Source organism: Rhodopseudomonas sp. P1 (assembly GCF_039642825.1).
Lineage (GTDB): Bacteria > Pseudomonadota > Alphaproteobacteria > Rhizobiales > Xanthobacteraceae > Rhodopseudomonas > Rhodopseudomonas palustris_H.
The window spans coordinates 3,859,230-3,916,900 of record NZ_CP088006.1 but is presented as its reverse complement, the minus strand read 5'-3'; the positions used below and the strand labels follow the sequence as shown (position 1 = coordinate 3,916,900).

The window sequence follows — 57,671 nt, the reverse complement described above, 5'->3', positions numbered from 1 at the left end:
CTCGACCTTCAAGGTCGCGTTCCGCGATCGCAAGGCCGGCACCGCGCACGAGATCGCCGATCTCAAGCTGCCGATGCCGGGTCGTCATAACGCGCTCAACGCCACCGCGGCGATCGCCGTCGCGCACGAGCTCGGCCTGTCCGACGACACCATCCGCAAGGCGCTCGCGGCGTTCGGCGGCGTGCGCCGTCGTTTCACCAAGACCGGCGAGTGGAACGGCGTCACCATCATCGACGATTACGGTCATCATCCGGTCGAGATCGCCGCGGTGCTGAAGGCGGCGCGGCAGTCGACCTCGGGCAAGGTCATTGCCGTGGTGCAGCCGCATCGGTTCAGCCGGCTGCAGTCGCTGTTCGAAGAGTTCTGCACCTGCTTCAACGATGCCGATGCGGTGATTGTCGCTGACGTCTATCCGGCCGGCGAGGCGCCGATCGAAGGTGTTGACCGCGATCACTTCGTGCTCGGCCTGCGCGCCCATGGCCACCGCGACGTCGTCGCGCTGCAGGATTCCGCGTCGCTCGCCGGCGTCGTCGCCGGCCTCGCCCACAGCGGCGACTACGTCGTCTGCTTAGGGGCCGGCAACATCACCCAATGGGCCTACGCACTGCCCGGCGAATTGAAGGCGCTGGGCTGATGGAGCAGCGGACCGCTGCCGCAAGGGTTCTCGTCCCGTCATGGCCGGGCGCTTCTCGGCCATCCACGTGTTTGGCCGTAAACGTATGAGTTTTCCCGATCTCACGCCCGAGCTGAAAGCCGCGATGCCGGAGCTGCGCGGGCGGTTGCTCGGCAACGAGCCGCTGGCGCCGCTCACCTGGTTTCGTGTCGGCGGGCCGGCGCAGGTGCTGTTCACGCCGGCCGACGAGGATGATCTCGGCTACTTCCTGTCGCAGCTGCCGGCCGAGATTCCGGTGATGTGCCTCGGGCTCGGCTCCAACCTGATCGTGCGCGACGGCGGGCTGCCGGGCGTCGCGATCCGGCTGTCACCGCGCGGCTTCGGCGAGCATCGCGTCGAGGGCGAGGTGGTTCATGCCGGTGCCGCCGCGCTCGACAAGCGCGTGGCCGAAACCGCTGCTGCGGCGCAGCTCGGCGGGCTGGAATTCTACTACGGCATTCCCGGCTCGATCGGCGGGGCGCTGCGGATGAACGCAGGCGCCAACGGCCGCGAGACCAAGGACGTGCTGATCGACGCCACCGCGTATGATCGCAGCGGCACGCGCAAACTGTTCGACAACGCCGCGATGCAGTTCTCGTATCGCCACAGCGGTGCTGATCCTGCGCTGATCTTCACCTCGGCGCGGCTGCGCGGCACGCCGGCGACGCCGGATCACATCCGAGCCAAGATGAACGAGGTGCAGGCGCATCGCGAGCTGGCGCAGCCGATCCGCGAGAAGACCGGCGGCTCGACCTTCAAGAATCCGCCCGGCCAGAGCGCGTGGCGCCTGATCGATGCCGCGGGCTGCCGCGGCCTCAGAATCGGCGGCGCGCAGGTGTCGGAGATGCACTGCAATTTCCTGATCAACACCGGCGAGGCCACCGCAGCCGATATCGAGACGCTGGGCGAGACCGTGCGCTCTCGCGTCAAGGCGCAGTCCGGCGTCGAGCTGCAGTGGGAAATCAAGCGGATCGGCGTCGCGCCCGAGCAGAGCTGAGCCGCCAACCGCACGCAATCAACTCAGCAAGCCCGCAAGGCGATACGCGCGCCATGCCTCATGGCTTTTGAGGGTGTGGAATCGGCACCGCGTTGGGAGGTAGTTGGGGCGTATCCGGCAGCGACAGCACGTGCTCGAGCGGAATCGAGGACACCTGGAACACGCCGCTGAACGGATCCTCCTGCAGCGCGATCAGCCCGAGTGCGACGATCGCGCCGGTGGCGAACACCGACAGGGCCGCCGACATGGGCCGCGGCTTGTCGAGATGCACCAGCGCGATTGCCGCCTGAGTGATGACGCCGAGGAGCAGAACTGAAATCCATTTGAGGTCACTGGTCCGGTCGATCGACAGGCTGATCCGGGTATTGCGTGCGGTGCCGGCGCGCACGGCGGAGCTGAGCAACGCCACGTGCACCGCCGCGCCGGAGTCCCGGGTGATCGCCGGCGAACTGATTTCAGTCAGCATCTGATCATAGGCGAGGTTGGTCCGCGGCGAGGCGAGGCCGTTTACGGTCGGCCATTCGTCCTTGAGTACCGTCGCCACATAGTTCTTCAGCGCGACGCGGATGGCTTGCATGTCCGACACCGAGGCGACGCTGAGTGTATAGACATTCTGCAGTTCGCCGGCCTCGGTCTGCACCGCGCGCGACGCCTGGCGATTGCGTTCGGCGACATCGTAGCCGAGGAAGCCGGTCAGCAATCCGAACAGCACCGCCACCGATGAGAAGAACGGCGCTACCACGCCCTGCAATCGCGCGATCGGCCCGCGCAGCGGCGAGACGAACACCACCACGATCAGTATGGCGGCCACGCCATAGTACAGCAGCGCCAGCGTCGCGAAGGTTCCAAACGGCGGAAGGTCGAGCCAATCTCGGATCATCTGTGTCTCTTTGTTTCTCCGCAACGGCGCGAAACGGCACCGACGCAGGACCGCCGGAATCACGCTGCAACACCCTGCAAACGCGTCCGACTTTGGCGGTTTTCGCCGCCATCGTCCACGGCCGGCGCGCGAGGGGTTTGGCTGCCCTGCACGTATGCTGGTCTAGTGCCACGGTTCCGCCAGACCGCTGCGGCCATGTGCTCAGCGACGGCTGAGGAGACATCCTGCCTTGTATTCGCAATTTGCGCCGCGCCTGCGACAGCTTCGCTGGTACGAGATCGTGCTGATCGCTACGGTCGCGGCGGCGCTGTGCATCTATCTGCCGATCGTGGTGAAGCGCTCGGCGGTGCAGGGCTTCGGCGACGTGCAGGTGTTCTTCCGCGCCGCCTGGGCGGTGTGGACCGGCTATCCGCTGTATGAAGTCGCCGATCATCACGGTTGGACCTATCACTACCCACCGACCTTCGCGCTGTTGATGGGACCGTTCGCCCATCCGCTCGACGGCTTCCCCAAACCGGAGTGGGCGTTGCCGCTGCCGCTGTCGGTCGCGACCTGGTACGTCTTCAGTGCCCTTGCGATGCTGGCCGCCGTCGATCTGTGGGCGCGGGGGCTCGAACGTGCGCTGCCGCCGTCACTCGATCAGGCCGATTGGAGCGCGTGGTGGCTGCTGCGGCTCGGGCCGGTGGCGGCGCTGCTGCCGTTCTTCGGCGACGGGCTCGGCCGCGGCCAGCCGAGCGCCGTGGTGCTGCTGACCATGGTGGCATTCCTGGTGCTGTACTTGCGGGGCCGCATTTACCTTGCGGCCTCTGCGCTGGCGCTCGGCTTCACCATCAAGCTGTTTCCGCTGGCGCTGCTGATCTTTCCGGTGTTGCGCCGCGATTTCCGCACCGTGCTCGCCACCCTGGGCTTCAGCGCGGTGTTTCTGTTCGTGGTGCCGACGCTGTGTCTCGGCCCGTCCGAAGTGGTGAAGCTGTATGGCGCGATGTGGACCGAGCATCTCAGCGGCATCTTCACCGGCGTGCCCAATCCGAAGATCGCCGACGAGATCACCTTCACGTCCTACGATATGCTCAGCATCGGCGCGATGCTGGCGCGGATCGCCGCCGGCGGTCTGCCCGAGACCGACACCCTGCCGCGCTTCGCCACCATCGGCCAGCTCGTGTTCGATGCGGTGGTGATCGGCGCGCTGCTGTGGCTCGGCCATGACCGGTTCTGGCGCCTGAAAGGCCCGCAGCCGCCGCTCGGTCCGTCGCTGCTGATCGGCGGCGCGCTGCTCAGTGCGGCGCTGCCGGTGATGCTGTCGGTGTCGCAGCCCAACTACGTGGCGTTCGCGGCGCCGCTGGTCGCGCTGGTGCAGTTCGAAGTCTGGCGGCGGCGAGGGCGGGTGTGTGTGGTGCCGGCGTTGATCGCCTGGTCGGGCGTGATGTGGCTCGGCATGATCGCGACCGAAGGCGGGGTGTGGCAGCCGCTGCGGGTGGTCGGTTTGACCACGCCGGCGTTGGTCGTGCTGTTGCTGTGGGGCTTCGCCTCCCTGCGGCGCGCAGCCGCGCCGCCGTAACGCCGCTTCTCCGAATCGGCCAAATCGGCAAAATGACGCCGCGCGCCGGGTCCGCGGGACGCAGCAGCTTTTCTTCGACTTAAACAGGGACCGCGCGGCGGATCGACCGATGCGACACACCATTCTGTTCGGCGGCACCAGCAAAGAGCGCTTGGTGTCGGTCGCCTCGGCGCAGGCGCTGCACAGCGCGCAGCCGGACGCCGATCTGTGGTTCTGGAACGACGACGACCGCGTCCATGCCGTTTCGGCACAAGCGTTGCTGGCGCACGCCCGGCCGTTCGAAGAGGCTTTCGTGCCGGACGGCGAGAACGTCGGCCCGCTCGAAACCGCGCTCGATCGCGCCGCGGCCGAGCAGCGGCTGCTGGTGCTGGGCCTGCACGGCGGCGCCGCCGAGAACGGCGAGTTGCAGGCGATGTGCGAACTGCGGCGGGTGCCGTTCACCGGCTCGGGCTCGGCAGCTTCGCACCTGGCTTTCGACAAGGTCGCCGCCAAGCATTTCGCGGCGATCGCCGGTGTCCGTACCGTGAGCGGGATCGCGCTCGCCGATGCCGAGGCAGCGCTCGAAACCTACGGCCGGCTGATCGCCAAGCCGGCCTGCGACGGCTCGAGCTATGGACTGTTCTTCGTCAACGCCAAGCAGGACCTGGTCGCGGTGCGCCATGCCGCCAAGACCGAGGATTATCTGATCGAGCCGTTCGTCGCCGGCGTCGAGGCGACCTGCGGCGTGCTCGAAGCCGAAGACGGCTCGCTGCGCGCGCTGCCGCCGATCGAGATCGTGCCGGCCGACGGCGGCTTCGACTACACCGCGAAGTATCTCGCCAAATCGACCCAGGAGATCTGCCCCGGCCGGTTCGCCCCCGAGATCGCAGCCGCCATCATGGACTACGCCGTGCGGGCGCACCGGGTGATGTCGTGCCGCGGCTACTCGCGCTCCGACTTCATCGTCGGCAAGGATGGCCCCATTTTCCTGGAGACCAACACGCTGCCCGGCCTCACCAAAGCCTCGCTCTATCCCAAGGCGTTGAACGCGCTGGGAATCCCCTTCGTCGACTTCCTTAACGGGCAGATCGCGCTGGCCGAGCGCGCCGTGCGGAGCTGACCGGACGCCCTCCGGGTTCCATCTGGAGGCCTTGGCGGAAAGTCGCGTTTTCGCCGCAAATCCTTCTCCGGACGCAACAAATTCGGGTCTGCGCAGGCCTGCTTTACGATTTGTTTACCAGGAGGGCCGAAGGTTAACGCTGGCGGCGCATCCTGGCGCTCGGCTGTCGTGGCGTAAGCCGGGCGGAGCTCTTTATCCGTTTCGGTTTGCATTTCTGGCAGACGGTCCGGCCCGCAGGGCGGGTCCGGAACCACCGAGACGTCACCTGCGCCATTGCCCGGAGTAGGCGCGGGCGCAACGTGTAACGAGCTTTTGCAATGGACGGTGGAGGGCGCCTCGCCCGGTCGTCAAGACTGTCGAGGCTTCAGTCTGACCTGAAGGCGGTCGCCCACGCGGTGGCTGCGCTGCTGCGCGAACGCCGTTCGCGCAAGAAGCAGGCGCGGCCGCAGCGTTTGGTGCGTCCCGAGCCGTCGCGCGGTGTGATCGCCGTGCTGGAGCGCTGGCTGCCGCGCCGCGTCGGCGTCGCCTTCACCGCGCTAATCCTGCTCAGCAGCGCCGGCATGGGCATCGTCAAGGGCGGTCATGTCGACGAGTTCGTTCAGGCGCTGGACGACACCCGCAACGGCGCCGCCAATCTCGCCGGCTTCCGCATCAAGCAAGTCGCGATCGCCGGCCGCAAGCAGCTCACTCAGGACGAGGTCCTGGCGATCGGCGGCATCACCGGGCGGTCGTCGCTGTTGTTTCTTGATGCCGCCGCGGTGCGCGACAAGCTGAAGGCGAATCCGTGGATCGCCGACGCCACCGTGCTGAAGTTTTATCCGGGCGAATTGCAGATCGACATCGTCGAGCGCACCGCTTTCGCGCGCTGGCAGCTCGACGGCCATATGTCGGTGATTGCCGATGATGGCGCTGTGCTCGAGCCATATGTGGCGCGCCGCTTCCTGTCGCTGCCGCTGGTGGTCGGGAAGGGCGCCGGCGAACGAGCCAAGGATTTCATCGCGCTGTTGCAGCGCTATCCGCAGGTGTGGTCGCAGACCCGCGCCGTCGCCCTGGTCGGCGAACGGCGCTGGAACGTCTGGCTCACCAGCGGTCTCGTCATTCGCATGCCCGAGCACGATGTCGGCAACGCGCTGACGATGCTCAGCCAGCTCGATCAGGACGACAAGCTGTTCTCGCGCGACATCACCGCCATCGATATGCGGCTGCCGGACCGGCTGACGGTGCGGCTGTCGGACGCCGCCTTCAAGGCCCGGGAAGAGTTGTTGAGCAGCAAGGACAAGAAGTCCAAAAAGAAGGCTGGTGACGCGTGACCGTCTTCGATCGTACCCAGACGCCGAAGACCCGGCCGATTGCGCCGCATCGCACCGTGATGGTGGCGTCGCTCGATATCGGCACCAGCAAGATCGCCTGCATGATCGCGCGGCTGAAGCCGTGCCCGCCGCAAGAGGCGCTGCGCGGCCGCACCCATTCGATCGAACTCGTCGGCTACAGCCAGATCCAGTCGCGCGGCGTCAAGGCGGGCGCGGTGGTCGATATGGCGGAATGCGAGAAGGCGATCCGCCACGCCGTGGCGCTCGCCGAACGCATGGCCAAGGTGCGGGTGGAATCGGTGCTGCTGTCGGTCTCCGCCGGCCGGCTGCAGGGCCAATTGATCGAAGCGACCTCCGACATCAAGGGCGGTGCCGTCACCGCCGAGGACATCAGCCGCGTCACCTCGACCGGCATGCATCACGCCACCGGCATCGGCCGCGCTGTGCTGCACGCGCTGCCGGTCGGCTACACGCTCGACGGCGTCAAGGGCATCCGCGATCCGCGCGGCATGGTGGCGCGCCAGTTCGGCGTCGACATGAACGTCGTCACCACCGACGCCACCGTCGCCAAGAACCTGATGCTCGCGGTCGAGCGCTGCCACCTCAACGTCGAAGCAATGGCGGCGAGCCCGTATGTCGCCGGGCTGTCGATGCTGACCGACGACGAGGTCGATCTCGGCGCCGCGCTGATCGAAATGGGGGCTGGTACCACGACGCTCGCGATCTATTCCGGCGGCCGCTTCGTCCACGCATCCGGATTTGCGGTCGGCGGGCATCACATCACGATGGATCTCGCCCGTGGACTCGGCGCGTGCATTGCGGATGCCGAGCGAATCAAGACGTTATATGGCACGGTGCTAACTGGCGGTTCCGATGCGCGCGAGTTGATGTCGATCCCGGCCGCCGGGGACGAGCGGGATAGCCCGCAAGTGATCTCCCGCGCCACGATCGCGAACATCATCCGGCATCGGGCCGAGGAGATTTTTGAGATGGTCAGGGACCGGCTGGCGGAGTCGCCATTTGCGGCAGAGCCCCGGGCGCGTGTGGTGCTGAGCGGCGGTGCGTCGCAGCTCACCGGCGTGCCCGAGCTCGCCACGCGGATTCTCGGCCGCTCGGTTCGGGTCGGCCGTCCGCTCGGCGTCGGCCGTCTGCCGAACGAAGCCAAGAGCGGCTCGTTCGCGGTGCCGACCGGCCTTCTGGTCTATCCGCAGTTCGCTCATCTCGAGCACATCGAACCTCGCCACACCCGCCACATCCGGGCCGACGCCCATGCCGGTTACTTCGGCAAAGTCGGCCGCTGGCTGCGCGAGGGCTTCTGATGACTCTTTTCCGCCCCCTTCCGCTTTCACAGATTGCCCAGGCCATTTGCCGGGGACTTCACGAACCAACGCGCGCGTAATCGAGAGGCAACCATGACCATCAATCTCAATGTCCCGGATATTCGCGAGCTGCGGCCCCGGATCACCGTGTTCGGCGTCGGTGGCGCCGGCGGCAACGCGGTCAACAACATGATCACGGCCGGACTGGATGGCGTGGACTTTGTGGTCGCCAACACCGACGCGCAGGCGTTGACGATGTCGAAGGCCCAGCGGCTGATCCAGATGGGCACCCAGGTCACCCAGGGTCTCGGCGCCGGCTCGCAGCCGGACGTCGGCTCGGCCGCCGCGCAGGAAGTCATCGACGAAATCCGCGACCACCTCTCGGGCGCGAACATGGTTTTCGTCACCGCCGGCATGGGCGGCGGCACCGGCACCGGCGCCGCGCCGGTGATCGCCAAGGCCGCGCGCGAGATGGGTATACTGACCGTCGGTGTGGTGACCAAGCCGTTCCACTTCGAAGGCGCGCGCCGGATGCGCACCGCCGAGACCGGCATCACCGAGCTGCATAAAGTCGTCGACACCCTGCTGATCATCCCGAACCAGAACCTGTTCCGGGTGGCCAACGAGAAGACCACCTTCGCCGACGCGTTCGCGATGGCCGACCAGGTGCTGTATTCGGGCGTCGCCTGCATCACCGACCTGATGGTCAAGGAAGGCCTGATCAACCTCGACTTCGCCGACGTCCGCGCCGTGATGCGCGAGATGGGCAAGGCGATGATGGGCACCGGCGAGGCCACCGGCGAGAAGCGCGCGCTGACCGCCGCCGAAGCGGCGATCGCCAATCCGCTGATCGACGATTCCTCGATGAAGGGCGCCCGCGGCCTCCTGATCTCGATCACCGGCGGCAAGGACCTGACGCTGTTCGAAGTCGACGAAGCCGCCACCCGCATCCGCGAGGAAGTCGATCAGGACGCCAACATCATCGTCGGCGCCACCTTCGACGAGAGCCTCGACGGCATCATCCGCGTGTCGGTGGTCGCCACCGGCATCGAGCAGGCGCAGCTGTCGCGCAATGCCGGCACCCCGGCCGCGGCCGCCGCCGTGAGTGCGGTGGGAAACGATAGCCGCTTGGCTGAGCTGACAGCCAAGCTGCGGGCCGACAATCAGCGGATTGCCGAAGCTGCTGCGATGCGCGCCGCCCAGGCCGCCGCTGCTCCGGCCGCCGCTGTCGTCGACTCGTCTCCGCGCCAGGCCGCCAATGTCGAGCGCGCCGCGCTCGCCGCGATCGCGGCCGCCGTCGGCAACGAGCCGATGCCGCAGGAAGCCCCGGTGCAGCCGGCGTCCTATGGCGACGTCACCGTCCGCCCGATCCCGCAGAAGCCGTCGCTGTTCCCGGATCCGGAACAGTCGCGCGCCGTGTCCGAAGAGCCGCTTGCGCCGGAAGCCTTCGTGCCGCCGGCCGCCGACCGCGCCGCGATGCGCCCGCCGCGGATGCCGCGCTTCGACGAACTGCCGGTGCCGGCCCAGAACGAAATCCGCCAGGCCCGCGGCGACGGCGAAGAGGATCATCCGCAGAAGAATCGGCTGTCGCTGCTGCAGCGCCTCGCCAACGGCCTCGGCCGCCGCGATGACGAGCCGGCCGAAGCGCCGCAGGTCGCCCGCAACGGCGGTCCGCAGATGCCGCCGCTGCCGGAGCGCCGGCCGCAGCGCAGCGTCGCCGATCAGATGGGGAAGGAGCCGGTGTCCGAGTACGCCAAGCGTCCGGCGCCGCAGGGGCTCGACATGCACGGCCGCCCGGCGCCTGTGGCCCCCGCGCCACAGGGCGACGACCATCTGGATATCCCCGCCTTTCTCCGGCGGCAGGCGACCTGAAACAATGTCTGAAATCTGACCAAGTTCAGGGCCTCGGCGATCCGCCGGGGCCCTTTTTTGTGGCAAGCCGGTATTCTGGCCTTCAGAATCTAAGTCACTGAAAAATCGTGAGTTTACGACTTTAGGCGGAACTGAAACAAAATCGCGCCGATCACGATTGATGTCGAATTCGATCGGCAGGCGGCGGTAATGCGGCGGGTTTGGGGTAACAATCCGTAAAAAAGCGTGAGTTGGCGCGATTTGGGGCAGTGCTATGGTCAATACGGACTTGGGGACGCCTAGAGCGAGTCGCCCGGCCGACAGGACCGGAACGATCTCCGCACTGCGTCAGTGGGACACTTTACTTATGAAGTTCAGCCGGCAAACCACGCTGCGTTCGCAAGCCACGGTGACGGGCGTAGGTGTTCATTCGGGCCGTCCTGTGACTCTGACGTTGGGACCCGCAGATATCGATGCGGGTTTTCTTTTTGTCCGGACCGGACTTGATGGCGCCGATCGCGAGATCAAGGCGACGTCCAAGTCGGTGGTCGCCACCGAGCTGGCCACCGTTCTCGGCGACAGCGACGGTCCGCTGGTCTCCACCGCCGAACACATTCTCTCCGCGCTGCGCGGCATGGGCATCGACAACGCCACGATCGAAGTCGACGGTCCCGAAGTTCCGATCATGGACGGCAGCGCCGCCCCGTTCGTCGCTGCCATCGACCAGGCCGGCCTCCGCGAGCAGGCCGCTCCCCGCAAATACCTTCAGATCCTGAAGCCTGTCTCCGCCGCGATCGGCGAATCCTTCGGCGAATTCCGGCCCTACGCCGCCGGCTTCCGCGTCGAAGTCGAAATCGACTTTTCCAATCCGCAGATCGGCAAGCAGAAATATGCGCTCGCGGTCGAGCCGGAGATCTTCCGCCGCGAAGTCGCGCGCGCCCGCACCTTCGGCCGCATGAACGACGTCGCCCGGCTGTGGAAGATGGGTTACGCGCTCGGCGCCTCGTTCGAAAACTCGGTGGTGTTCGACGACGACCGTCTGCTCAATCCGGAAGGCCTGCGCTACTCCGACGAATGCGCGCGCCACAAGGCGCTGGATGCGATCGGCGACCTCGCGCTCGCCGGCCTGCCGATCCTCGGCGCCTATCGCTCGGTGCGCGGCGGCCACAAGCTCAACCACACCGTGCTGACCACTCTGTTGGCCGATCGCAGCGCCTGGCGCGTGATCGAAGCCGAGCCGGCGCGTCGTGCCGTGCGCGGCCACGCCGAAGCCGTCACCGGCCTGGTCGGCGGCATGGTGGCTCCGGCCTACGGTCCGGACGTGTCCTGACCGCAACAGCGAGTCAGGCGATTTTCCACATCTTGCGGCCTGTTAACCGATTGGGCCGGCCGCCTTATTCCCGGCGAATTAGCTGCGTACCCGGTTGGTGAAGTCACCTTTTTCGGCTAAACAGCCGGCGGTTGACTCCACGCTTTCCGGCGCAGGTCGATGGCTCAGGCCACAGCGGTCTGGTCGATTGCCGGGGCACCGTTCTCCATTTGTCGGGTTGGAATTGATGTCGGCACAGCGGATCGCGCTCGGACTGCGGAACGGAGAGACTTCTCGCAGGGGCGATCGCCTGCGGCGCGGGCTGCCGATGATCTTCAGCCTGCTGGCGCTGTCGCTTCCGCTCGGTGGCTGCGGCACCGGCGCGTTGTGGGACAAGTTCCTGGCCAAAGACGACAAGATGGTCGATGAGCCGGCGGACAAGCTCTACAACGAAGGCTTGTACCTGATGAATCAGGACAAGGACACCAAGGGCGCCGCCAAGAAGTTCGAAGAAGTCGACCGCCAGCACCCGTATTCGGATTGGGCGCGTAAGTCGCTGCTGATGTCCGCCTACGCTTACTATCAGGCCGGCGACTACGACAGCTGCATCGGCGCCGCCACCCGCTACGTCACGCTGCACCCCGGCAGCTCGGACGCTGCCTATGCGCAGTACCTGATCGCGGCGTCGAATTACGATCAAATCCCGGACATCTCGCGCGACCAGGGCCGCACCGAAAAGGCGATCGCCGCGCTCGAAGAGGTGATCCGCAAATATCCGACCTCCGAATATGCCAACAGCGCCAAGCAGAAGCTGGAAGGCGCCCGCGACCAGCTCGCCGGCAAGGAGATGGATATCGGCCGCTATTACATGAGCAAGCGCGACTACGCCGCGGCGATCAACCGGTTCAAGACCGTGGTGACGCGCTATCAGACTACCCGCCACGTCGAAGAGGCGCTGGCGCGTTTGACCGAGGCCTATATGGCGATCGGCATCGTCGGCGAAGCGCAGACCGCCGCCGCCGTGCTTGGCCACAACTTTCCTGACAGCCGCTGGTACAAAGACGCCTACAATCTTGTAAAGTCGGGGGGACTCGAACCCACCGAGAACAAGGGCTCCTGGATCAGCAAGTCCTTCAAAAAGCTCGGTCTCGGATAGGACCGTCTCCCATGCTTTCGCGCCTTTCGATCCGCGATATCGTGTTGATCGAGCGGCTCGACATCGAATTTTCCCGTGGCCTCGCGGTGCTCACCGGCGAGACCGGCGCCGGCAAGTCGATTCTGCTCGACGCCTTTGCGCTGGCGCTTGGCGGCCGCGGCGATGCCGCGCTGGTCCGCCACGGCGCCGAGCACGGCCAGGTCACCGCCAGCTTCGATGTCGCCAGGACCCATCCGGCGTTCGCGATCCTCAAGGCCAACGGCCTCGACGATCGTGAGGTCGACGAATCCGGCGAACTGATCCTGCGCCGGGTCCAGCTTGCCGACGGCCGCACCCGCGCCTTCATCAACGACCAGTCCGTCAGCGTGCAGACCCTGAAAGCCGTCGGCGCCACGCTGGTCGAAATCCACGGCCAGCATGACGAGCGGGCGCTGGTCGACGCCGCCACCCATCGCCGGCTGCTCGATGCCTTCGCCGGGCTCGAGAAGGACGTTGCCGCGCTGGAGACGCTGTGGGAGGGCCGGCGCACCGCGCGGGCCGCGCTCGACGCCCACCGCGCCGGCATGGCGCGTGCCGCCCGCGAGGCCGACTATCTGCGCCATGCCGCCGATGAGCTGAAGCAGCTCGCGCCGCAGGATGGCGAGGAGACCACGCTGGCCGAGCGCCGCGCCACCATGATGCAGGGCGAGAAGATCGCCGCCGACCTGCGCGAGGCGCAGGAGGCAGTCGGCGGGCCGCATTCGCCGGTCGCCTCGCTGGCTGCTGCGGTACGCCGGCTGGAGCGCCGCGCCGGTTCTGCGCCTCAACTGGTCGAGCCGGCCGTGAAAGCGATCGACGCCGCCATCAACGCGCTGGAAGAGGCCGATCAGCACCTCAACGCCGCGCTGGCGGCGGCCGATTTCGATCCGTTGGAACTGGAGCGGATCGAGGAGCGGCTGTTCGCGCTGCGCGCCGCCGCCCGTAAGTATTCGACCCCGGTGGATTCGCTCGCCGCGCTCGCCGCTCAATACGTCGCCGACGTCGCGCTGATCGATGCCGGCGCCGATCGGCTGGTGGTCCTGGAGAAGGACGCCGCCGAAGCCGACGCCCGCTACAGCGCTGCAGCCGCAAAGCTCTCGGCGGCCCGGACCAAAGCGGCGGAGAAGCTCAACAAGGCGGTGGGTGCCGAGCTGGCGCCGCTCAAGCTCGAACGCGCCAAGTTCATGACCCAGGTCGAGGCCGATGACGCCGCTCCGGGGCCGCAGGGCATCGACCGCGTCGAGTTCTGGGTGCAGACCAATCCGGGCACGCGGCCGGGCCCCCTGATGAAGGTGGCGTCGGGCGGCGAGCTGTCGCGCTTCCTGCTGGCGCTGAAGGTGGTGCTGTCCGACAAGGGCTCGGCGCCGACCCTGGTGTTCGACGAGATCGACACCGGCGTCGGCGGCGCGGTCGCCGATGCGATCGGTGCGCGGCTGGGGCGGCTCGCCTCCAAGGTCCAGGTGATGGCCGTCACCCACGCCCCACAGGTCGCCGCCCGTGCCGACCAGCATTTGCTGATCTCCAAGGCCGCCCTCGACAAGGGCAAACGCGTTGCCACCCGCGTCGCCGCGCTGGCCGAAGAGCACCGCCGCGAAGAAATCGCCCGCATGCTGGCAGGGGCCGAGATCACCGCGGAGGCAAGGGCCGCGGCGGATCGGCTGATCAAGGCGGCGGGGTAGGGCGCACGCTGCTGGGCTCCGAGAGCTGCGGCGGACATCGAGATTCCTGTATCTGCGAGGTGCTGGTGCATAGTCAGCACGACGGAGGCCGCTCGGTAGATTCCCGGCCGATCATCTCGCCGTAACCCGGTGCGGGCGCCTCTGTCGGTGTTGCTTGATCGAACAGTCGCCCGGGCATTGCCGTTGCGGTGATCGCCCGCATACAGGACCGATGCCCATGACGATTGCAGTGCCGCTTGCGGTTGCGGCCGGCGTCGATGCCGGCCAACGTTTCCTCGATGTCGCGCTGGCTCCGTCGGGCCAGACCTTCCGGATGCCTAATCTGGCCGATGGCATCGCCGAGATCATCGCCCGCCTCGAACGCTCCGGCGTCAGGCGGGTGGTTCTGGAGGCGATCGGTCCCTATGCCGAACCGCTGGTCAAAGCGCTTTCGGTCGCCGGCTTCGAAGTCGGCATCGTCAATCCGCGCCGGATCAAGGCGTTCCGCGAGGCCGAAGGCGGTCGCGCCAAGACCGACAGGCTGGACGCGCGACTGATTGCGCGCTTCGCTCTCACTATGCCCGAGACCCTGCGCCCCCTGCCGACCGACACCCAACTCGAGCTGAAGGCGTTGTCGCTCCGACGCCGCCAGCTCACCGAGATGATCGCGATGGAGAAGACCCGGATGAAGCAGGTCCGCGGCACGCTCCTGCTCGATAGTCATCGGGCCGCGATCGCCGCGTTGTCGGCGCAGTGCCAAGCCATCGAGGCCGAACTCGCCAGGCGCATCGGCGACGACGCCGAACTCCGCCGCGTCCTTCACATCCTCAAATCGATCCCCGGCATCGGCGAACGGGTGGCTACGCTCCTCATCACCGACCTACCCGAACTCGGCCAGCGCGATCGCAAGGCCATCGCCAGCCTCGCAGGGCTCGCGCCCCACGTCAGCCAATCCGGCGCAGCGCCGCCTCGCGCCGCCATCGCCGGCGGACGTCCTTGCGTTCGCGCCGCCCTCTACATGGCCGCCCTAGTCGCCGCCCGCCACCACCCCAAGCTCCGCGACGACTACAACGCCCTTCGCCTGCAAGGAAAACCCGGAAAGGTCGCGCTCATCGCAATCGCCCGAAAACTGCTCGTCACAGCCAACGCACTCGTCAAAGCCGACACGCCATATCAAGGTAAGACCCTTGACACATGAGACAGTCGCCGGGTTCGCGAGCTGTGCTCGCGCCCCGGAATGACTCGGGGAGACGTTTTCGCCGTCATTCCGGGGCGCGCGCAGCGCGAACCCGGAATCCTGAGATTCAGGGCACCCGGCCCCAGCCTAGCGTGCGATCGTCTCGAACAGATCGTCCCAGCCCGGATTGTCGCGCTCGATCAGCGCCACTTTCCACGCCCGTCGCCACTTCTTGATCTCCTTCTCCCTTGTGATGGCGGAGATCGGGTCGTCGTGGATTTCGAACCACACCAGCTTGGCGATGTTGTATTTCGACGTGAAACCCGGCACGGCTTTGGTGCGATGCTCATAAGCCCGGCGGACGAGGTCGTTGGTGACGCCGACATACAGCGCACCGTCTTTGCGGCTGGCGAGCAGATAGACATAATAGGCCACCGGCGCCTCGCGCGCGGCGAGATTCCGGGTTCGCTTGCTGTCGCAAGCGCCCGGAATGACTCGCGGTAAAGTTTCTAACCTCATCACCTCGGTCATTCCGGGGCGCGAGCGTGAGCTCGCGAACCCGGAATCTCAAGTGCGAAAAATGGCTGCGAAGACCAAACCCGCCCCCGACATCGCCACCCTCACCAAAGCCAAGGCCAAGGTGGAGCTGATGCGATTGCGCCTCGAGATCGAGGGGCATGACAAGGCATACTATCAGGACGACGCGCCGAAGATTTCGGACGCTGACTACGACGCGTTGCGGCGGCGGCTGGAGGCAATCGAGCAGAAGTTTCCCGAGCTGGTCAGCGCCTCGTCACCGACCCAGACCGTCGGCGCGGCGCCGGCCCGCGGCTTCGCCAAGGTGCAGCATGCGGTGCCGATGCTGTCGCTCGGCAACGCGTTTGCCGATGACGAAGTCGCCGAGTTCGCCCTGCGGGTGCAGCGCTTTCTCAAGCTCGACGACGTGCCGGCGATCGTTGCCGAGCCGAAGATCGACGGCCTGTCGCTGTCGCTGCGCTACGAGAACGGCGAGCTGGTACGCGCGGCGACGCGCGGCGATGGCTTCACCGGCGAGGACGTCACCGCCAACGTCCGCACCATCAAGGACGTGCCGAACACGCTGAAGGGCAAGCACATCCCCGCCGCCTGCGAGCTGCGCGGCGAAGTCTATATGCTGAAGCAAGATTTCCTTGCGCTGAACAAGCGTCAGGAGGAGATGGGCGAAACCGTATTCGCCAATCCGCGCAACTCCGCCGCTGGCTCGTTGCGGCAGAAGGACGTGGCGGTCACCGCGTCGCGGCCGCTGAAGTTCTTCGCCTATGCGTGGGGCGAGATGAGCGACTATCCGATGGAGGAGCCGACCCAGCACAAGATGCTGCAGTGGCTCGATCACGCCGGCTTTGTCGTCAATCCCGAGATCACGCTGTGTCACAGCGTCGAGGACGCGCTCGCGTTCTATCGCCGGATCGGCGAGAAACGCGCGTCGCTGCCGTATGACATCGACGGCGTGGTCTATAAAGTCGACCGTCTCGACTATCAGGAACGTCTCGGCTTCGTGTCGCGCAGCCCGCGCTGGGCGATCGCGCATAAGTTTGCCGCCGAGCAGGCGACGACTGTGCTGGAGAAGATCGACATCCAGGTCGGCCGCACCGGCGCGATGACGCCGGTGGCGCGGCTGCAGCCGGTGACGGTGGGCGGCGTGGTGGTACAGAACGCGACGCTGCACAATGAGGACTACATCAAGGGCATCGGCAATGATGGCGAGCCGATCCGCGATGGCGTCGACATCCGCGAAGGCGACACCGTGGTGGTGCAGCGCGCCGGCGATGTGATCCCGCAGATCGTCAGCGTGGTGATGGAGAAGCGGCCGGATACGACGAAGCCGTATCACTTCCCGCACAAATGCCCGGTGTGCGGCAGCCACGCGGTGCGCGAGGAGGGCGAGGCGGTATGGCGCTGCACCGGGGCGCTGATCTGCCCGGCGCAGGCAGTCGAGCGTCTGAAGCATTTCGTGTCGCGGCTGGCGTTCGACATCGACGGTCTTGGCGAGAAGCAGATCGAGCTGTTCCACGAGCGTGGCTGGGTCACGGAGCCCGCCGACATCTTCACGCTGAAAGCCCGCAACGCCGAGCTGAAGATCGAGGAGCTGGAAGGCTATGGCGAAACCTCGGTGCGCAATCTGTTCGCCGCGATCGATGCGCGGCGGACGATCGAACTGCACCGCCTGATCTTCGCGCTCGGCATCCGCCATGTCGGCGAGGGCAACGCCAAGCTGCTGGCGCGGCACTACGGCACGCTGGAAGCGTTTCTGACTGCCATGCGCGCAGCCGCCGACGCGCAGACCGAGGAGGGCAACACCTCGGAGGCGTATCAGGATCTCGACAACATTGCCGGGATCGGCGACGTCGTTGCCGAAGCGGTGGTCGAGTTCTTCGCCGAAGAGCGCAACATCAAGGCGCTCGATGCGCTGCTGGTCGAACTCACCGAAGTGCTGCCGGCCGAGCAGGCACGGCGCGACACTGCGGTCGCCGGCAAGACCGTGGTGTTCACCGGCTCGCTGTCGAAATTCACCCGCGACGAAGCCAAGGCCGCGGCGGAGCGGCTCGGCGCCAAGGTTGCCGGCTCGGTGTCGAAGAAGACCGACTACGTGGTCGCCGGCGAAGACGCCGGATCGAAACTGACCAAGGCGAAAGACCTCGGCGTCACGGTGCTGACCGAAGACGAGTGGCTGGCGCTGATCGGCGGGTAGTTCACGGCGTTGCTGCATCAACAGACGTCATCGCCCGCGCAGGCGGGCGACACAGTATCCCAGAGCGTTAAGGCGATCCGCCATAGCATCCGCGAGTCATTCCGGGGCGCGCGTAGCGCGAACCCGGAATCTCGCTGAAGCTCACCCGCGTGTTGAATTCCGGGTTCGCTCACTTGCGTGGGCGACCCGGAATGACTTGTTGGGGCGCTTCGATGTGAACGCGTAAGGCTCTGGGATACTGGATCCCCCGCTTTAGCGGAGGATGACGGTGGAGGATCGCCGATCTACACCAGCGTCTCTTCTTCGGCTTTCTCGATCATTTCCTCGGTCGCGATCAGGTTGCGGCGCGGCACCAGGAAGATCATCGCCGAGGCGCAGGCGAGTGCCGTTCCGAAGATCGCGATGTTGAGCGGCAACGGTGTCGCGAAATGGCCGCCGAGCCAGGCGCCGGCCTGCGAGCACAGCGAGCCGAACCCGAATTGGGTGAAGCCCATCAGTCCGGATGCGGTCCCGGCGGCCTGCGGGCGGATGCTGATCGCGCCGGCGGCGGCGTTGGCCATCACCGCGGCGTTGCCGAACATGATGATCATGTGGGTGCCGAACAACCAGCTCGGCACCTGATTCCAGCCGAGGATACCCCACGCCAGATTGAGCAGCGCGCCGGCGATCTGCAGCGCCAGTCCGAACCAGATCAGCCGGTCGAGCGAATGCCGCGGCGAGAACTTCACGCAGAACACGTTGCCCATCAGATAGGCGAAGCCGGAGCTGGCGAACCATGCGCCGTACTCGGCGCTGCTGCGGCCCATCTGCGTCACCACGACGTAGGGGCCGCCACCGGCGAAGATGAAGATGATCGCCGACGCCAGTACCTGGCACAGCACGTAGCCAATGAAGGCGCGGCTGCCGAACAGGCTGCGGAGGTCGGTCCGGAAGCCGCCGCGCTGCGCGGCGGGCATGCTGCGGCGGCTGGTTTCCGGCAGCGCCAGCGTAATCGCGGCGGCGACGACGATCGCCCCGGCAGTGACGGCGTAGAAGATCGCGCGCCAGCCGAGCGCGGTTTCGATCACGCCGCCGGCGAGCGGGCTCAGCATCTGCGCGATCATCATCACGGCGATCACGAGGCTGAGCATGCCGCCGACGCGGTCACGGCTGTAGAGATCGCGGATGATGGCGCGGCTAATCACCATGCCCGAGGCGCCGCCGAGCGCCTGCAGAAAGCGCAAGCCGATCAGTTGCGGCAGCGTCTGCGCGAAGATGCAGCCGATGCTGGCCGCGACCATCAGCGCCAGCCCGCCGAGCAGCACCGGGCGGCGGCCGAAGCGGTCGGACAATGGCCCCATGATCAACTGCGAGCAGGCCAGCCCGACCATGTAGAGCGACACGGTCATCTGCGCGACCGAGATGTCGCTGGAAAAATCGCTCGCCAGCACTGGGAGCGCCGGCACGAAGATGTACAGCGCGATCGGCGCCGCACCGTTCATCAGCACCAGCAGCAGGAGCAGCAGCTTCGACGGCGGCAGGTCGCGCCGGCTGGCGTCGATCGTTGCGTATCTGCCGACGATTCCGTGCATGCGAGATCGGTTCCCGACGGGCCTGCCAGGGCGAAGGATGTGAGCTGGTGGTTCGACTGTAGCCTGCCAGGGCAATGCTAACAGGCGGTTTTTCGGCATAAGGCTATGCGGAAGGCGGGCGAGGGCGGGGCGGCGGTGGCCGAACCTCAGCCACGCGTCGTTCCGGGACGCCGCGCAGAGACTCTCGATTGTCATTCCGGGGCGCGCGGAGCGCGAGCCCGGAATCCATACTCCCTGGCGTTTGTGATGGAGGAGGGCGGTGCCGCTGTGCTTCACCGCGAGTCCAGGGAGTATGGATTCCGGGCTCACGCGCTACGCGCGTGCCCCGGAATGACTAGTGGTGAGGGCTGTGCTGGGGCGCTCAGACCCCCAGCGGCGCCGTCGCGGCGTCGAGCCAGAGTTGGGTCGGGCCGTCGAGGTGGGGGCGGACGGTTTCGCGGACGCGGGCGTGGTAGGCATCGAGCCAGGATCGTTCCTCGGCGCTGAGCATCGCCACGTCGATCAGGCGGCGGTCGATCGGCGCCAGCGTCAGGGCTTCGAAACCGTTCATCGGTTTCTCGGCGCCGCCGATGTGTTTCTCGACCACCAGCTCAAGGTTTTCGATCCGGATGCCGAAGCCGTCGGTCTTGTAGTAGCCGGGCTCGTTGGACAGGATCATGCCGCGCTTCAGAGGCGTGGTGCCGAGCTTGGAGATCCGCGCCGGGCCCTCGTGCACCGACAAATAGCTGCCGACGCCGTGGCCGGTGCCGTGCTCGAAATCGATCCCGGCCTGCCACAGGAACTGCCGCGCCAGCGTGTCGAGCTGCGCGCCGGTGGTGCCGTCGGGAAACACCGCGCGGGCGATCGCCAGATGGCCGCGCAGCACGCGGGTGAAGCGGTCGCGCATCTCCGCCGTCGGTCCGCCGACCGCGATGGTGCGGGTGACGTCGGTGGTGCCGTCCTGATACTGCGCGCCGCTATCGATCAGCAGCAGGTCGCCGGGTTGGATGCGGCGGTTGCTCTTGCGGGTGACGCGATAATGCACGATCGCGCCGTTCGGTCCGGTGCCGGAGATGGTCGGGAACGACACGTCCTTGAGCGCGCCGGTGTCGCGGCGGAACGTCTCCAGCGCTTCGACCGCATCGATCTCGGTCAGCGCACCCTTCGGCGCTTCCGCATCGATGAACGCCAGGAACCGCGCAAGCGCCACCGCGTCGCGGCGATGCGCGGCGCGGGTGCCGTCGATCTCGGCCTGGTTCTTCACCGCCTTGAGCAGCGCGACCGGATCGGCGCCGCGCAGCGGCTTGCCGCCGGCCTCCTGGATCAGCCGGGTCAGCGCATCGGCCGCGGTGGCGCTGTCGAGCGCGATCGTCGCGCCGGTCTTGGCCAGTTCGCGCAGCATCGGCGCCAGCTCGGCCGGCTCGGCGACCTCGGCGGTCTGTTCGAGATGGTCGCGCACGCTGTTCGACAGCTTGCGGCCATCGATGAAGATGGTGGGGCGGCCGTCCTTCGGCAGCAGCGCGTAGGACAGCGGCAGCGGCGTGTGCGAGACGTCGGCGCCGCGGATGTTGAAGGTCCAGGCGACCGCGTGGGAATCCGACAGCACCAGCGCATCGGCCTTTAGCCGAACCAGCTCCTCGTTGATGCGGCCGAGCTTGCTGGCCTCGCTCTCGCCGGCGAATTCCACGCCGTGGACGGTGACCGGTCCGAGCGGCGGCGCGGGGCGTTCGCTCCACACCGCGTCGATCGGATTGCCGTCGACCGCGACCAGCTCGGCGCCGGCCTTGGCGCAGGCGGCCTGCATCCGTTCGACTGCCGAAGAAGTGTGCAGCCACGGATCAAATCCGAGGCGATCACCGGCTTTCAGATGCGTCTCCAGCCAGCGCTCCGGCGGCGGTTCGACCAGCGACTCGATGCACCACGCATTGCCGTCGACCTGTTTGGCGGCCTGCAAGGTGTAGCGGCCGTCGACGAACAATGCGGCCTGATCGATCAGCACATACGCCAGACCCGCCGATCCGGTGAAGCCGGTGAGCCACGCCAGCCGCTCGTCGGACGGAGGCACATATTCGTTTTGTTGCTGATCGGCGCGGGGAATCGCAAATCCGGTGAGCTTGCGCCGCAGCAGCTCTTCGCGAAACGCCGACAGCCGCGCGGTGAGTGCGACGCCGCTCTCGGGCTCCTCGAAGCTCTGGAAATGCGACTCGAACATAGCGGTCTGCTCCCTCGACACGTTGCGCACGGCTCACGCGATATGCATAAAGTCCAGCTTATGGCACGAGTTATGCTTGATTTATCGAGCCCGCAAGAGACGGGCGAGAGCTCCGCAGTGCCAGCTGCACCACGCTCTGACAACGCGTCCGGGACAATCCCGGGAGTGTCTCAACTCAACGACGAGGTGATACACCATGCCTGCTTTTACGTTTGAGAAGATTTCCCCGCCGGTCCGCCCGGGTGGTACGCCTCCGAACGTCGAGCCCGAGCAGCCGCAGCCGCGTGGTGTGATCGTGCGCATCCTGGACCGTTTCGTCCAGTCGGCGGTCAGGCGCACCGACCCGAACGCCGACGCTCACAGCCGCTTTCCCGACAAGCCCGCGCACTGAGCACCCGCTCAGCAGCGCTCCCCGTTAGAACGTCTTCACCAGCAGCAGGCTGCTCCAGCCTTCGATCACCAGCTGCCTCAGCAGCACGCAGCCGCGCGCCCGATACGCCGCGATCACGCTCTGCGCCTGCGGCTGCAGCAGCCCCGACAGGATCACCAGGGCGCCGGGCGCGAGGTGCTCGCTCATCGGCTGGGCCAGCGCCCGCAGCGGGTTGGCGAGGATGTTCGCCAGCACCAGATCGAACGGGGCGTGGGCCGCGAACACCGGCGAGGCGAAGCCGGTCGCCCATTCGGCCTGAACCAGATTGCCGACGCCATTGAGCCGCGCATTCTCGCGCGCGACAGCGACCGACTGCTTGTCGATGTCGGTGGCGAGCACGGTATGGCGCAGTGCCTTGGCGGCGGCGATCGCCAGCACGCCGGTGCCGGTGCCGAGGTCGAGCACGCGCTGCGGCGGGCCGGCGCGCAACACCAGATCGAGCAGCGTCAGGCAGCCGCGGGTGGTGCCATGATGGCCGGTGCCGAACGCCAGCGCCGCTTCGATCTCGATGCCGAGCTTGTTGGCCGGGACACGGTCGCGGTCGTGGCTGCCATGGACGACGAAGCGGCCGGCCGGGACCGGCACCAGCCCTTCCAGGCTCGCTGCGACCCAATCCTTGGCGGCGACGGTTTCAAGGCTGATCGCCTGCGCGGCCTCGGGGCCGGCGGCCTGTGCCACCAGCTCGCGGATATGGTCGAGGTTCGGCTGCTCGCCGAAATGCAGCGCCACCTCCCAGCTGCGGTCCGGCCGCTCGAACGCCGCGATCGCCATCTCGGCCTCGTCGAAGCACTCGCCGAGCAGGTCGGTGACGCGGCGGGCGGTGGCCTCGTCGCCAAGCACGAAGCTGGCGCGGACAGTGGGGGCGGGATCAGTCATGGCAGGTCCGAAGGTTGGCAGCGAAAGGGCGCGGCTGAAGTGATCTCTCAACAGATCGTCCACCGCTTCTGCGCCGGAAACGCACAGCTTGTCCATGACTTATGCACAGGGTTGAATCCGCAAGATTCACAGTTCTCCACAGCCTTCGCGCAATTTGTCGACAGATTCGTGCACAGCGTGACGAACGGCTGCGAAGCCTATGTGCGTGGGACAGAAAACGACTCGGAAGTTCTGTTACGCACACGCTTTCCGGGGAGTGGTCCGCGCCCACGGATAGCGGTTGCGAATAGATGCGCGGAACCAGTTCCGTGTCGGCTGCGTTTCAAGTTTTGGTTGTGAGAGTCCTATTGTCGCCTTGTTCTTTGGCCAATGGGTTCGCGCGCTTGGCCGCAGCTCCAATGACGGCGCCGCCAGCGACGATCCCCGACAACGACATGAGGTTTGATGAGCAAGGCCAACGAAGTTCCGTGCGCGGCCGCCACCCGGCGCCGAAAACTGTCTACCATTGTGATCGTTTCAGCCTTGCTCGCAACCGTCGGCACGCCCGCGGCTTTCGCCGAGGGGCAGGGCGGCGTGACGCCGGTCGCTTTCCCAGCCGGGCAGACCGCCATTCCGGCAGGCGTCGATTGCGTCACGGTGCGCTACTACGTCAGCGAGCACGGCCGGGCCAAGTCGATCGCCTGGGCGCTCAAGAACGGCTACAGCTGGGCGCAGATCGCCGAAGCCAAGCGCTGCCTGCGCGGCTGAAAAACGCCCGTAGCCGCACTGTTCATCTACAAGTTTTCCACAGTTTATCCACAGGCTTATCCCCAACCTTACCCACGGCTTGCGAACAGGCTGCGGTGGTCGTTGAGGATCGCGGCGGCCGCATTATGGCCGGGGGCGCCGGTGACGCCGCCGCCGGGGTGGGCGCCGCTGCCGCAGTGGTAGAGACCTTTCAGCGGGCCGCGATAGTCGGCGTGGCCCAGCAGCGGGCGCGCCGAGAACAACTGGTTCAGGCTGAGCGCGCCATGGAAGATGTCGCCGCCGAGCAGGCCGAACTCGCGTTCGAGGTCGAGCGGCGACAGGATCTGGCGGCCGAGCACGCTAGCGGCAAAGCCCGGCGCGTAGCGGTCGACGGTGGCGATCATCAGGTCGGCGACCTCGTCGCGATGGTCGTCCCAGGAGGCGCCGTCCGGCAGCTCCGGGGCGACGTGCTGGCAGAACAGGCTGGCGACCTGTTGCCCCTTCGGCGCCAGGCTGTCGTCGAGCGTCGACGGGATCAGCATCTCGACCACTGGCTCGCGGCTCCAGCCATGGGCGCGGGCGTCCTGATAGGCGCGGTCCATATAGCCGAGGCTCGGCGCGATGATGATGCCGGCAGTGAGGTGGTCGCCGTCGCCGGGCAGTGCGGTGAACGACGGCAGCCGCGACAGCGCGACATTCATCCGGAACGTGCCTGAACCGGTCTTCCAGTGTTGCATCCGGCGCCGGACGTCGTCGGGCAGCGCATCCTGCGGCAGCAGGCGGGTGTACAGCAGCTTCGGATTGACGTTGGACGCCACAAACCGCGCCCGCATGCTGCGGCCGTCGTCGAGGGTGACGCCGACCACGCGATCCTTCTCGACCAGCACCTCGCGCACGCCAGCGGAGGTCTCGATCTCCGCGCCGGCCGCGCGGGCCGCCGCGGCCATCGCCTGGCTGATCGCGCCCATGCCGCCGATCGCGTGACCCCAGACGCTCTTCTTGCCGTTCACCTCGCCGAAGGCGTGATGCAGCATCACATAGGCCGAGCCGGCGGCGTAGGGGCTGGCGTAGTTGCCGACGATGGCGTCGAAGCCGAACAGCGCCTTGACCAGATCGTGCTCGAACCGGGCGTCGAGCATCTCGCCGGCCGAGCAGGTGAACAGATCGAGCAGCAACCGCTGCTGCTCCATGGTGAGAGCCCGCAGCCGGTTGGCGGTTCCGAGCGCGTTCAGGCTCTCGCGGATCGCCGGCAAGCCGAACTGCGCCACCAGATTGGGCGGGGCGCGCAGCACGAAGTGCCGCAGCACATCGGCGATGATTTCGAGCTCGGCCGCGAACCCGCCGAACGCTGCGGCATCATGCGGGCTGAGCCGCGCCAGCGAGGCGGCGGTGAAGTTGTTGCCAGTGAGCAGATATTGGCCGTCCGGCGCGGGCAGGAAGTTCTGCGCCTTGCGCTCGACGATTCTGAGCTCGTGTTCGTGCAGCTTCAGGTCCGCGATCACTTTCGGATTGAGCAGGCTGACCGTGTAGGCCGCGACCGAGTTGCGAAAGCCGGGGTGAAACTCCTGCGTCACCGCGGCGCCGCCGACCACGCTGCGGCGCTCCACCACCTTCACCTTCAATCCCGCGCGCGCCAGATACGCCGCGCAAGTGAGGCCGTTGTGACCGGCACCGATGATCAGGACGTCGGGATCGGACATCGGAAGGTTCCCGGACCGGATGTGACAGACACGTTCGCGGCTGGTTTTGCCATTGTTCACAGAGCGACGCTAGGATGCGGCGCGTCACGGGCCTGCCGGAATCCATCGCCATGGCCGACGATGTCCAGCGTCCGCCGCGGCGGACCGCAGCAGGAGACGCCATGACCGAACCGACCCTCGCCGCGAGCCCGGCCAGCCCGGCGCGCAACCGGCAGATCCTGATCGTTTATACCACCGCGATCTTCGTCAGCGCGCTGCTGCTGTTTTCCGTGCAGCCGCTGTTCACCAAGATGGTCCTGCCTCGGCTGGGCGGCTCGCCGGCGGTGTGGTCGGTGGCGATGGTGTTCTTCCAGTCGCTGCTGCTCGCCGGCTACGCCTATGCGCACGGGCTGAGCCGGTTTGCCGATCGCCGAGTGCCGGTCGTGGTGCACCTGCTCGTGCTGGTCGTCGCGCTGCTGACGCTGCCGCTGGCGATCGCCGGCGGATGGGGCACGCCGCCCGCGAGCGGCTATGAGCTGTGGCTGCTCGGCCTGTTCGCGGTGTCGATCGGTCTGCCGTTCTTCGCGCTCGCCGCCAACAATCCGCTGCTGCAGGCGTGGTTCGTCCGCACCGGCCATCCCGACGGCCGCGATCCGTACTTCCTCTATGCGGCGTCCAATATCGGCAGCTTCCTGGCGCTATTGTCCTATCCGGTGTTGCTCGAGCCGCTGCTGACGCTGCGGCTGCAGAACCTGATGTGGACCGCCGGCTACGGCGTGCTGATCCTGCTGATCGCCGCCTGCGGCGTGCTTCTGCTGCGCGCGCCGGTCACCGCTGCGGCCGACGTGATTGCCGCCGATCAGGACGTCCCGGCGCCATCATGGCTGACGGTGGGGCGCTGGGTATTTCTCGCCGCGGTGCCGTCCGGGCTGCTGATCGCCGTCACCGCGCACATCTCGACCGACGTCGCCGCCGCGCCGCTGCTGTGGGTGCTGCCGCTGTCGCTGTACCTGCTCACCTGGGTGTTGGTGTTCCAGTCGCGGCCGCTGCTTCCGCACAAATGGATGCTGGCGCTGCAGCCGATCGCGATCGCGGTGATCGTGGTGTTGCTGGCTTATTCGGCCTCCGAGCACAATCTGCTGCTGACGCTTGGCGGACACCTGGTGTGCTTCTTCATCATCGCGATGGCCTGCCATGGCGAGCTGGCGCGGACCCGGCCGCCGGCGCGGTATCTCACCGGCTTCTACGTGGCGCTGTCGTTCGGCGGCATGGTCGGCGGCCTGTTCGCCGGTCTGCTGGCGCCGTACACGTTCTCCTGGATCGCCGAATATCCGATCCTGCTGGCGCTGGCGGTGCTGTGCCGGCCGCAGACGCCGGAATGGCGGCCGCAATGGTCGGTGGCGATCTGGCTGCTGATCGCCGCGCTGGCGGTGGTGCTGATCACCTCGGCGTTCACCACGGGAAAGCTGCACGAATGGTTCGCCACCAACCGCGTGCTGGTGATCGGCGATGTCGTCGGGCTCGGCGTGGTCCTCGCGGTGGTGCTGCGCGCAGCCCCGGCCAAGCTGCTCGCCACCGTCGTGCTCGCCTTGGTGTTGATCCGGCTGTATCCGGCTGACGAGGGGCGGATCGAGACGGTGCGCAGCTTCTTCGGCGTGCACAAGATCCAGGTGACGGCGGATGGACGCTTCCATGTGCTGCTGCACGGCACCACGATCCACGGCGCCGAGCGCGTACTGAACGACGATGGCTCGCCGGTCACCGGGCGGCCCGAGCCGATCTCGTACTACCACAAGGATGGCGGCATAGGGCAGGCGATCACCGCGCTCCGCGAGCGCAAGGGCGGCCCGATCCGCGTTGCGGTGATCGGGCTCGGCTCCGGCACGCTGACCTGCGCGGCGGCACCGGACGAGCATTGGCGGTTCTTCGAGATCGACCAGTCGATGATCGATACCGCGCGCGATCCGAAGTATTTTAGCTTCGTCAGCAAATGCGCGCCGGATTTGCAGCCGGTGGTCGGCGACGCGCGGCTGACCTTCGCGCACGAGCCGGACGGCGCCTACGACCTGATCATCGTCGATGCCTATTCGTCGGACGCGATCCCGATCCATCTCGCCACTCGCGAGGCGATGGCGATCTACAAGGCCAAGCTGGCGCCGCAGGGCGCGGTGCTGATGCATGTCTCCAACCGTCATCTCGAACTGGCGAGCGTGGCGGTCGGCATCGCCGACGCCAACGGGCTGAAGAGCTGGGTCGCGTCGCAGGATGCCGGGCGCGATGCCGAATACATCTTCGCCACCTCGGTGGTGATCTCGGCCCGCGAGGCTGCGGACATCGGCCGGCTCGCCGCCAACGAAGACTGGACACTGACCGCGCCGCGCGACGGCGATCGGGTGTGGACCGACGACTACTCCAACGTGCTCGGCGCGGTGTGGCGCCGGCTGCGCGACGGCGAGGATTAGGCAAAGCAAAACGGACGGCCGGAGGAGGCCGCGCGTTTCAATCGGATCAGTCGTGGCTCGGCTCAGTACGCCGAGTAGCCGCCATAGCCGCCGTCATAATAGCCGCGCGGCTGATAATAGCGTCGCGGCGCGTAATCCTGGGCGTAGGAATCGTTTTCGACGTAGCCGTATTGCGGCGGCGCGACGCGGCGATAGCCGGGAGGGGCCGGGTAGCGGCGGTCGGCGTAGCTGCCGTCGGCCGGATAGATGTAGCCGTCATCGGTGACCTGCGGGCGCACCGCGCGCGGCCGGCTCGGCACCAGGTCGATCGGCTGGCCGTTGGCATCATAGGTCGGAGATGGCAGCGGTTCGGCGCGGGCGATGGCATTGCCGCCCTTGCTCTTCAGCCGCGCCAGCGCGACCTGCGACGAGCCGGTCAGCGTCACGGTGGTGTTGAGCACGCCTTCCTTCTCGACCAGCGCGTACAGCGTCGCGGCGTTGTCGCGGGACAGCCGCACGCAGCCGTGCGACACCGGCACGCCGAGCTTGCCTGCCGCGTCGGTGCCGTGGATGGCGTGACCCTGCTTGGTGAAGAAGATCGAATGCGGCATCGGCGCATCGTCGAACTCCTTCGAGTAATGGTCGGCTTCCATCCGGAAGGTCTGGAATTTGCCGTTCGGCGTTTCGTGCGACGGATTGCCGGTCGACACCGGCCAGCGGTACCGCTCGACGCCGTCGACCGCGACGGTGAGCTGCTGATTGTCCTTGTCGACGGTGATGGCGACTTTCGCCTGAGCGGTGCTTGAGACCGCCAGCAGGATCAGGCCGGTAAGAGATACGAGATACGAACGCATTGTGCGGCCTCCTGGCCCGATCCTTTCACTTCCTTGCCCGCCCGATGGTAATATGCATAGCGGCTGCGACAGTTTCCAGTCGCCGCTGTGCCGCAGCGGCAAAACCTTCGGCATCGTTAAGATGGCTTCGGCGACTCCAGCGGCAGCATCAAGACACCACCACGGCGGAATCTCGGCGAAACGGGAACCCGAGGCGCGCGGGCGTGTTAATGTGCTGCAGAGTCCGCGCCCGGCGTTCTGTCGGGCGTTTCAATCCGGAGGGACATCGATGAAGACCACCGCCAAGGCGTTTGCCGTTCGCGCCGAGCACACCCCGTTCAAAGCACTGTTCGCAGCAGCCGCCCTGGCGCTCGCGGTGCTGGCGATTCCGACCGCCGGTCATTCGCAGGGCATCGTGCGCGGCGCGGAGCAGGGCGCCCGTGAAGGCAATCGCGCGGCCGGACCGATCGGCGGCGCTGTGGGCGGCGCGATTGGTGCTGGCGTCGGCGGCGCGGTGGGTGCGGTGAACGGTGTGCTCGGCCTGCCGAACCACGGCCCGCGCTATCGCTATCACCGCGGCCATCGCTGCAAGGGCTATTACACCCGGAGCGGCAACTTCCGCTGCTATCGCCGCTAAGACGAGCGGCTCATAAACAACGAAGGCGCGGCCATCGGATCGCGCCTTTTTGTTTGCGGCGTGTCTGGTGACGAAGCTGCTGCGCTCAGGCCTTCAGGCGATAGCCGGTCTTGAAGATCCACCACACCACCGCGAGGCAGGCGAGCAGGAAGCCGAAGGTCGCGGCGAGGCTGACTGCGACATTGACGTCGGCGATCTCGTAGAAGCTCCAGCGGAAGCCGGAGACCAGATAAACCACCGGGTTGAACAGCGCGATGGTCTGCCAGACCGGCGGTAGCATCGAGATCGAATAGAAGCTGCCGCCCAGGAAGGTGAGCGGCGTGATGATCAAGAGCGGCACCACTTGCAGCTTCTCGAAACCGTCGGCCCAGATGCCGATGATGAAGCCGAGCAGGCTGAACGCCACCGAGGTCAGCACCAGAAACGCGAACATCCAGACGGGATGAGCGATGTGCAGCGGCACGAACAGGCCGGCGGTGGCCAGGATGATCAGGCCGAGGATGATCGATTTGCTGGCCGCGGCGCCGACATAGCCGACTGCGATTTCCAGAAACGACACCGGCGCCGACAGGATCTCGTAAATGGTGCCGGTGAATTTCGGGAAATAGATGCCGAACGAGGCGTTGGCGACGCTCTGCGTCAGCACGCTGAGCATGATCAGGCCGGGCACGATGAAGCTGCCGTAATTGACGCCTTCGACCTGGTCGATCCGCGAGCCGATCGCGGCGCCGAACACGATGAAATACAGCGAAGTCGACAGCACCGGCGATACGATGCTCTGCATCAGCGTCCGCCAGGTCCGCGCCATTTCGAACAGATAGATCGCGCGGATCGCCCGCAGGTTCATGCTCACGTCCTCACCAGGCTGACGAAGATCTCCTCCAGCGAGCTCTGGCTGGTGTCGAGATCGTGGAAGCGGATGCCGGCGGCGCGGACGTCGCCGAGCAGCGCGGTGATGCCGGTGTGTTCGGCGCGGGTGTCGTAGGTGTAGATCAGCTTGTTGCGATCGTCCGACAGCGTCAGGCCATAGGCGGCGAGCTGCGGCGGCACCGTGTCGATCGGGGCGTCGAGATGCAGCTTGAGCTGCTTCTTGCCGAGCTTCTGCATCAGCGCCGATTTCTCGTCGACCAGGATCAGCTCGCCATGGTTGATGACGCCGACGCGGTCGGCCATCTCCTCGGCTTCCTCGATGTAGTGCGTGGTCAGGATGATGGTGACGCCGGTCGCCTTCAGGGCGCGCACCACCTCCCACATTCCCTTGCGCAGTTCGACGTCGACGCCTGCGGTCGGCTCGTCGAGAAACAGGATCTGCGGCTCGTGGCTGAGCGCTTTCGCGATCATCACCCGGCGCTTCATGCCGCCCGACAGCGTGATGATCTTAGAGTCCTTGCGGTCCCACAGCGACAGGTCGCGCAGCACTTTCTCGATATGCGCCGGGTTCTTCGGCTTGCCGAACAGGCCGCGGGAGAAGCTGACCGTGTCCCACACCGACTCGAATGCATCGGTGTGCAGCTCCTGCGGCACCAACCCGATCAGCTCGCGTGCCGCCCGATAGTCGGTGATGATGTCGTGGCCGTCGACCGTCACCGTGCCGCCGGTCGGATTGACCAGCCCGCAGATCGTGCCGATCAGCGTGGTCTTGCCGGCGCCGTTCGGCCCGAGCAGCGCGAAAATCTCGCCGCCCATGATGTCGAGGCTGACGCCGTTCAGCGCCTTGCGCCCGGTGCCGTAGGTCTTGCTCAGATTCTTGACGGAAATGATCGGGGCCATGCGGGCTCGCGAAACGTGGGGCGCGGGAAAGGCGGACCGCAGCCGGGACGTGCGGGCGGCTTACATAAGGACGGCCAAGGGGCGGCGCAACCGACAGGATGAACAGGCCGGGGAGAGGAAAATTTCGCGTCGCGGCTTTGTGGCACCGACCCTCACCGCGCGAGGAGGCGAAGCCGACGAAGCTCCATAACCCCGTGCACCGCGCCCTGGATTGCTTCGCGGCGCCTGTCATCGGGCAGGGCTCCGCGCCGACCCGTTGGCTCGCAATGAAGGGGAAAGGCTGGGGATGTCACTCCGCCGCGTGGGCGCGGGTCGGCGTTTCGATCAGCGCGACGATGTAATCCCGAATGTCGTCCGCGACTTCGGGGTCGGCCTTCAGCTCAGTTAGTGTGCGAGGCTTCGGCAGCGGCCTGCCGTCCTGCTCGACCTGCTCGAGGTACAGCTCCAGCGCCTCTGGCGCATTGCGCAGCGCCTCGTCGATGTCGTCGCCAGCGGAGACGCAACCGGGCAGGTCCGGAAACCATACCCCGACCGCCACGTCCGGACCGGCGTCTTCGATGATGGCAATGTAGTGGGTCATGGCCGACCTCAATCCGGCTACCAGCCTGCGCCCTTATAGATGGCATGCTCAAACATGTCTTCCGCCCGACCCCTATTCGGCCGCGTCGGCTTCGGCATCAAATTCGATCAGCGCCACGATCGCGTCTTTGCTCGCTGCGACGAAGGCCGGATTTTTGTTCAGTTCGTCGAGCGTGCGCGGCGGATTGAACACGATGGTGCCGTCCGGGTCTTCGGCCGCAAAGGCGAGAAGCTCGGCGGCTTCCTCTTCGGCTTCTTCGATCGTCTCGCCGGCGGTGACGACGCCTGGAATGTCGGGAAACGACACGCTGTAGCTGCCGTCGGCGTCCTGATGGATCAAGGCGACGTAGTGCGCCATCACACCCGCTCCACGAAACTATCGACCACCTTCTTCTCGCCGGCCTTGTCGAACACGATGGTGAGTTTGTTGCCGTCGATCTTGGTGACGTGGCCGTAGCCAAACTTCTGGTGGAAGACGCGATCCTTCAGCGAGAACGCCGACTCGGTGCCGGTGGATTTAGCGACCAGCTCGCCCTCGATGGTGAAGGGGGCGCGGCGGGCGGTGCCGGATGAGTAGGACGAACCGCTCTCGCCGAAGCCGCCGCTGCGGCCACCGTTGCTGCCGCCACCGCTGCGACCGCGCTGCGCCTGGGCGCGCTGCCAGCCCGGGGTCGAATAGCTCGAGCCAAACGACTCGACGTTGTCGAACCGCGACGGGCCGTAGCCGCTCATGCCGCCCCAGCCGGAGCCGCCTTTCGACTCGGTGATCTCGACATTGGCGGCCGGGAGTTCATCGAGGAAGCGCGACGGGATAGTGGTGTTCCAGGTGCCGTGGATGCGGCGGTTGGTGGCGAAGTACAACTTCGCGCGCTTGCGGGCGCGGGTGATGCCGACATGGGCGAGGCGGCGCTCTTCCTCGAGGCCGGCGCGGCCCTGTTCGTCGAGCGCGCGCTGATGCGGAAACAGTCCTTCCTCCCAGCCGGGCAGGAACACAGTCTCGAATTCGAGGCCCTTGGCGGAGTGTAGCGTCATCACGCTGACGGCGTCCTCGTCGGCGCCGCCTTCGCGATCCATCACCAGCGAGATATGTTCGAGGAAGCCCTGCAGGTTCTCAAACTCTTCCATCGAGCGGACGAGTTCTTTCAGGTTTTCCAGCCGGCCGGCGGCATCGGCGGAGCGATCCTTCTGCCACATCTCGGTGTAGCCGCTCTCGTCGAGCACGATCTCGGCAAGCTCGGTGTGCGCCAGCGCGTCGCGCTGCACCTGCCAGCGTTCGAAACTCTCGATCAGTGCGCGCAGGCTGCCGCGCGCTTTCGGCTTCAGCTCGTCGGTGTCGATCACCATCCGCGCCGCCTCGAATAGCGGAATACGGCGCTTGCGGGCGTGATCATGCAGCATCTGCACGGTGGCGTCGCCGAGGCCGCGCTTCGGTACGTTGACGATGCGCTCGAAGGCGAGGTCGTCGGCGGGCGAGTTGATCACCCGCAAGTAAGCCAGCGCGTCGCGGATTTCGGCGCGCTCATAGAACCGCGGGCCGCCGATCACCCGGTAGGGCAGGCCGAGGGTGACGAAGCGGTCTTCGAACTCGCGCATCTGGAACGATGCGCGCACCAGGATGGCGATCTCGTTGAGCGCGTGGCCCTGACGCTGCAGCTGCTCGATCTCTTCGCCGATGGCGCGGGCTTCTTCTTCCGAATCCCACGCGCCGGTGACGGTGACCATCTCGCCGTCGACATCCTCGGTGCGCAGCGTCTTGCCGAGCCGGCCTTCATTGTGGGCGATCAGGTGCGACGCGGCGGCGAGGATGTGGCCGGTGGAGCGATAGTTGCGCTCAAGGCGAATGACCTTTGCGCCGGGAAAGTCGTGCTCGAAGCGCAGGATGTTGTCGACCTCGGCACCGCGCCAGCCGTAGATCGACTGATCGTCGTCGCCGACGCAGCAGATGTTTTTGGGGGGCGCCTTGTGCGTTTCGACGACGGCGGCCTGCTCCCTCTCCCCATCGGGGAGAGGGGTGGGGTGAGGGGGCACCGCGCTCTCGGACGGCCGTCCCCCCTCACCCGGCGAGCTACGCTCGCCGACCTCTCCCCGATGGGGAGAGGTGAGGAGGGGCTCGACTTCGCGTGTGGGTGTCGGCTTGCTTGGCGCCTGCGACAGCAGCCGCAGCCAGAGATACTGTGCGACGTTCGTGTCCTGATACTCGTCGACCAGGATGAATTTGAATCGGGATTGATACTGCCGCAGCACGTCGGGATGTTCGCGGAACAGCCGGATGTTTTCCAGCAGCAGATCGCCGAAATCGGCGGCGTTGAGGATCTTCAGCCGCTCCTGATACTGAGCGTAGAGCTTGCCGCCGCGGCCGTTGCCGAACATTGCGGCTTCGCCGGCCGGCACCTGCGACGGCGTCAGGCCGCGGTTCTTCCAGCCGTCGATCAGTCCGGCCAGCATTCGCGCCGGCCAGCGCTTGTCGTCGATATTGTCGGCGGCGAGCAGCTGCTTGAGCAGGCGGATCTGGTCGTCGGTGTCGAGCACGGTGAAGTTCGAGGTGAGCTGCACCAGTTCGGCGTGATAGCGCAGGATGCGGCCGCCGATCGAATGGAAGGTGCCGAGCCACGGCATGCCTTCGACCGCCTGGCCGAGCATCTGGCCGAGCCGCAGCTTCATCTCGCGCGCGGCCTTGTTGGTGAAGGTCACCGACAGGATCTCGGCGGGGCGGGCGCGGCCGGTGGAAAGGATATGGGCGATCCGCGTGGTCAGCACGCGGGTCTTGCCGGTGCCGGCGCCAGCCAGCACCAGCACCGGGCCGTCGAGCGTCTCCACGGCGTCGCGCTGCTCCGGATTGAGGCCGGACAGATAGGCCGGGCCAGCCGCGGCGCGGGCGCGCGCGGCGATGCCGCCGGCGGCGGGCTGATAGCTGGAGAGGTCGAGAGGCTGGCGCTTGGTCGGATCGGTCATGCGAATCGTTTTACCACCCACAGCCGGGCTGCGGGGCTCGAAGGGGAGCCTTTAGAGCAGGATTATCCGCCGATATAGGCGCGGCGGGCCGCTATCGACAGGTTCGGGCGCGCATCGCAGGCCGGCGCAGCGGCCGGTTAAGGCGATTTCGTTCCGATTTCTCGCGTGAAAATGACGCCTTGACACGCCGAAACCGGCCGGAACTTTCGTTCCAGCCTCGGATTGTTTCGCCAAGCGGCGCAGCCGAAACCGGCGGCGCCTCATCCCAAGAGGCAGCCGCCAGCGGGTGCCTGAAGCGAAACGGAGGTCATCACATGTTGGGTTGGGTCGTGACGTTTCTCGTGGTTGCGCTGATCGCGGGTCTGCTGGGTTTTGGCGGCATCGCCGGTGCGTCGATCGAAATCGCCAAGATCATCTTCTTCATCGCGATCGTGCTGTTCCTGATCTCGGCGGTAGTCAGCATCTTCCGCGGCCGCACACGGGTCTAAGACGCCGGCCGCTTCTTCGAGGGCATCGCGATGCTGCGTCCGATGCCCTCGGGTTGCGGAAGGGCCCGATGAGCTTCTGCCATCCGCGCGATGTTGGCGCGGATGTCGTCCGGAAACGGCGCGACTTTCCGGCTCGCCATATCGACGTGCATCGACATGTTCTCGGATGTCGCCGACAGCCAGCCATCCTCGGCATGGCGCAGTTCTTCGAAGGTGTGGATCCGCTTCTGGTCTGCCGCGACAATGTAGACCGCGACCTGCACCGGGTCGCCGAGATGAATCTCGCGCAAGTAGCGGACGTGAGCTTCGGCCGTGAAGGTCGAGCCGCCGCGCGTATTCAGATAATCGACGCCGATCCCGAGCTCGCTCCAGATCTGATCGATCGCGCGGTCGAACAGCACGTTGTAATAGGCCATGTTGAGGTGGCCGTTATAGTCGATCCAGCCGGGCTCGATCTGCATCACCGACGACAGGAACGGCCCAGATACGGTGCCGATTTCGCTGCTGCGATCTACTTCCAAAGTCAATCGTACCTCCCTTGACCCCTCCGGTATCCTTTGCCACGGTCGCCCCGTTCCGAAGGAGTTTTTATCGTGGGCCTGACCATCACCAACACGCCGAAGCGCGCCGAGCCGCAGGCCGTGGCGAGCGCCATTGAAACGCTCGCGGCGCGGTTCGGCAACCGCCTCGTCACCTCGCTTGCGGTGCGCGAGCAGCACGGCCACACCACGACCTGGCTGCCGAACCAGCCGCCGGACGCGGTGGTGATGGCGCAGGACACTGCGGACATTCAGGACACGGTGCGGATCTGTGCGCAGCACAACGTGCCGGTGATTGCGTTCGGCACCGGCACCTCGCTGGAAGGTCATGTCAACGCGCCGGCCGGCGGCGTCTGCATCGATCTCCGCGACATGAACAAGATCCTCGCCGTCCACGCCGAGGATCTCGACTGCGTGATTCAGCCCGGCGTCACCCGCAAGGCGCTGAACGAGAACCTGCGCGACCAGGGCCTGTTCTTCCCGATCGATCCCGGCGCCGACGCCTCGATCGGCGGCATGGCGGCGACCCGCGCCTCCGGCACCAATGCGGTGCGCTACGGCACGATGCGTGACAACATCCTGGCGCTGAAGGTGGTGCGCGGCGACGGCGAGATCATCACCACCGGCACCCGCGCCAAGAAGTCGGCCGCCGGCTACGACCTGACCCACCTGTTCGTCGGCTCGGAAGGCACGCTCGGCATCATCTCCGAACTGACCATCAAGCTGCGCGGCATCCCGGAGACGATCGCGGCAGCGTCGTGCTCGTTCCCCTCGGTCAGCGACGCCTGCCAGGCGGTGATCCTGGCGATCCAGACCGGTATTCCGCTGGCCCGGATCGAGCTGATGAGCGAATCCCAGGTCAAGGCGGTGAATGCCTATTCCAAGCTGACGCTGCCGGAGACGCCGCTGCTGCTGCTCGAATTCCACGGCAGCGAAGTCGAAGTCGGCGAGCAGTCGAAGAATTTCGGCACCATCGCCAAGGACTGCGGCGGCGGCGACTTCACCTGGACCACCCGTCCGGAAGACCGCAACAAGCTGTGGCAGGCCCGGCACGATGCCTATTGGTCGGTGCGGGCGCTGCGCCAGGGTGACGGCGTCGGCGTCGTCGCCACCGACGTCTGCGTACCGATCTCGCGGCTGGCTGATTGCGTCGGCGAGACCGAGGCCGATCTCAACCGGCTCGGGCTGCTGGCGCCGATCGTCGGCCATGTCGGCGACGGCAACTTCCACTGCTCGCTGCTGTGCGACGTCAACGACGCCGAAGAGCTGAAGCGCGCCGATGAGTTCATGCACCGGCTGGTGGAACGGGCGCAGTCGATGGACGGCACCTGCACCGGCGAGCACGGCATCGGCCAGGGCAAGCAGAAGTATCTGCAGGCCGAGCTCGGTCTCGAAGCGCTGCAGGCGATGCGTGCGATCAAGCAGGCGCTTGATCCGCAGAACATCTTCAATCCCGGCAAGATCCTGCCGCAAGGGATTTGAACCACAGCAACTTTGGGCCGCGTGAATCCGCCGCTTGAAGTTGCTGTGAGTTCGCCACAGTCTGTCGCTAGGCGTTGAAATCACGAAAGAACGACGCCAGCGAGGGGCGTCACAACGCCCCCGAGGGGAGACCGCGTGCAGACGACGCTGCTCGGCCTGGCTATCGCGCTGATCCTGGCGCTGCTCGCCGCGCTGGTCGGGCCGTATCTGATCGACTGGAACCAGTTTCGCGGGCCGTTTGAGGCCGAAGCGACGCGGCTGCTCGGCGCCCAGGTTCGCGTCGCCGGCACGCTTGATGCGCGGCTGTTGCCGACGCCGTCGCTGCGGTTGCAGCAGGTGACGGTGGGTGGCGCCAACGACGCCGGCCGGGTCGGTGCCGCCAAGCTCGATGTCGAATTCAGCCTCGGCTCGCTGATGCGCGGCGAGCTGCGCGCCGCCGAACTGTCGATCAACGGATTGGCGCTCGATCTCGGCCTCGATCCGCAGGGCCGGCTCGACTGGCCGGCGGCCGGACTGTCCAATCTCGCCGCGCTCACCGTCGATCGGCTCAACCTGACGGGACGGATCGCGCTGCATGATGCGGCGAGCCGCAGCAATCTCGAACTCAGCGACATCGCATTCTCCGGCGAGCTGCGGGCGCAGGCCGCGGCGCTGCGTGGCGACGGCAATTTCCTGCTCGGCGGCCAGCGCTATCCGTTCCGGCTGTCAACCAGCCGCGCAGCGGACAGCGACGCGATCCGGCTGCGCGCCGGGATTAGCCACGGCGCCGGCGGGATCGCGGCAGATCTCGACGGCTTGGTGAGGTTCGAGCAAAGCCGGCCCCGGTTCGACGGCACAGCTTCGCTCGCGGCGCTCGCGGCTGCGGCGGGAGAGACGCCGCGGACGCCGTGGCGGCTCGCCGCCAAGATCGAGGCCGATCCGGCGCTCGCGCGGCTGGATAAGGTTGAGGTCTCCTGGGGCGCTGACGACCGCGCACTGAAGCTGACCGGCAGCGGCGAAGCACGGTTTGGCGCGGCGCCACGGCTCGATGCCAAGCTGTCGGCGCGGCAGCTCGATGCCGACCGGCTGCTCGCGAAGCCCGGCGATGTAGCGCCGCCGCTGCCTTGGCTGGCGCGGCTGCGCGATCTGGCGGCGTCATTGCCGCGACCGCCATTGCCGGCGCGTGTGTCGCTCGACGCCGACCAGATCATGATCGGCAATCGCCCGGTCACCGATCTCGCCGCCGAACTGCGCGGCGATCCGCAGGCCTGGCAGATCGAGCAACTCGAGCTGCGGGCGCCCGGCGGCACCCGGTTGGCGCTGCGCGGCGGCGCGGGGGCTGCGGACGCGGCGATCACCGGCACGCTCGATCTGTCCGCCAGCGATCCGGATCTGCTCGCCGCCTGGCTGCAGGGTCGCACGCCGGCCGCCGGTGGCATGACCAAGGCGCTGCGGATCGCCGGCGGGGTCCGCGCCGGCTCCGACGCTTGGGTGCTCGATCCGCTGACGGTGCAGAGCGGCGGCGACACACTGCGCGGCCGCTTCGCCTATCGGGCGCGGCGCGATGATCAAGGCGCGCAGATCGACGCCGAGCTGAAGGGCGATAGCGCCGATCTCGACGCCGCGCTGCAATGGGCACGGACGCTGGCCGGTCCCGAGGGCGGCTGGCCGGAGCAGGCCAGCCTCACGCTCGATCTCGGCAAGCTCAGCGTCGGCGATCAGGTGTGGCAGCCTGCGGCGCTGCGGCTGGCGTATGATCCGCACCGGATCGCGCTCGACCGTTTGAAGCTCGGCACCACCGGCGGATTGCTGCTGGAAGGTGAGGGAGCCCTCGATCGCGACAACGCCGCCGGACGATTGAGCCTCACAGCGCGGGCACCGTCGCCGGGGCCGATCGCGGCGGCAATCGATCCGTTCGCGCCAGCCGTTGCGGCCCGGCTGAAGGCATTGCCTGCCGAGGCCGGTGAGGCACGCGCCAAGCTCACACTGTCGACCGAGAAATCCGGCGCGGCGCGGGACCATGTCGAGGCCAGCGGCTTGCTCGAACTGACCACGCCGCAGCTCAGCGGCCGTTTGACCGTGAAGTCGAGCCCGCCCGCTGCCGAGCTGGGCAAGCTTGATCTCGATGCGCTGGGCCTAAGCGAGCTCAAGCTCGACGGCGAGCTGTCGGCGCCCCGCGGCGAGGCGTTGATGGCGTTGCTCGGGCTCGACCGCGTGATCGCTGCCGGCGATGGCGCGGCGACGCTGCAAGCTTCGGGCACCGGCAAATGGCGCGGGGGGCTGCGCGGCAAAGCCAAGCTGACAGCGACTCGGCTCAACGCCGAGGCGAACGGCGAGATCGAGCCGTTCGCGGCCGAGCCGAAGGCGGCGCTGTCGCTGAACGCACGCAAGCTGGATCTGGCGCCGCTGCTCGATCTGCCGTCCTCCGCCACGAGCGATGCGCCGCTGTCGCTGGCGACGCAACTGACGGTCGCCGGCCACAAATGGACCTTCAAGGACATCGACGCCGGCATTGCCGGCTCGCGGCTGCGCGGCCGGCTGGTGCTGACCCGCGGCGAGACGGCCGAACTCGACGGCGAAGCCGGGATCGACACGCTGCCGCTCGGACCGGCACTGCAGCTCGCGCTCGGTGCCGCCGGCCGCCCGGCCGACGAGCCGCTCCGGCAGGGCTGGCTGCGCGGCTGGCGGGGCAAGATTGCGTTTCAGGCGGTGCGGGCCGAGCTGCCGGGCGGCAGCGAGCTGCAGCCTCTACGCGGCGTGATCCGCAGCGACGGGCGGTCACTGACGCTCGAAAGCAATGGCAAGCTCGGCGGCGGCGACGCCAAGGCGGTGCTGACCGCCAAACCGGTCGACGCCGGTATGGCGCTCGATGCGCAGCTCAGTTTGAAGGATGCCGACGCCGCGGCGCTGCGCGATGGCGCGCTCGCGCTGCCGCCAGGGAAGCTGTCGCTGCAAGCCACGCTGGCGAGCAGCGGCCGCAGTGCGTCGGCGCTCGCCGGCGCGCTGTCCGGCGGGGGCACGGTGACGCTGTCGCAGGCGACGATCTCTGGCCTCGACCCAGGCGCATTTGCCGTCGCGATCCGCGCCGCCGATCAGGGCCAGCCGGTTGATGCCGACCATCTGGCGAAGCTGGTCGAGCCGGCGCTGAAGGCCGGGCCGCTGAAAGTCGACAGCGCGCAGTTTCCGATCAGTGTCAGCGACGGCCGCTTCAAGCTGGCGCCGACCACGCTGCAGGCCAAGGACGCCCGCGCGATGGTGTCGGGCGGCTACGATGTGGCGGCGGGGCAGGCCGATCTGCGGGTCGCGCTGATTCAGGGCGAGCCGGCCCAGGAGCTGCCGCCGGAGATTCGAGTCTTCGCGGCCGGGCCGCCGGACCGGATGGAGTGGTCTGTCGATCTGTCGGGATTGTCGTCGTGGCTGTCGATCCGCCGGATCGATCGCGAGACCCGCAAGCTGCAGCAGCTCGAACAGAGCGGCAAACCAGCCGCTGCCGCCGATCCGCCGGCACCGACTCAGTCCCCAGCCAATGCCGATCGCGCTCCGGCGCAGACCTCGAGCCTGCCGCCGCCCACCACACCGGCGAACTCGGACACGGCGCCCCCGGTAACACGCGCGCCATCGGGCAATCCTCAAGCCGTGCCGAAAACCGTGCCCGAGGCTACACCACAGCCGGCCGCTCCGGGCATCGGGCAGGGCGCTGCGATCAGCCCGGCACCGCCGCTCACGCCGCCATTGCCGGATGCCGATCCGCGCCGGGTGACACCGAAGCCGCGCGCTCAGCCGCAACGACCGTCGCAGCCTCAGCCGCAAACGTCATCTCAGCCGCAAGCATCGACCGCTGCGCCTTCGACATCGCGCGAAAAGCTCGCGCCACTGCCGCCGCCTTTGGAGATCAAACCTGCACCAGGAGACGCGCGCCCGTTACGGCCGCGTCCGCCCCTGATGTTGTCGCCCCCGAGTGCGAGGGCGACCGACTGATCAGCGCACCGATCGAACGATCAGTGCGCTGTCAGCGAGCTCTCGGTCTTGGTATCTGCCACTGCCTGCTGCTGCGCCTGCAAGGCGCGGCTGCGGAAGTAGTCGAGCACGAACAGCCGGATCGCCGAGGACAGGTTTCCCTGCTGACGATTGCTGTCGATCTCTCCGACGAGCTCGGACAAAGTCATGTCCCGCACGCTGGAGATTTCCTTCATGCCGTTCCAGAACGCTTCTTCGAGGCTGACACTGGTCTTGTGGCCCGCGACCACGATCGACCGTTTCACCACCGGCGATTTCATGACGCGTCCTCGCCACCGATTATGTGTTGATCGAGCAGTTGATTGGCGCGGCTGACATGATGTTGGTCGAGCGCACGCTGCGATTTGGTCCTGCCAAATCGTGCGCGATTGGCATCTGCGAGTTTAGCGGCTGCTTCCCGCTCGGCTCGCTTCTTGAAGCGTTTCAAATTGACCACGTCGGTCATAACGTCACCCATCATCGATTAAATCGGCAACGGGCGTCGCCAGCCAGGCGGGCACGAATGCACGAAGCCATTAGAGGCTCGATCACCATCAAGAACAAAACCATATCGCTGCTTGGATGTGGTTCAACACTTATTCCGTAAATCGAATAAGGCCGCCGAACCACACCGCCGCAAGTGCAAGTTGACCAATCTGGGCGCGCAAGGGATATGATTTACATCAATTTCCGAAAGGGCATTTTTACGACTCTCGGGGCATCCCGCGAGGCTAGCCCGGATGCGTCATTTTGTCCGGCCGCACCAGCCGGTCAAAATCGACCGCACTGATCAGCCCCGAGCTCACCGCTTCCTCCTTCAAGGTCGTACCACGCTGGTGAGCCGCCTTGGCGATCTTGGCGGCGTTGTCGTAGCCGATGGTCGGCGCCAGCGCCGTCACCAGCATCAGTGAGCGCTGCATCAATTCGCCGATCCGTTGCTCATCGGCGCGGATGCCGTCGACGCAGTTGGTGGTGAACGAACGCGCCGCATCCGCCAGCAGCCCGATCGACTGCAGCATCGCCTGCGCCATCACCGGCTTGTAGACGTTGAGTTCGAAATGGCCCTGGCTGCCGGCGACGGTCAGCGTGGTCTGATTGCCGAACACCTGGCAGCACACCATGGTCATCGCCTCGCACTGCGTCGGGTTGACCTTGCCGGGCATGATCGACGAGCCGGGCTCGTTCTCGGGCAGGATCAGTTCGCCGAGGCCGGAGCGCGGGCCGGAGCCGAGCAGGCGGATGTCGTTGGCGATCTTGAACAGCGCGGTGGCGGCGGCATTCAGAGCGCCATGCACGAACACGTAGGCGTCGTTGCCGGCGAGCGCTTCGAATTTATTCGGCGCCGTGACGAACGGCAGCTTGGTAATCGCAGCGGCGCGCTTGGCGAACGCCTTGGCGAATTTCGGATGGGTGTTCAGCCCGGTGCCGACGGCGGTGCCGCCCTGCGCCAGCGGATACAGCTCCTTTAGCGCCGATTTGATCCGGGCGATGCTGCTGGCGAGCTGCGCTGCGTAGCCGGAGAACTCCTGGCCCAGCGTCAGCGGGGTGGCATCCTGGGTGTGAGTCCGCCCGATCTTGACGATCTTGGCGAACGCCTTCTCCTTCTTGCGCAGCGCGTCGTGCAGCAGCGTCAGCGCCGGGATCAGGTCCGAAGTCATCGCCTGCGCGGCGGCGATGTGCATGGCGGTCGGGAACGAGTCGTTCGACGACTGGCTCATGTTGACGTGATCGTTGGGATGCACCGGCTTCTTCGAACCGCGCTCCCCGCCGAGCAGTTCGTTGGCGCGGTTGGCGATCACCTCGTTGAGGTTCATGTTGGTCTGGGTGCCGGAGCCGGTCTGCCACACCACCAGCGGGAAGTGATCGTCATGGGTGCCGTCGATCACTTCGCGCGCGGCGCGGACGATTGCGCCGGCGCGGCGGTTGTCGAGCAGGCCGAGTTCTTTGTTGGTCTCGGCCGCGGCCAGCTTGACGATGGCCAGCCCTCGGATGATGCCGATCGGCATCCGCTCGGTGCCGATGCGGAAATTCTGCCGCGAGCGTTCGGTCTGCGCGCCCCAGTAACGATCGGCGGCGACATCGATCGGACCGAAGCTGTCGGTCTCGCTTCGGGTCGCAGCAGAACGCGCGGGGCGGGGAGAGCGGGGCGTGCGGGCCATGATCATCGTCCTGGGAGTTGAGGGTCGAAGAGGGGCGCGGCGGCGCAGGCCGGCAACGCCAAGCGCGCCGGAACGATCCAGCGCGCGGAAGATCTGATAATCGGCAGGGTCGTTACTTCTTGCGGAAGCGGTCGAGGCGCACCACTTCGGCGCCTTCGCCGGAGCGCGCCGGCTGGTCGTCGGAGGATTCGTCGCTGTCGATGGTGGCAGTGGACGACGGCAGCGCCACAGGCGTCGGAGCCGCGGTCACCAGTTCGGTGACGTCGTCGGACTCGCCGGTCTCGTCGACCTCATCGGCGGCTTCGAATTGCAGCCCGAACTTCACCGACGGATCGAAGAAGCTCTTGATCGCTGCGAACGGCACCACCAGCCGCTCCGGAATGCCGCCGAACGACAGCCCGACCTCGAAGCGGTCCTCAGTGACGACGAGGTCCCAGAACTGATGCTGCAGCACCACGGTCATTTCTTCCGGGTACTGCGCCAGCAGCCGCGGCGACAGCTTCACGCCGTCGCCCTTCGACTGGAAGGTGATGAAGAAGTGATGCTCTCCGGGCAGGCCGTTCTGAGCGACGTCGGTGAGGACGTGACGCAGAACGCCGCGCAAGGCATCGCGCGCGAGCACGTCGTATCGGATGTGGTCGGTGGCCATGTCGTCGTCCCGTCTCGTCGTTCCGTCGCTCGGATGCCTGAAGGCTGGTTCGGCACTGGGGGCGGGGCCCGACTCGCGCCGAACATCATGCTACCCCGGCCGCCGCGTATGGTCAGCACCTATCGCGGCAGAATTGTGCGGCGCCGCGCCGGAGAAACCGGCGGCAAGCCATCCTCCAGCCTGCAAATTCTGAACGAGCAAGGCATGATTAGAATGAGTGGAGGCTTCTGTTGCCAGGTGCCTCCGAACCCCGCCTAACGGAGCTTAACCCGTTAGGGCTTTAAAGTGGTCTTTCAAACTGCCTTACGCAGCCTGAGCAACCGGAGCATAGTTGTCGTTGGCAACTATTGCAGTAGCCCGATAACGGCGGAACAATACCGGGAAAAAGCGAGCCCTTTACGCCCTCGTCGATCCTATTTCGCCCCCGCCGAAACCCGCCTTTCCGAAACGAAAAGAGCGGGCTTGGGTGGAGGCGCCGGGTACCGCCCCCGGGTCCGAATGGTTTATTGCGGCGGCCATTTATTTCCATAGTCGGGTTGCCCCGACGCTCCCAATATAGGGGGCAATGCCGGCCGGCGAAAGGGCCTAGCGGCCAAGCACTTGTGGGCGGACGGCCGGGACTTCCGAACGGCCGGTCCAGCATCCGGGCAGCTTCGCTGTGCGCGAACAGGGGGACGGCGGAAAAGCCGGTAGTTGTGCTCCTCGCGGCGGTCTAAAGCTTGCGAATGGCTCTTATCGATGCACCCGATCGTGATGCAGGGGGCGCCGCGGCTGCTCCGGCCCCCGGCCTCGGGGAGCTGTTCGTCGCCTTCGCCAAGATGTCGCTGGCCGGGTTTGGCGGCGTGCTGGTGTGGGCCCGGCGGGCGATCGTCGAACAGCATCGCTGGATGACCGCCGACGAGTTCAATGAGACCTTCGCGCTCTGTCACTTCTTGCCGGGACCGAACATCGTCAACCTGTCGGTGGTGTTTGGATCGCGGTTCCGGGGCATCCCCGGGGCGATCGCCGCGTTTGCCGGGCTGCTCGGTCCGCCGCTGCTGATCGTGACGCTGCTGGCGGTGCTGTACGCCCATTACGGCGAGCTGGAGACCCTGCGGCGCATCCTGGCCGGGGTGTCCTACGCGGCGATCGGGCTGCTGTTCGCCGTGGTGTTCAAGATGCTGATGCCGCTGCTGCGCAAGCGTGACCCGGTCGCGATCGGACTGCTGGTCGCGGTGTTTGTCGCGGTCGGCGTGCTGCGGCTGCCGATGCCGTGGGTGCTGGCGGTCGCGGTGCCGTTCAGCATCGCCGCAACCTACCTGCTGCGGAGACGCGCCGCATGACCGGGGCGCCTTCGCTCGGCGGTCTCGCCGCAACCTTCAGCACGATGTCGCTGTTCGCGATCGGCGGCGCCAATGCGGCGCTGCCGGAGATCCACCGCGTCGCCGTTACGCTCAACCATTGGCTGACCGAGCAGCAATTCGCCGACGCCTTTGCGATCGCCCAGCTCTCGCCGGGACCCAACGTGCTGATCGTCACGCTGATCGGCTACCAGGCCGCCGGGCTCGCCGGCGCGCTGGTGGCGACCGTCGGGATGTGCGGGCCGAGCGCGACGCTGGCCTATGTGGTCAGCCGGCTGCTGGGCCGGGCCGGCCAATCGCCATGGCCCGGGATCATCCAGGCGGCGCTGGTGCCGCTGTCGATCGGGCTGATGGCGGCGAGCGGCCTGATCCTGGCGCTGGGCTCGGACCGGTCCGCCGGGGCTGTGATCCTGACCGCGACGGTCGCGGTGCTGGCGGCGGTGACCCGGATCAATCCGCTGTGGCTGTTGCTCGCCGGCGGCGTGTTGGGATTTGCCGGCGTTGTTTGATCCAAGCCGATAGGCCAAAGACAGAAGATGCCGTTCGCGAGGCGGGCGGTGCGCAGTGCGGGGAGGGACCGATGGACGAAGCGCCAAGCGGGTTGCGTGAGCGATCGGTATTTCCGAGCTGGATCCGCGGACCGCAGGATTTCGTCGGCGGGCTGGCGCTGATGGTGGTGGCGGCCTTCGCGCTGTGGGCGGCCAGCGACCTCGGCGGCATGCAGGGCTTTCGCTTCGGTGCCGGCACGGTGCCGCGGCTGCTGGCGGTGCTGCTGCTCGGCCTGGGCGCGGTGGTCGCCGCGACCGGGATCTTCGCCCCCGGCGAGCAGCTGGCGAAATTCCATTGGCGCGGGCCGTTGTTCGTCGGCCTCGCGATCCTGTCGTTCGCGGTGACGATCCGGCCGCTCGGCCTGGTGATCGCGGCGTTCTCGAGTTTCCTGATCGCGGCGCTGGGGACGCCGGAAACGCGCTGGGGCGAGACCTTCGTGGTCGGCCTGGTGCTGACCGCGGCCTGCTGCGGGCTGTTCGTATATGGGTTGGCGCTGCCGTTCGCGCTGTGGCCCGCCTTCCTGACGCAGTGAGGCCGGGATGATGGATCTGTTTTCCAACCTCGCGCTCGGCTTCCAGGTCGCCGCGTCGCCGACCAATCTGTTGCTCTGCCTGACCGGCGCGCTGGTCGGCACCTTGATCGGTGTGCTGCCGGGGATCGGCACTATCGCCACGGTGGCGATGCTGCTGCCGATCACCTTCGGCCTGCCGCCGGTCGGCGCGCTGATCATGCTTGCCGGCATCTATTACGGCGCCCAATACGGTGGCTCCACCACCTCGATCCTGGTCAACATTCCGGGTGAAGCGACCTCGGTGGTGACGACGCTCGACGGCTTCCAGATGGCCAAGCAGGGCCGCGCCGGCCCGGCGCTGGCGATCGCGGCGATCGGCTCGTTCGCCGCCGGCTGCTTCGCCACCGTGCTGATCGCGCTGGTCGGCGAGCCGCTGACCCGGCTGGCGCTGGAGTTCGGGCCCGCCGAGTACTTCTCGCTGATGGTGCTGGGCCTGGTGTTCGCCGTGGTGCTGGCGCGCGGCTCGGTGCTGAAGGCGGTAGCGATGATCGTGTTCGGGCTGCTGCTGTCGACGGTCGGCTCCGACATCGAAACCGGCGTGTCCCGGATGACCTTCGATGTTCCGGAACTGGCCGACGGGCTCGGCTTCGCCACCGTGGCGATGGGGGTGTTCGGGTTCGCCGAGATCATCCGCAACCTCGATTTCGGTGCCGCGACCGACCGCGAACTGGTGCAGCAGAAGATCACCGGGCTGATGCCGACCCGGAAGGATTTGCGCGACGCCGCGCCGGCGATTGGCCGCGGCACCATCCTGGGGTCGCTCCTCGGCATCCTGCCTGGCGGCGGGGCGGTGATCGCCTCGTTCGCCGCCTATACGCTGGAGAAGAAGATTGCGCGCGACCCGAAACGGTTCGGGCGCGGCGCGATCGAGGGCGTGGCGGCGCCGGAAAGCGCCAACAACGCCGCCGCCCAGACCTCGTTCATCCCGTTGCTGACGCTCGGCATTCCGCCGAACGCGGTGATGGCCCTGATGGTCGGCGCGATGACCATTCATAACATCGTGCCCGGGCCTCAGGTGATGAAGAACCAGCCCGAACTGGTCTGGGGCATGATCGCCTCGATGTGGATCGGCAACCTGATGTTGCTGGTGATCAATCTGCCGTTAGTGGGTATTTGGGTGCGGCTGCTCCGCGTCCCGTACCGGCTGATGTTTCCGTCGATCGTGGTGTTCTGCTGCATCGGGATCTACTCGGTGAACAACGCCCCGGTCGATGTCATCCTGGCGGGCGCCTTCGGACTGATCGGCTACTGGCTGGTGAAGCACGACTTCGAACCGGCGCCGCTGCTGCTCGGCATGGTGCTGGGTCCGCTGATGGAAGACAATCTGCGGCGCGCGCTGCTGATCTCGCGTGGCGATGCCTCGGTATTCATCACCCGGCCGCTGTCGGCCTCACTGCTGGTGGTAGCCGCCGGCCTGCTGATCCTGGCGGTATTACCTATGCTGCGGCGCAAGCGCGACGAAGTGTTTGTCGAGTCCGAAGGGTAATTTCAGCGCCGCCAATCCCGCATCGCCGCAACGTCGTTTTCGCCGGTTGATCTGATAGCGAGTAATTCGCTATCACCACGTCTTTCCGGCGGAGACGCACAATGCATTTGTTTGACGGAGCGAGCGCAGCGAGGTGCGCTGCGATCGCCCTGATGGCACTCTGGGTGTCGCCCGCCGCGGCCGCCGAGCCGGACCGGTTGGACCAGATCGATTTTCCCGTTCGTACCGTCACCGTCGTGGTTCCGTTCGCCAGGGGCGGACCGACCGATACTGTCACTCGGCTGATTACTGCCGAGATGGCGAAGACGCTCGGTCAGCCGATCGAAATTGAGAACATGCTCGGTGCGGGTGGTACGTTGGCGGCGACCCGCGTTGCTCACGCCGCACCCGACGGTCACACGTTGATCGTCGGCCATCTTGGAACTCACGGCGCCGCGGTGGCGCTGTTCCCCAAGCTTGCCTATCGGCCCGACAAGGACTTCTCGCCGGTTGCGCTGCTCACCGAGATGCCCGTCCTGCTGCTGGCCCGGAAGCAGTTCCCGCCGAAGGACCTCAGCGAGTTCGCGTCCTACGTGAAATCGCACACCGACAACCTCAACGTCGCACATGCCGGCTTCGGCTCGGTGTCATACGCCTCGTGCCTGCTGCTCAACCGCCTGCTCAAGGTCGATCCGACCGGGGTGCCGTTCAGCGGCACCGGTCCGGCGCTGCAGGCGCTGATGGAAGGGCAGGTCGATTACATGTGCGACCAGATCGTCAATGCGGTGCCAGCGCTGCGCGAAGGCAAGATCAAGGCCTATGTGATTGCCTCGTCCGAGCGCGATCCGGTGGTTCCCGACATACCCACCGCCCGTGAAGCCGGGCTGCCCGGCTTCCAGGTCGGAGCCTGGACCGGCCTGTTCGCGCCCCGCGGCACGCCGGAACCGATCGTCGCCAAGATCAACGCGGCGGTCTCCCGGGCCCTCGACCAGTCGGATGTCAGGACCCGGCTGACCGACCTCGGCGCCCTGGTGCCGCGGCCCGAGCAGCGCGCCCCTGTCGTGCTGGCCCAGCTCGTCCAGGACGAGATCAACCGCTGGGAAGAGGTGGTGAAGGGAAACATCCCCTAGCTTCAACCTCCGGGCGGAGGCCGATCACGGGCCTGCGTGTGGAAGGGCGGCGCGGCGGCCTTGCCGTGGCCGCCGTCCCGGGCCATTTTCGCAGCCTGTCCGGATTCTCCTTAAAGCCCACGCGCCCGCAGGCCTGAACGGCCGCGTCCGCGGCATCTTCGAGCCACATCGCCGATGATCCAATATCAGGACCTGCTCGAACGCATCTTGAGCGACGGGGCGGAGAAGCACGACCGCACCGGCACCGGAACGCTGTCGGTGTTCGGGCATCAGATGCGCTTCGATCTTGCGGCCGGATTCCCGATGGTGACCACCAAGCGGCTGCCGCTGAAGGCGATCGTCCACGAGTTGCTGTGGTTCCTGAAGGGCGACACCAACATCAAATATTTGCACGATCACGGCGTCACGATCTGGGACGAGTGGGCGGACGCCAATGGCGATCTCGGCCCGGTCTATGGCGCGCAATGGCGCTCCTGGCCGACCGCGGACGGCGGCTCGATCGACCAGATCGCCAACGTGGTCGAGATGATCAAGCGCAATCCGGATTCACGGCGCTTGATGGTCACGGCGTGGAATCCGGCCGACGTCGAGAAGATGGCGCTGCCGCCGTGCCATTGCCTGTTCCAATTCTACGTCGCGAACGGCAAGCTGTCGTGCCAGCTGTATCAGCGCTCCGCCGACGTGTTTCTCGGCGTGCCGTTCAACATCGCGTCCTACGCGCTGCTGACCATGATGGTGGCGCAAGTCACCGGTTTGAAGCCGGGCGATTTCGTTCACACCCTCGGCGATGCGCATCTGTATTCCAATCACCTGGAGCAGGCGCGGCTGCAACTGACCCGCGCGCCGCGCGCGCTGCCGGTAATGACGATCAATCCGGCGGTGAAGGACATCTTCGGCTTCCGCTACGAGGATTTCACCCTGACCGGCTACGACCCGCACCCGCACATCAAGGCCGAGGTGGCGGTGTGAGTAGTAACGCCGCGGAGGTAGCAGGCCTGTCGATCGTCCTGGTCGTCGCCGTCGCTGACAATGGCGTGATCGGGCAGGGCAACGCGATCCCGTGGCGGCTGAAGTCGGATCTGCAGCGGTTCAAACAGCTCACGCTGAACAAGCCGGTGATCATGGGCCGCAAGACCTATCAGTCGATCGGCCGGCCGTTACCCGGGCGCACCAACATCGTGGTCACGCGCGATGCGGCGTTTACGGCTCCGGGCGTGGTGGTGGCGCCGTCATTTACGGCGGCCGAAGAGGTCGCTCGCGGCGATGCGCTGCGGCGTTTTGCCACCGAGATTGCGGTGATCGGCGGGGCGGAGATCTACACGCAGTGGCTGCCACGCGCGGCGCGGATCGAACTCACCGAAGTGCATGCGCAGCCCGCCGGTGATACCTCGTTTCCGCCGATCAGTCCGGAACAATGGCGTGAAGTGGCACGCGAACGTCATACGGCCGGGCCGCACGACAGCGCTGATTTTTCCTATGTGACGTATCGACGCGAAACCATGTGCTGAGCGGGGGCGCGGCACCGTTTGCAATTGACAAACCTTCGTCAAGGCTTAGCTCGCAACGCGGAATGACGCGCGTTGTGCCCGGGGGGACGGTCCCCTATAAAGCCGGGCAGACTGCGGCCGTTCGGCTGCGAAGGAGATGTTTGAATGCCGTGGAAGAATCAAGGCGGAGGCCCGTGGGGTTCAGGCCCCAAGGGTCCGTGGGGCTCGGGGCCACAATCATCGGGACCGCGGCCGCCTGATCTTGAAGACCTGCTCCGTCGTGGTCAGGACCGGCTGCAACAGATTCTTCCCGGCGGCCATTTCAGCGGGCTCGGTATCGCGATCGTGCTGCTCGGCGCGCTGGCGATCTGGGGCCTGTCCGGCTTCTTCCGGGTCCAGTCGGAAGAGCTCGGCGTGGTGCTCCGCTTCGGCAAGCACGTCCGCACCGTGCAGCCGGGTCTGAACTATCATCTGCCGTATCCGATCGAGACCGTGCTGCTGCCGAAGGCGCTGCGCGTCAACACGATCAGCATCGGCATGACGCTCATGAACGATCCGGCCCGCCGCGGTGCGACCATGCACGACGTGCCGGAAGAGAGCCTGATGCTGACCGGCGACGAGAACATCGTCGATGTCGACTTCACCGTGCTGTGGCGGATCAAGCCCGACGGCGTCGGCGACTACCTGTTCAACATCCAGAGCCCGCAGGGCACGGTGAAGGCGGTGGCCGAGAGCGCGATGCGCGAAGTGATCGGCCGCTCCGACATTCAGCCGATCCTGACCGGCGCCCGCTCCACCATTGAAAACGCCGTGCAGGAACTGATGCAGCGGACGCTCGACAGCTACGGCGCCGGCGTGCTGGTGCAGCAGGTGCAGCTGCAGAAGGTTGACCCGCCGCAGCAGGTGATCGACGCCTTCCGCGACGTGCAGGCCGCGCGCGCCGACCAGGAGCGCATGCAGAACGAAGCGCAGACCTACGCCAATCGCGTCATCCCCGACGCCAAGGGCCGCGCTTCGCAGATCATCCAGAACGCCGAAGGCTACAAGGGCCAGGCGGTCGCCGAGGCCAAGGGCCAGAGCGCGCGCTTCCTGGACGTGTACGAGGAATACAAGAAGGCCCCTGCGGTGACCCGCGAACGTATCTATCTTGAAACCATGGAGCGCGTGCTCGGCTCCGCCGACAAGCTTGTCTACGATCCGGGCGCCGGCAATGCGCAAGGCATCGTGCCCTATCTGCCGCTGAACGAACTGACCCGGCGCTCGTCGCCGCCGGCAACCGTGCAGCAGAACCAGCAGCCGATGGGCGGAGGCAACCGATGAAGGCCGGAGTCGCAGGAGTCGTCGCGCTGATCGTGGCGCTGGTCGCGGTCATCGTCGGCTGGTCGTCGCTGTTCACCGTGAATCAGACCGAGCAGGTGCTGCTGGTCCGCCTCGGCGAGCCGGTGCGGGTCGTCACCGAGCCGGGTCTGCATTTCAAGGCGCCGTTCATCGATACGGTGATCAGCATCGACAAACGGATTCTCGACCTCGAGAACCCGTCCCAGGAAGTGATCGCCGCCGACCAGAAGCGGCTCGTGGTGGATGCGTTCGCGCGCTACCGGATCAAGAACGCGCTGCGCTTCTATCAGAGCGTCGGCTCGATCCCGGCCGCCAACGTGCAGCTCACCACGCTGCTCAACGCGTCGCTGCGCCGCGTGCTCGGCGAGGTCACCTTCATCCAGGTGGTGCGCGACGAGCGTGAGGCTCTGATGGGCCGCATCCGTGCCCAGCTCGACAAGGAAGCGGAAGGCTACGGCATCTCGGTGGTCGACGTCCGGATCCGCCGCGCCGATCTGCCCGACCAGAACAGCCAGGCGGTGTATCAGCGGATGCAGACCGAGCGTCAGCGTGAAGCCGCCGAGTTCCGCGCGCAGGGCGGCCAGAAGGCGCAGGAGATCCGCTCCAAGGCCGACCGCGAAGCCACCGTGATCATCGCCGAGGCCAATTCCGAGGCCGAGCAGATCCGCGGTTCGGGCGATGCCGAGCGTAACCGGCTGTTCGCGACGGCGTACTCGAAGGACCCCGAGTTCTTCGCGTTCTACCGGTCGATGACCGCTTACGAGCAGTCGCTGAAGAGCAACGACACCCGATTCCTGCTGCGGCCTGACTCGGACTTCTTCCGGTTCTTCGGCAGCCCGGACGGGCGGGCTGCCACGAACGGCGCTGCGCCGGCCGCGGCTGCAGCTCCGGCGGCACCTGCCGCACCGCGCTAAACCGGAACCACGATATTGCAACGGGCCGCCCACCAGCGGCCCGTTTGCTTTTGGCGTTACCCTTCGCCTGCTATGGCCGGTTAAGGCTCCGGTCAGAAGGCGCGACAAAACAACCCTGTAGAGCCGCAGTTGGATTTCAATCGGACGCGGAATTGCTCTAGAACAGGCCGATCAACAGCGGCGCGCGCTGAGCTGCGCTGGGACAACAAGGGCCGCGCGCCGGCCGGGAGGAAGCTGTCGCATGAGGTCTTTCGCGTTCGCCGACCTCCTCATCGGCGTGGGATTGCTGTTCGTTCTGGAAGGCCTGATCTTCGCGGCCAGCCCGAATTGGATGCGGCGGGCGATGAAGAGCGCACTGGAAACTCCGGACAATGTGCTGCGCGCGGTCGGCATCGGCTCCGCGGTCGGTGGCCTGCTGCTGATCTGGCTGGTCCGGCACTGAGGCGCGTATCCGGCGTTGTCGCGCCGGTGACGGTGCCGGAATGCTGTCACGACGTTTTCAACCACGACATCGGGTTTGACGCTGGTTTTCGCCGCAATCAGCGGCGCGGATAGGGTAGCTTCGTTCACCACCGATGCTTGCGCCGGTCCCAGGATCGGGCGCAGTGTTCACGCGATTGCGCTCTCTTTCGCGCACGCCAGGAGATGATTCGACCATGCCCGCTGCGATCGCCTTTAGTTCCCGGATCAGGCCCTTGCGGATCAGGCCGCTGTTCGCCGCGCTGTGCCTCGGCGCGGCGGTGATCGCCGGCCCGGCGCCGGCCTCCGCCCGCGGCCCCGAAGGGATCGCCGATGTCGCCGAGAAGGTGATCGATGCGGTGGTCAACATCTCCACCACCCAGACGGTCGACGCCAAGGGCTCGGGCGAGAGCAAGGGCGGCGCCGCGCCGCAATTGCCGCCGGGCTCGCCGTTCGAGGAGTTCTTCGAGGACTTCTTCAAGAACCGCCGCGGCGAAAAGGGCGGCGGCCCGCGCAAGACCAATTCGCTCGGCTCTGGCTTCATCATCGATCCGGCCGGCGTCGTCGTGACCAACAATCACGTCATTGCCGATTCCGACGAGATCAACGTGATCCTCAACGACGGCACCAAGATCAAGGCGGAGCTGGTCGGCGTCGACAAGAAGACCGACCTTGCGGTGCTGAAGTTCAAGCCGCCGGTGGGCAAGACGCTGACCGCGGTGAAGTTCGGCGACAGCGACAAGCTGCGGCTGGGCGAATGGGTGATCGCGATCGGCAACCCGTTCTCGCTCGGCGGCACCGTGACGGCCGGCATCGTCTCGGCGCGCAACCGCGACATCAACTCCGGCCCGTATGACAGCTACATCCAGACCGACGCCGCGATCAATCGTGGCAACTCCGGCGGCCCGCTGTTCAACCTCGCCGGCGAAGTGATCGGCGTGAACACCCTGATCATCTCGCCGTCGGGCGGCTCGATCGGCATCGGCTTTGCCGTGCCGTCGAAGACTGTGGTGCCGGTGGTCGATCAGCTCCGTCAGTTCGGCGAACTGCGCCGCGGCTGGCTCGGCGTCCGCATTCAGCAGGTCACCGATGAGATCGCCGAGAGCCTGAGCATCAAGCCGGCGCGCGGGGCGCTTGTCGCCGGCGTCGACGATAAGGGCCCGGCCAAGCCGGCCGGCATCGAGCCGGGCGACGTGGTGGTGAAGTTCGACGGCAAGGACATCAAGGAGCCGAAGGACCTGTCGCGCATCGTCGCCGACACCGCGGTCGGCAAGACCGTCGATGTCGTCCTGATCCGCAAGGGCAAGGAAGAGACCAAGCAGGTCACGCTCGGCCGGCTCGACGACGATGCCAAGCCGCAGCCGGCTTCGGCAAAGTCGCAGCCCGAACCGGAAAAGCCGGTGACCCAGAAGGTGCTGGGCCTCGATCTCGCCGCGCTGTCGAAGGATCTGCGGGGTCGCTACAAGATCAAGGACAGCGTCAAGGGCGTGCTGGTGACCGGCGTCGACGATGGCTCTGATGCTGCCGAGAAGCGGCTGTCGGCCGGTGACGTCATCGTCGAGGTGGCCCAGGAGTCGGTCGGCAGTGCCGCCGACATCAAGAAGCGGATCGACCAGCTCAAGAAGGACGGCAAGAAGTCCGTGCTGCTGCTGGTCGCCAACGGCTCCGGCGAGCTGCGCTTCGTCGCGCTCAGCCTGCAATAGGGCACTATGGCCGAACCGGCCCGGACCGCGCCTGCCGTCGACTTCGTCGGCGGCGCGGTCGGCTATCGGTTTCGCACCCACGCCGGGCGCAGCCACGCGCTGCTCAAGGCCACCGGCGTGTCGCCGACCCGTCCGCTGCATGTGATCGACGCCACCGCCGGCCTCGGCCGCGACGCTTTCTTGCTCGCCTCGATGGGCGCGACGGTGACGCTGATCGAGCGGGTGCCGGAGGTGCACGCGCTGCTGGCCGAAGCGCTCGAAGCCGCACGCAACGAGAGCGACGAACTCGCAGCGATCATCGGCCGGATGACGCTGCTGCATGGCGATGCCCGCGTGCTGCTGCCGACGCTGCAGGCCGATGTCATCACTATCGATCCGATGCATCCGCCGCGAACCAAGACCGCGCTGGTGAAGCAGGAGATGCGGCTGCTGCGCGATCTGGTCGGGGCCGATCCGGACGTCGGCGAGCTGTTGGCTGCAGCGCTGTCGGCCGACTGCGGCCGCGTCGTGCTGAAATGGCCGCTGCGGGCCGCTGCGCCGCCGGCCGCGCGCAAACCCTCGCATCAGATCGCCGGCAAGACCGTCCGCTACGACGTCTACGTGCGGCCGCGCGCTCCCTGACCGGCGAGTGCCGCAGGCTTTTCGAGCCTGCGAAATTCGCATGCAGATGCGTACGGGATCGCACGCCTCAGCGCGGGCGAAGGATGTATGTTTTTCATCAACCGGTGAGCCGTGCGCTCACCCATAACAGGCGCCTGCAACACGCAGCGCGAACGCGGCCACCACCGCCGCGAGGGAGCGAAGACCGGACAGCATCGCGACAAGACGATGCGGCCGGACCAAGGAGGAAGACCCCGCATGCAATTGTTTCGGCACACACCGATCGCCGCCGCGGCTGCGCTGCTCGCAGTGCTGAGCGCCGGCCCCGCGTTCGCCGGCGGCAGCTACGATCCCGGCGCCAGCGACAGCCTGATCAAGCTCGGCCAGACCATGCCGTATTCGGGACCGGCGTCGGCCTATTCGACGATCGGGCGGGCCGAGGCCGCTTACTTCAAGATGCTGAACGACAAGGGCGGCATTAACGGCCGCAAGGTCGAGCTGCTGAGCCTCGACGATGCCTATTCGCCGTCGAAGACGGTCGAGCAGGTCCGCCGCCTGGTGGAAAGTGACGAAGTGCTGGCGATGTTCTCGATCCTCGGCACCGGGCCGAACATCGCGGTGCAGAAGTATCTCAACATCAAGAAGGTCCCGCAGCTGCTGCCGTTCAGCGGCGCGAGCCGCTGGAACGACGCCGCGCATTTCCCGTGGAGCACAGGCTCGCAGCCGACCTACAAGACCGAGGGCAGGATCTACGCGAAGTGGATTCTCGCCAACAAGCCGAACGCCAAGATCGCGGTGATCACGCCGGCCGAAGAAGCCGGACGCGATTATCTCGCCGGCTTCAAGGAAGGGCTCGGTGAGCACGTGAACCAGATCGTGTCTGAGGCGGTGTACGAAACCACCGACCCGACCGTCGACTCCCAGATCGTCAAGTTCAAGGCCGCCGGGGCCGACGTGCTGTTCAACGAATGCACGCCGAAATTCGCCGCGCAGGTGATCAAGAAAGCCGCCGAGCTCGGCTGGAAGCCGCAGATCATTCTGCCGGCAGTGTCGAATTCGGTCGGCTCGGTGCTGAAGCCGGCGGGGCTGGAGAACGCGGTCGGCATCGTCACCGGCGCTTACCTGAAGGATCCGGGCGATCCGCGCTGGGCCAACGATCCCGGCATGCAGCAATGGCGCAGCTGGATGCAGGCTTACAATCCCGGCGGCGATCCGGCCGACATCTTCAACGTCTCCGGCTACACCTTTGCGCAAATGATGGAACTGGTGCTGCGCCGCGCCGGCGACGATCTCACCCGGGCTAACCTGATGAAGCAGGTGGAGGCGCTGAACGGCGTCGAGATGCCAATGCTGCTGCCCGGCATCAAGCTGCAGATGTCGCCCGATCAGCGTACGCCGATCCGGCAACTGCAGATGGCGCGCTTCAACGGCACCTCGTGGGAGCTGTTCGGCGACGTGCTGAGCGAGTAGTTGCGCGAGGCGCAGGATGGGAGAGGGCGCCTGCCGCTTCCGTCCTGCTGAATGGCGTCGCGCCGTCGACGTCGAGTTTTTTCCTTCAACCACATCGTTGAGTCCATGACCGCACCGACCGGGCCGCTCGCCGGCATCCGCATTCTCGATCTCACCAGCGTGCTGTTCGGCCCCTATGCGGCGCAGATTCTCGGCGACTGGGGCGCCGACGTCATCAAGATCGAAACCCTCGACGGCGACATGTGGCGCTACACCGGGCTGTTTCGAAACCGCGGCATGAGCGGCCAGTTCATGGCGGTGAACCGCAACAAGCGCAGCCTTGCGCTGGACCTGAAGCATCCCGACGGCAAGGCGGTGCTGCAGCGGCTGATCCCGACCGCCGACGTGCTGCTCACCAACGTCCGCCCCGCTGCGATGGCGCGGCTCGGCTTCGGCTATGACGCCTGTGCGGCGCTCAATCCGCGGCTGATCTATGCGGCGGCGACCGGCTTCGGCCAGGATGGCCCATGGGCGGCGCGGCCGGCGTTCGACGAGATCATCCAAGCGGCTTCCGGCCTCGCCTCATCGATCGGCTCGGACGACGAGCCGCAATTCGTGCCGAGCCTGGTCGGCGACAAGATCTGCGGCCAGGCGCTGGCCGGCGCGGTGTCGGCGGCGCTGTTCAGCCGCGAGCGCACCGGCAAGGGCCAGCTCGTCGAGGTGCCGATGCTGGAGACGATCGCCGGCTTCAACAGCATCGAGATGCTCGGCGGCTACGCGTTCGATCCGCCGATCGGTCCGTCTGGCTATAAGCGGATGAAGGAGCGCAAGCCGGTGCGTACCAAGGATGGCTGGATGACGATGCTGCCGTATTCCGGCGACAATTGGTGCGCGTTCTTCGAGGCGGTCGGCCGCTCCGAACTGATCGACGAACTCCAGGTGCGCGATCCGGTGGCGCGGGCGGAGAACATCGACCG

The 57,671-nt window shown here is 66.6% G+C and carries 50 protein-coding genes and 1 other RNA gene (2 of these 51 cut by a window edge); 33 read left to right on the top strand and 18 right to left on the bottom strand.

Annotation, left to right across the window (positions count from 1 at the left end):
• Both murC and murB read left to right on the top strand, forming a co-directional pair.
• Positions 1-634, top strand: the 3' end of a protein-coding gene (gene murC / locus LRC39_RS18120; protein ID WP_346295176.1) for a UDP-N-acetylmuramate--L-alanine ligase. The gene continues 770 nt to the left of window position 1, outside the view; the window shows 634 of its 1,404 coding nt (coding positions 771-1,404); its start codon lies off the left edge, out of view; its stop codon occupies positions 632-634.
• 85 nt (positions 635-719) lie between these two features.
• A complete protein-coding gene (murB, locus tag LRC39_RS18115) occupies positions 720-1,649 on the top strand; it encodes a UDP-N-acetylmuramate dehydrogenase (RefSeq protein WP_346295175.1) in 930 nt (309 codons plus the stop codon).
• 58 nt (positions 1,650-1,707) lie between these two features.
• Here murB and LRC39_RS18110 read toward each other — a convergent pair whose 3' ends face one another.
• On the bottom strand, positions 1,708-2,529 hold the full coding sequence (locus LRC39_RS18110; RefSeq protein WP_346295174.1) for a hypothetical protein: 822 nt from the start codon (positions 2,527-2,529) through the stop codon (positions 1,708-1,710).
• 229 nt (positions 2,530-2,758) lie between these two features.
• On the opposite strand from LRC39_RS18110, the gene LRC39_RS18105 reads away from it, so the two are divergent.
• From LRC39_RS18105 to LRC39_RS18065, 9 genes are all read left to right on the top strand, one after another.
• On the top strand, positions 2,759-4,087 hold the full coding sequence (locus LRC39_RS18105; RefSeq protein ID WP_346295173.1) for a glycosyltransferase family 87 protein: 1,329 nt from the start codon (positions 2,759-2,761) through the stop codon (positions 4,085-4,087).
• Between the two features lie 109 nt (positions 4,088-4,196).
• A complete protein-coding gene (locus tag LRC39_RS18100) occupies positions 4,197-5,186 on the top strand; it encodes a D-alanine--D-alanine ligase family protein (protein ID WP_346295172.1) in 990 nt (329 codons plus the stop codon).
• Positions 5,187-5,503: 317 nt separating this feature from the next.
• Complete coding sequence (locus LRC39_RS18095; protein WP_346295171.1) at positions 5,504-6,496, top strand: cell division protein FtsQ/DivIB; 993 nt, start codon at positions 5,504-5,506, stop codon at positions 6,494-6,496.
• The gene (gene ftsA, locus LRC39_RS18090) at positions 6,493-7,815 is read left to right on the top strand and encodes a cell division protein FtsA (RefSeq protein ID WP_346295170.1); all 1,323 of its coding nucleotides are present in this window, start codon (positions 6,493-6,495) and stop codon (positions 7,813-7,815) included. The genes LRC39_RS18095 and ftsA overlap by 4 nt, the downstream gene beginning before the upstream one ends.
• Before the next feature lie 93 nt (positions 7,816-7,908).
• The gene (gene ftsZ, locus LRC39_RS18085) at positions 7,909-9,687 is read left to right on the top strand and encodes a cell division protein FtsZ (protein ID WP_107356334.1); all 1,779 of its coding nucleotides are present in this window, start codon (positions 7,909-7,911) and stop codon (positions 9,685-9,687) included.
• 346 nt (positions 9,688-10,033) lie between these two features.
• On the top strand, positions 10,034-10,996 hold the full coding sequence (gene lpxC, locus LRC39_RS18080) for a UDP-3-O-acyl-N-acetylglucosamine deacetylase (protein ID WP_107345299.1): 963 nt from the start codon (positions 10,034-10,036) through the stop codon (positions 10,994-10,996).
• Between the two features lie 226 nt (positions 10,997-11,222).
• Positions 11,223-12,131 carry an outer membrane protein assembly factor BamD gene (locus LRC39_RS18075; RefSeq protein WP_164573044.1) on the top strand — a complete coding sequence of 303 codons (909 nt, stop codon included), beginning with the start codon at positions 11,223-11,225 and terminating at the stop codon, positions 12,129-12,131.
• A gap of 11 nt (positions 12,132-12,142) precedes the next feature.
• Positions 12,143-13,828 carry a DNA repair protein RecN gene (gene recN, locus LRC39_RS18070; RefSeq protein WP_346295169.1) on the top strand — a complete coding sequence of 562 codons (1,686 nt, stop codon included), beginning with the start codon at positions 12,143-12,145 and terminating at the stop codon, positions 13,826-13,828.
• Positions 13,829-14,045: 217 nt separating this feature from the next.
• Complete coding sequence (locus LRC39_RS18065) at positions 14,046-15,005, top strand: IS110 family transposase (protein ID WP_346295168.1); 960 nt, start codon at positions 14,046-14,048, stop codon at positions 15,003-15,005.
• 126 nt (positions 15,006-15,131) lie between these two features.
• On the opposite strand, the gene LRC39_RS18060 is transcribed toward LRC39_RS18065, so the two are convergent.
• Entirely contained in the window at positions 15,132-15,419 is a 288-nt protein-coding gene (locus LRC39_RS18060) for a GIY-YIG nuclease family protein (RefSeq protein ID WP_107356332.1), read from the bottom strand.
• Positions 15,420-15,564: 145 nt separating this feature from the next.
• Here LRC39_RS18060 and ligA point away from each other — a divergent pair, with 145 nt between their 5' ends.
• A complete protein-coding gene (gene ligA / locus LRC39_RS18055; RefSeq protein WP_346295167.1) occupies positions 15,565-17,712 on the top strand; it encodes an NAD-dependent DNA ligase LigA in 2,148 nt (715 codons plus the stop codon).
• Positions 17,713-17,996: 284 nt separating this feature from the next.
• Here ligA and LRC39_RS18050 read toward each other — a convergent pair whose 3' ends face one another.
• Both LRC39_RS18050 and LRC39_RS18045 read right to left on the bottom strand, forming a co-directional pair.
• Positions 17,997-19,283 (bottom strand): multidrug effflux MFS transporter, encoded by a 1,287-nt coding sequence (locus LRC39_RS18050; protein ID WP_346295166.1) that lies wholly within the window; start codon positions 19,281-19,283, stop codon positions 17,997-17,999.
• Between the two features lie 361 nt (positions 19,284-19,644).
• Entirely contained in the window at positions 19,645-21,474 is a 1,830-nt protein-coding gene (locus tag LRC39_RS18045) for an aminopeptidase P family protein (protein ID WP_346295165.1), read from the bottom strand.
• A 196-nt stretch (positions 21,475-21,670) separates the two neighbouring features.
• On the opposite strand from LRC39_RS18045, the gene LRC39_RS18040 reads away from it, so the two are divergent.
• Positions 21,671-21,865, top strand: coding sequence for a hypothetical protein (locus tag LRC39_RS18040; protein ID WP_107356328.1), 195 nt, complete (start codon positions 21,671-21,673; stop codon positions 21,863-21,865).
• 24 nt (positions 21,866-21,889) lie between these two features.
• On the opposite strand, the gene LRC39_RS18035 is transcribed toward LRC39_RS18040, so the two are convergent.
• Positions 21,890-22,780, bottom strand: coding sequence for a 50S ribosomal protein L11 methyltransferase (locus LRC39_RS18035; protein ID WP_107346672.1), 891 nt, complete (start codon positions 22,778-22,780; stop codon positions 21,890-21,892).
• A 444-nt stretch (positions 22,781-23,224) separates the two neighbouring features.
• Between LRC39_RS18035 and LRC39_RS18030 the strand changes: the two genes are divergently transcribed.
• A complete protein-coding gene (locus LRC39_RS18030) occupies positions 23,225-23,527 on the top strand; it encodes a hypothetical protein (RefSeq protein ID WP_346295164.1) in 303 nt (100 codons plus the stop codon).
• Between the two features lie 68 nt (positions 23,528-23,595).
• Here the strand turns inward: LRC39_RS18030 and LRC39_RS18025 are convergent, their stop codons facing one another.
• The gene (locus LRC39_RS18025; RefSeq protein ID WP_346295163.1) at positions 23,596-25,206 is read right to left on the bottom strand and encodes a phytoene desaturase family protein; all 1,611 of its coding nucleotides are present in this window, start codon (positions 25,204-25,206) and stop codon (positions 23,596-23,598) included.
• A 161-nt stretch (positions 25,207-25,367) separates the two neighbouring features.
• Between LRC39_RS18025 and LRC39_RS18020 the strand changes: the two genes are divergently transcribed.
• On the top strand, positions 25,368-27,647 hold the full coding sequence (locus LRC39_RS18020; RefSeq protein WP_346295162.1) for a spermidine synthase: 2,280 nt from the start codon (positions 25,368-25,370) through the stop codon (positions 27,645-27,647).
• A 62-nt stretch (positions 27,648-27,709) separates the two neighbouring features.
• On the opposite strand, the gene LRC39_RS18015 is transcribed toward LRC39_RS18020, so the two are convergent.
• Positions 27,710-28,480: a L,D-transpeptidase gene (locus tag LRC39_RS18015; protein WP_164573875.1), complete on the bottom strand. Its 771-nt coding sequence runs from the start codon at positions 28,478-28,480 to the stop codon at positions 27,710-27,712.
• Positions 28,481-28,748: 268 nt separating this feature from the next.
• On the opposite strand from LRC39_RS18015, the gene LRC39_RS18010 reads away from it, so the two are divergent.
• Entirely contained in the window at positions 28,749-29,096 is a 348-nt protein-coding gene (locus tag LRC39_RS18010; protein WP_107356324.1) for a hypothetical protein, read from the top strand.
• Between the two features lie 85 nt (positions 29,097-29,181).
• Here the strand turns inward: LRC39_RS18010 and LRC39_RS18005 are convergent, their stop codons facing one another.
• The 5 genes from LRC39_RS18005 to LRC39_RS17985 form a co-directional block, all read right to left on the bottom strand.
• Positions 29,182-29,943: an ABC transporter permease gene (locus LRC39_RS18005; RefSeq protein ID WP_107345288.1), complete on the bottom strand. Its 762-nt coding sequence runs from the start codon at positions 29,941-29,943 to the stop codon at positions 29,182-29,184.
• A gap of 2 nt (positions 29,944-29,945) precedes the next feature.
• A complete protein-coding gene (locus LRC39_RS18000; protein ID WP_346295161.1) occupies positions 29,946-30,866 on the bottom strand; it encodes an ABC transporter ATP-binding protein in 921 nt (306 codons plus the stop codon).
• Between the two features lie 289 nt (positions 30,867-31,155).
• Positions 31,156-31,446, bottom strand: a complete 291-nt coding sequence (locus LRC39_RS17995) for a type II toxin-antitoxin system HicB family antitoxin (protein WP_346295160.1) — start codon at positions 31,444-31,446, stop codon at positions 31,156-31,158.
• Positions 31,447-31,518: 72 nt separating this feature from the next.
• Complete coding sequence (locus LRC39_RS17990; RefSeq protein WP_346295159.1) at positions 31,519-31,803, bottom strand: type II toxin-antitoxin system HicB family antitoxin; 285 nt, start codon at positions 31,801-31,803, stop codon at positions 31,519-31,521.
• Positions 31,803-34,397: an ATP-dependent helicase gene (locus LRC39_RS17985; RefSeq protein ID WP_346295158.1), complete on the bottom strand. Its 2,595-nt coding sequence runs from the start codon at positions 34,395-34,397 to the stop codon at positions 31,803-31,805. Before LRC39_RS17985 ends, LRC39_RS17990 begins: the two co-directional genes overlap by 1 nt.
• Before the next feature lie 314 nt (positions 34,398-34,711).
• On the opposite strand from LRC39_RS17985, the gene LRC39_RS17980 reads away from it, so the two are divergent.
• Positions 34,712-34,885, top strand: coding sequence for a DUF1328 domain-containing protein (locus LRC39_RS17980; protein ID WP_107345284.1), 174 nt, complete (start codon positions 34,712-34,714; stop codon positions 34,883-34,885).
• On the opposite strand, the gene LRC39_RS17975 is transcribed toward LRC39_RS17980, so the two are convergent.
• On the bottom strand, positions 34,882-35,412 hold the full coding sequence (locus tag LRC39_RS17975) for a thioesterase family protein (protein WP_346295157.1): 531 nt from the start codon (positions 35,410-35,412) through the stop codon (positions 34,882-34,884). The two genes, LRC39_RS17980 and LRC39_RS17975, sit on opposite strands and share 4 nt — an antisense overlap.
• 66 nt (positions 35,413-35,478) lie before the next feature.
• Here LRC39_RS17975 and LRC39_RS17970 point away from each other — a divergent pair, with 66 nt between their 5' ends.
• Positions 35,479-36,906 (top strand): FAD-binding oxidoreductase, encoded by a 1,428-nt coding sequence (locus LRC39_RS17970; RefSeq protein WP_346295156.1) that lies wholly within the window; start codon positions 35,479-35,481, stop codon positions 36,904-36,906.
• A gap of 135 nt (positions 36,907-37,041) precedes the next feature.
• Entirely contained in the window at positions 37,042-40,863 is a 3,822-nt protein-coding gene (locus LRC39_RS17965; RefSeq protein ID WP_346295155.1) for an AsmA family protein, read from the top strand.
• Positions 40,864-40,883: 20 nt separating this feature from the next.
• Here LRC39_RS17965 and LRC39_RS17960 read toward each other — a convergent pair whose 3' ends face one another.
• The 5 genes from LRC39_RS17960 to ssrA all read right to left on the bottom strand — a co-directional run bounded on the left by LRC39_RS17960 (position 40,884) and on the right by ssrA (position 44,274).
• Positions 40,884-41,162 (bottom strand): ribbon-helix-helix domain-containing protein, encoded by a 279-nt coding sequence (locus tag LRC39_RS17960; RefSeq protein WP_011159041.1) that lies wholly within the window; start codon positions 41,160-41,162, stop codon positions 40,884-40,886.
• Positions 41,159-41,347, bottom strand: a complete 189-nt coding sequence (locus LRC39_RS17955; RefSeq protein WP_107346670.1) for a DUF4169 family protein — start codon at positions 41,345-41,347, stop codon at positions 41,159-41,161. Before LRC39_RS17955 ends, LRC39_RS17960 begins: the two co-directional genes overlap by 4 nt.
• 265 nt (positions 41,348-41,612) lie before the next feature.
• Positions 41,613-43,040: a class II fumarate hydratase gene (gene fumC, locus LRC39_RS17950; protein WP_346295154.1), complete on the bottom strand. Its 1,428-nt coding sequence runs from the start codon at positions 43,038-43,040 to the stop codon at positions 41,613-41,615.
• A 112-nt stretch (positions 43,041-43,152) separates the two neighbouring features.
• Complete coding sequence (locus LRC39_RS17945) at positions 43,153-43,689, bottom strand: SspB family protein (RefSeq protein ID WP_346295153.1); 537 nt, start codon at positions 43,687-43,689, stop codon at positions 43,153-43,155.
• 216 nt (positions 43,690-43,905) lie between these two features.
• Positions 43,906-44,274: a transfer-messenger RNA gene (gene ssrA / locus LRC39_RS17940) on the bottom strand.
• A 140-nt stretch (positions 44,275-44,414) separates the two neighbouring features.
• Here ssrA and LRC39_RS17935 point away from each other — a divergent pair.
• The 14 genes from LRC39_RS17935 to LRC39_RS17870 all read left to right on the top strand — a co-directional run.
• Positions 44,415-45,011, top strand: a complete 597-nt coding sequence (locus tag LRC39_RS17935) for a chromate transporter (protein ID WP_346295152.1) — start codon at positions 44,415-44,417, stop codon at positions 45,009-45,011.
• Positions 45,008-45,538, top strand: coding sequence for a chromate transporter (locus LRC39_RS17930; RefSeq protein WP_107356316.1), 531 nt, complete (start codon positions 45,008-45,010; stop codon positions 45,536-45,538). Before LRC39_RS17935 ends, LRC39_RS17930 begins: the two co-directional genes overlap by 4 nt.
• A gap of 71 nt (positions 45,539-45,609) precedes the next feature.
• Entirely contained in the window at positions 45,610-46,110 is a 501-nt protein-coding gene (locus tag LRC39_RS17925; protein WP_346295151.1) for a tripartite tricarboxylate transporter TctB family protein, read from the top strand.
• A 7-nt stretch (positions 46,111-46,117) separates the two neighbouring features.
• On the top strand, positions 46,118-47,635 hold the full coding sequence (locus tag LRC39_RS17920; RefSeq protein WP_199852151.1) for a tripartite tricarboxylate transporter permease: 1,518 nt from the start codon (positions 46,118-46,120) through the stop codon (positions 47,633-47,635).
• A gap of 101 nt (positions 47,636-47,736) precedes the next feature.
• The gene (locus LRC39_RS17915; protein ID WP_346295150.1) at positions 47,737-48,744 is read left to right on the top strand and encodes a tripartite tricarboxylate transporter substrate-binding protein; all 1,008 of its coding nucleotides are present in this window, start codon (positions 47,737-47,739) and stop codon (positions 48,742-48,744) included.
• A 174-nt stretch (positions 48,745-48,918) separates the two neighbouring features.
• Positions 48,919-49,713, top strand: coding sequence for a thymidylate synthase (locus tag LRC39_RS17910; RefSeq protein WP_346295149.1), 795 nt, complete (start codon positions 48,919-48,921; stop codon positions 49,711-49,713).
• Positions 49,710-50,252 carry a dihydrofolate reductase gene (locus LRC39_RS17905; protein WP_346295148.1) on the top strand — a complete coding sequence of 181 codons (543 nt, stop codon included), beginning with the start codon at positions 49,710-49,712 and terminating at the stop codon, positions 50,250-50,252. The genes LRC39_RS17910 and LRC39_RS17905 overlap by 4 nt, the downstream gene beginning before the upstream one ends.
• Positions 50,253-50,396: 144 nt before the next feature.
• Positions 50,397-51,551, top strand: a complete 1,155-nt coding sequence (gene hflK / locus LRC39_RS17900) for an FtsH protease activity modulator HflK (protein WP_107345273.1) — start codon at positions 50,397-50,399, stop codon at positions 51,549-51,551.
• Positions 51,548-52,483, top strand: a complete 936-nt coding sequence (hflC, locus tag LRC39_RS17895) for a protease modulator HflC (RefSeq protein ID WP_107345272.1) — start codon at positions 51,548-51,550, stop codon at positions 52,481-52,483. Before hflK ends, hflC begins: the two co-directional genes overlap by 4 nt.
• Before the next feature lie 241 nt (positions 52,484-52,724).
• Entirely contained in the window at positions 52,725-52,925 is a 201-nt protein-coding gene (locus LRC39_RS17890) for a DUF2065 domain-containing protein (RefSeq protein ID WP_107345271.1), read from the top strand.
• Positions 52,926-53,139: 214 nt separating this feature from the next.
• Complete coding sequence (locus tag LRC39_RS17885) at positions 53,140-54,645, top strand: Do family serine endopeptidase (RefSeq protein ID WP_346295147.1); 1,506 nt, start codon at positions 53,140-53,142, stop codon at positions 54,643-54,645.
• Between the two features lie 6 nt (positions 54,646-54,651).
• Entirely contained in the window at positions 54,652-55,266 is a 615-nt protein-coding gene (locus tag LRC39_RS17880; protein WP_107356309.1) for a class I SAM-dependent methyltransferase, read from the top strand.
• A gap of 237 nt (positions 55,267-55,503) precedes the next feature.
• Positions 55,504-56,715, top strand: coding sequence for an ABC transporter substrate-binding protein (locus LRC39_RS17875; protein ID WP_346295146.1), 1,212 nt, complete (start codon positions 55,504-55,506; stop codon positions 56,713-56,715).
• 105 nt (positions 56,716-56,820) lie between these two features.
• Positions 56,821-57,671, top strand: the 5' portion of a protein-coding gene (locus LRC39_RS17870; protein WP_346295145.1) for a CaiB/BaiF CoA transferase family protein. The gene runs 343 nt beyond the window's last position; only the first 851 of its 1,194 coding nucleotides appear in the window; the start codon lies at positions 56,821-56,823; its stop codon lies off the right edge, out of view.

Bases quoted from the DNA above. Each gene is read 5' to 3' on its own strand.
- murB (WP_346295175.1), top strand. From the start codon at position 720: ATGAGTTTTCCCGATCTCACGCCCGAGCTGAAAGCCGCGATGCCGGAG.
- LRC39_RS18110 (WP_346295174.1), bottom strand. From the start codon at position 2,529: ATGATCCGAGATTGGCTCGACCTTCCGCCGTTTGGAACCTTCGCGACG.
- LRC39_RS18100 (WP_346295172.1), top strand. From the start codon at position 4,197: ATGCGACACACCATTCTGTTCGGCGGCACCAGCAAAGAGCGCTTGGTG.
- LRC39_RS18095 (WP_346295171.1), top strand. From the start codon at position 5,504: ATGGACGGTGGAGGGCGCCTCGCCCGGTCGTCAAGACTGTCGAGGCTT.
- ftsZ (WP_107356334.1), top strand. From the start codon at position 7,909: ATGACCATCAATCTCAATGTCCCGGATATTCGCGAGCTGCGGCCCCGG.
- lpxC (WP_107345299.1), top strand. From the start codon at position 10,034: ATGAAGTTCAGCCGGCAAACCACGCTGCGTTCGCAAGCCACGGTGACG.
- LRC39_RS18075 (WP_164573044.1), top strand. From the start codon at position 11,223: ATGTCGGCACAGCGGATCGCGCTCGGACTGCGGAACGGAGAGACTTCT.
- recN (WP_346295169.1), top strand. From the start codon at position 12,143: ATGCTTTCGCGCCTTTCGATCCGCGATATCGTGTTGATCGAGCGGCTC.
- LRC39_RS18065 (WP_346295168.1), top strand. From the start codon at position 14,046: ATGACGATTGCAGTGCCGCTTGCGGTTGCGGCCGGCGTCGATGCCGGC.
- ligA (WP_346295167.1), top strand. From the start codon at position 15,565: ATGGCTGCGAAGACCAAACCCGCCCCCGACATCGCCACCCTCACCAAA.
- LRC39_RS18050 (WP_346295166.1), bottom strand. From the start codon at position 19,283: ATGCACGGAATCGTCGGCAGATACGCAACGATCGACGCCAGCCGGCGC.
- LRC39_RS18045 (WP_346295165.1), bottom strand. From the start codon at position 21,474: ATGTTCGAGTCGCATTTCCAGAGCTTCGAGGAGCCCGAGAGCGGCGTC.
- LRC39_RS18040 (WP_107356328.1), top strand. From the start codon at position 21,671: ATGCCTGCTTTTACGTTTGAGAAGATTTCCCCGCCGGTCCGCCCGGGT.
- LRC39_RS18035 (WP_107346672.1), bottom strand. From the start codon at position 22,780: ATGACTGATCCCGCCCCCACTGTCCGCGCCAGCTTCGTGCTTGGCGAC.
- LRC39_RS18030 (WP_346295164.1), top strand. From the start codon at position 23,225: ATGAGCAAGGCCAACGAAGTTCCGTGCGCGGCCGCCACCCGGCGCCGA.
- LRC39_RS18025 (WP_346295163.1), bottom strand. From the start codon at position 25,206: ATGTCCGATCCCGACGTCCTGATCATCGGTGCCGGTCACAACGGCCTC.
- LRC39_RS18020 (WP_346295162.1), top strand. From the start codon at position 25,368: ATGACCGAACCGACCCTCGCCGCGAGCCCGGCCAGCCCGGCGCGCAAC.
- LRC39_RS18015 (WP_164573875.1), bottom strand. From the start codon at position 28,480: ATGCGTTCGTATCTCGTATCTCTTACCGGCCTGATCCTGCTGGCGGTC.
- LRC39_RS18010 (WP_107356324.1), top strand. From the start codon at position 28,749: ATGAAGACCACCGCCAAGGCGTTTGCCGTTCGCGCCGAGCACACCCCG.
- LRC39_RS18005 (WP_107345288.1), bottom strand. From the start codon at position 29,943: ATGAACCTGCGGGCGATCCGCGCGATCTATCTGTTCGAAATGGCGCGG.
- LRC39_RS18000 (WP_346295161.1), bottom strand. From the start codon at position 30,866: ATGGCCCCGATCATTTCCGTCAAGAATCTGAGCAAGACCTACGGCACC.
- LRC39_RS17995 (WP_346295160.1), bottom strand. From the start codon at position 31,446: ATGACCCACTACATTGCCATCATCGAAGACGCCGGTCCGGACGTGGCG.
- LRC39_RS17990 (WP_346295159.1), bottom strand. From the start codon at position 31,803: ATGGCGCACTACGTCGCCTTGATCCATCAGGACGCCGACGGCAGCTAC.
- LRC39_RS17985 (WP_346295158.1), bottom strand. From the start codon at position 34,397: ATGACCGATCCGACCAAGCGCCAGCCTCTCGACCTCTCCAGCTATCAG.
- LRC39_RS17980 (WP_107345284.1), top strand. From the start codon at position 34,712: ATGTTGGGTTGGGTCGTGACGTTTCTCGTGGTTGCGCTGATCGCGGGT.
- LRC39_RS17960 (WP_011159041.1), bottom strand. From the start codon at position 41,162: ATGAAATCGCCGGTGGTGAAACGGTCGATCGTGGTCGCGGGCCACAAG.
- LRC39_RS17955 (WP_107346670.1), bottom strand. From the start codon at position 41,347: ATGACCGACGTGGTCAATTTGAAACGCTTCAAGAAGCGAGCCGAGCGG.
- fumC (WP_346295154.1), bottom strand. From the start codon at position 43,040: ATGGCCCGCACGCCCCGCTCTCCCCGCCCCGCGCGTTCTGCTGCGACC.
- LRC39_RS17945 (WP_346295153.1), bottom strand. From the start codon at position 43,689: ATGGCCACCGACCACATCCGATACGACGTGCTCGCGCGCGATGCCTTG.
- LRC39_RS17935 (WP_346295152.1), top strand. From the start codon at position 44,415: ATGGCTCTTATCGATGCACCCGATCGTGATGCAGGGGGCGCCGCGGCT.
- LRC39_RS17930 (WP_107356316.1), top strand. From the start codon at position 45,008: ATGACCGGGGCGCCTTCGCTCGGCGGTCTCGCCGCAACCTTCAGCACG.
- LRC39_RS17925 (WP_346295151.1), top strand. From the start codon at position 45,610: ATGGACGAAGCGCCAAGCGGGTTGCGTGAGCGATCGGTATTTCCGAGC.
- LRC39_RS17920 (WP_199852151.1), top strand. From the start codon at position 46,118: ATGATGGATCTGTTTTCCAACCTCGCGCTCGGCTTCCAGGTCGCCGCG.
- LRC39_RS17915 (WP_346295150.1), top strand. From the start codon at position 47,737: ATGCATTTGTTTGACGGAGCGAGCGCAGCGAGGTGCGCTGCGATCGCC.
- LRC39_RS17910 (WP_346295149.1), top strand. From the start codon at position 48,919: ATGATCCAATATCAGGACCTGCTCGAACGCATCTTGAGCGACGGGGCG.
- hflK (WP_107345273.1), top strand. From the start codon at position 50,397: ATGCCGTGGAAGAATCAAGGCGGAGGCCCGTGGGGTTCAGGCCCCAAG.
- hflC (WP_107345272.1), top strand. From the start codon at position 51,548: ATGAAGGCCGGAGTCGCAGGAGTCGTCGCGCTGATCGTGGCGCTGGTC.
- LRC39_RS17890 (WP_107345271.1), top strand. From the start codon at position 52,725: ATGAGGTCTTTCGCGTTCGCCGACCTCCTCATCGGCGTGGGATTGCTG.
- LRC39_RS17885 (WP_346295147.1), top strand. From the start codon at position 53,140: ATGCCCGCTGCGATCGCCTTTAGTTCCCGGATCAGGCCCTTGCGGATC.
- LRC39_RS17880 (WP_107356309.1), top strand. From the start codon at position 54,652: ATGGCCGAACCGGCCCGGACCGCGCCTGCCGTCGACTTCGTCGGCGGC.
- LRC39_RS17875 (WP_346295146.1), top strand. From the start codon at position 55,504: ATGCAATTGTTTCGGCACACACCGATCGCCGCCGCGGCTGCGCTGCTC.